Here is a 57212-nt window from a genome sequence, read left to right as displayed (position 1 = left end):
CATCCGATGGCCGCCGCCTTCAACACGATCGGCTACGACGCCCAGGTCGTCGGCAACCACGAGTACAACTACGGGCTCGACATGCTCAGCGCGTACGAGAACGACCTCGACGCCCCGCTCCTGGGCGCGAACGTCGTCGACGTCGCCACCGGCGATCCGTACCACGGCCGTTCACCGTGATCGAGCGCGAGATCGACGGCGAGACCGTGAAGGTCGGCGTCCTCGGCCTCGTCACCCCGGGCGTCCGCGTCTGGGACAAGCAGTACGTCGACGGCGTGCTCGAGTTCCGCGACATGGTCGAGACCGCGAAGGAGTGGGTCCCGAAGGTGCAGGCCGAGGCCGACGTGGTCGTCGTGCTCGCGCACACCGGTCAGGGCATCCGTCGCCGACGCCGACTACGACCCGGCCGACCTCAACGAGGACGTCGTGAACAACATCGCGACCCAGGTCCCCGGCATCGACGTGCTCGTCGCCGGGCACAGCCATCAGGACGTGCCGCAGACGCTCTTCACGAACGTCGCCGGCGAGCAGGTGCTCGTCACGCAGCCCTACTACTGGGCGCAGGGCCTGACCGAGGTCACGCTGAACCTGGTGCCCGACGCCGCCGGCGACCTGCAGGTCGACTGGTCGGAGGGCGAGGCGCCCGTCGCCGAAGCCGTCTACGCGCGCGACATCCCGGAGGAGTCGGCCGCCGTCCTCGACGCGGTCGCCGAGCAGCACGCGACGACCATCGACTACGTGAACACCCCCGTCGCGGAGTCGCTCGAGGAGCTCTCGGCCGAGACCTCGCGCTACGAGGACACCCCGATCATCGACTTCATCAACAACGTCCAGGCCGAGACCGTCGACACGGCGCTCGAGGGCACGGAGTGGGCGGACGTCCCGGTGATCTCGCAGGCCTCGCCGTTCTCGCGCACCGCGGTCTTCCCGAAGGGGCAGGTCACCATCCGCGACATCGCCGGTCTCTACATCTACGAGAACACCCTGCGCGGAGTCGAGATGACGGGTGCCGAGGTGCGCGAGTACCTCGAGTTCTCGGCCCGGTACTTCACCCAGGTCGCCCCCGGCGCCCGTTCGATCCGGCCACGCGGCACGAACGCGGTCACCGAGGACCGGCCCACGGGCATCCCGGACTACAACTACGACGCGCTCTCGGGCGTGGACTACGTGATCGACATCCCGCAGCCGGCCGGCTCGCGGATCCGCGACCTCGCGCACCCCGACGGCACCCCTGTGGCCGATGACGACGTCTTCGTGATGGCGGTCAACAATTACCGCCAGAGCGGTGGAGCGCCTACCCGGCCGTCGCCGCGGCTCCGCTGGTCTACGACGAGCGCCTCGAGATCCGTCAGCTGCTCACCGACTGGGCCACCGCGCGCGGAGTGATCGACCAGGCCGACTTCTTCGACGCGAACTGGTCGCTGACGTCGGTCGCGGCTCGGTCGTCCCCGCTCCGACCGAGCCGGGCACCCCGACGCCGACCGAGCAGCCGACCATCGCTCCGTCGCCGCAGCCCACCGCGACGGCGGTGCCGGTGACGGGAGGGGCCACAACGGCTCGCTCGCGAACACCGGTGCCGACGCGTCCGGGTTCCTCGGCGGAGCACTCGTGCTGCTGCTCTCGGGAGCGGCGCTGACGGTGCTGCGCCGTCGTCGCACCGCCTGGCAGCACCTCCGGCTCGCAGAATCGCGTCCGGCTCGCGGAATCGTCCTGGTTCCGCGAGCCGGACGTCGTTCCGCGAGCCGAAACCCGTGCACGAGCGAGCCGGCCGGGCTCCGCCTCGTGAGACACCGTCCGGCTCGGGCCGCCTCAGCGGCGGGCGACGATGCGCTCGGTGCCCGTCCATGTCGGCCGGGGGCCGTGACCGTCCCGCAGGACGGCGACGACGGCCGCGGCGACCGCCCAGACGATGACGGCGGCGACGACGATGAGGAAGACCATCTCGAACTCCTTGCTCTGCACCGGGCGTGCTCTGCGCCCTGCGACAACGGTCCGCCCGAGCCCACCCTCCGCGCATCGGGCGATCGCCCTATCCCCGTCCCGGCCCGGAACGGCGCGGATCCGCGCGACTGCTCCGCCGGTTCTGCCCGCGCAGGAGCGCGCCGATCCCCCTCCCGCCTCAGACCGGACGCGCCGAGCACCGCCCGGGATAGGGCGACCGCCCGATGCCCTCGGCACCGGTCCTGTAGGAGCGTCGTCCCCACGACGACGAGAGGACCGAGATGATGCTGAGCGAGTACTCCTTCCCCGCGCGCTGCTCGAGGAGCGCGAGCGCAGCCTCGAACGCGAGCTCGAGCACGAGCGGGTCCGCCGGGAGCGTCGTGAAGCACGTCCCGCACGGCCGCGACTCCGTGCGATCCTGCGCCGCGCGCTCGCGCACCGGGCCCATCACGCCGGCGCCTGAAGTGCCGCGCGCCGGGTTCCGGTCGAGGACCCGCGGGAAACCGACATCGCACGCCATCGGACCCCTCCGGTGTCGGCGTCCGCTGGCACCATGACTCCCATGCCCCTTCCCCCCTCTCCGTCCGTCCTCGTCGGACGGGACGACGACCTCGCCGCCCTCCGGCGCGCCTACGAGCGGATGCTCGTCGAGGGGGCGCGGACCGTGGTCGTCGGCGGCGAGGCCGGCATCGGCAAGAGCCGGCTCGTCGCGGAGTTCACCGAGCGGCTTCCGGCCGAGGCGCTCGTGCTGCGCGGCCAGTGCGTCGATCTCGACCGCGACGCCCTCCCCTACGCCCCGATCACCGCACCGCTGCGCGAGCTGGCGCGCGTGGTCGGCTCCGACGAGCTCGCGGCGATGGCCGGTCCGTCGGCCGAGGGGCTGCGCATCCTGCTCCCCGAGCTGCCCGCGAGCGGTGAACCGGCGGCGGCCGCTCCCCGGTGCTCGAGGCGGTCACGGTGGCGCTCGAGACCGCGTCGCGGCTGCGTCCGATCGTGCTGGTGGTCGAGGACCTGCACTGGGTCGACCCGGCCACGATCGGGGTCCTGCGCTTCCTGGTGCGCGTCGCGAGCGCCGGCCGGATCCTCGTGGTCCTCACGTTCCGGAGCGATCAGCTGCGCCGCGGCGATCCGATGCGCGCCTGGCTCCCCGAGCTCGAGCGGAGCGACCGGGTGCAGCGGCGCGAGCTGGCGCGGCTCGACCGGCGCGGCGTCGAGGCGATGGTCGCCTCCCTCCGCGGCACGGCCGTCGCTCCGCGCGATCTCGCCCTCGTGGTCGAGCGGACGGAGGGGGTGCCGTTCTTCGTCGAGGAGTTCGCCCGCGCCGAGGCGGCGAACGTGCCCGGGTGCTACCCCGAATCGCTCCGCGACGTCCTCCTCGCCCGGTACGACGGGCTCGGCGAGCCGACGCAGAGGATCCTGCGCACGCTCTCGGCAGGCGGCACGTGCGTCGAGCACGACCTGATCGCCGTGGTGGACGGCGACGCCGACGCCGTCGAGACGGCGGCGCGCGAGGCGATCGCGGGCGGCGTGCTCGTCGTCGACGGCAGCAGCTACAGCTTCCGGCACGCGCTCGTGCGCGACGCGATCCACGACGAGCTGCTGCCGGGCGAGCGCGTGCGGGCGCACACCTGCTACGCCGAGGCCCTCGAGAGCAGGGGGCCGGCCGCCGCCTCCGAGATCTCGTACCACTGGATGGCGGCGCACGACTCCGAGCGGGCCTTCGCCGCCTCGCTCGACGCCATGGCGCACGCGCGGGCCTCCTTCGCCCACGCGCTGGCCGCGCGGATGGGCGAGCGCGCGCTCGAGCTGTGGGAGCAGGTGCCAGCCGGGTCGCACGGGCGCGATCGAGCCGACCTCCTCGGCTCCACCGCCCACCACCTTCCGCGACGCGGGGCGAGAGCGAGCGCGCGGTCGCGCTGGTCGACGAGGCGCTCGCGATCCAGGGCCTGGAGCGCCCCGTGCCGGGCGACGCTCCTGCGCGACAAGGCGTCCTACCTCGCCAACCTCGGTCGGGTCGGCTCCGTCGCCCTGCTGCGCGAGGCGCTCGCCCTGCTCGAGGGCGGTGAGCCGAGCGTGCTGCGCGCGCGGATCCTGGGCGAGCTGGCCGCCCGGCTGATGCTCGAGGCCGATCTCGTCGAGGCGGTCTCGGTCGCCGATGCGGCGTCCGCCGAGGCCGAGCGCGGTCGGCTCGCAGGGGCGCAGGAGCGTCGCGGCGAACATCCGCGGCATGGCGCTCGTCGAGCTCGGCCGGACCGACGACGGGCTGGAGCAGCTCGAGCTGGCCGGCGCCCTCGCGGGCGAGGACGACTCCGCCCGCCTGCGGTACTGGCTCAACCTGTCGGACGCCCTCTCGCTCCTCGGGCGGTTCCGCGAGGCGATCGCCGCGGGTGAGCAGGGCGCCGAGCACGCCCGGCGGCACGGGGTCGCGCGCACCCTCGGCGCGATGCTGATGGCCAACACGGCCGATGCACTCGCCTCGACCGGCGAGTGGCGCCGCGCCGAGGAGCTGCTCGACCGCGCGCTCGAGCTGGACGCCCCGCTGGGCTTCGCGGCGCACCTCCAGCGCCGCAAGATCTGGATCGTGCTCTGGCGCGGTGATCCCGCGCGAGGCGGCGTCCCTGCTCGCCCGGTGGCGGCAGCAGCTCAGCCGTCAGCTGCGCACCGAGCGGCTCTCGCTCGTCGGTCTGGCCAAGGTCGCCCGGAGCGATCGCGCTCGAGAACGGCGACGTCGCGGCCGCGTGGGCCGAGGTCCGCGACGCCATCGGACCCGGCCACCGCCCTCCCCTCCGCCGACCTCTTCCTGCTCGTGGTGGTGGCGCGCATCATCGCCGCCGCCCGACGCGAGGAGCGTCGAGCTCCTCGGCGAGCGGGGCGAGCGGATGGAGGCGGAGGCGCGACTGCGCGAGATCCTCGCGACGGCCGCCCTCTGGCCGACGGGTGCCGCGCTGATCGCGGTGATCGAGGCAGAGCTGAGCGGCGCCTCGGAACCGGCGACGACCCCGCCGCCTGGGCGGCCGCCGCCGCGGCGAACGAGGCGGACACCGCGGAGGTGCACCTGCTCCCCTACTCGCGGCTCCGCCTCGCCGAGGCGCTGGCGGCCGCCGGTCGGCGCGAGGAGGCCGAGCGGGAGGCGCGCGAGGCCCGCGTCATCGCTGAGCGCGCCGGGCTCGGGCTCCTCGTCGACGGCCTCGACCGGTTCGAGCGGCGCCTCGGGCGCGGCGATCCCGTCGTGGGCGCCGGCGCCGCTCCGGGCGGCGCGGAGCCTCTGACCGACCGCGAGCGCCAGGTCCTCGCACTCGTGGCGCAGGGCCTGGGCAACCGCGCCATCGCCGAGGAGCTCTTCATCAGCGTGAAGACGGCGAGCGTGCACGTCTCGAACATCCTCCGCGAGCTCGCGCGGCGACGCGCACCGAGGCCGCGTACCTGGCGCGGTCGTCGGGCGGCTGAGCCCCGTCCGACTCCGCGAGGGAACCCCGACCCGTCGAGGGAGCCTCGAACAGCGGGTTCCGTCGACCGACCGGGGTTCCTCGGTGAGGGCGTCAGGGTCGATGCCGGCGGAACCGAAACGCCGAGTACGCGCCGGTCGACCAGAGCGCCCAGATCACCAGCAGCGGCTGGAAGAGGAGGCGGATCGCACGCGCAGCGTCCGTCTCGAGCCCGAAGGCCGGCGTCCGCGTGACGAGCTGCGAGACATTGCCCGGGAACACGGCGACGAAGAACGCGGCGACCACGACTCCGACGACCACCTGCCACCGGGCCAGCAGCACGAGCGCCGACCTCGAGCGCGATCTCGACCACTCCCGAGGCGACGACCACGAGATCCGGATCGAGCGGGAGCCACGGCGGCACCTGCGCCTGGAACGCCTGGCGCGCGAAGGTCAGGTGGCCCACCCCCGCGAAGACGAGCACGAGGCCCAGGAGGATCCGGGCGAACGTGCGCGGAACGGAGCGCCGCGCTCGGCGGGCGGGGGACGGCGAGTCGGGCATGCCCCAGTCTGCGCTCGGACGGCGATCTCCTCGGCGGGAGGACCGCCCGCCGGCTCGCCGCACTCGCCCCCGAGCAGTCGCGCGTCCCGCCGGACGCGCGTCCCGGCGCCGCCCCGTATCCTCTATACCGCCCCGTCCGCAGACCGTGAAACGAGACCCATGAGCACCCTGCCCCGCCTGATGGCCTTCGACCTCGACGACACCCTCGCCGCCTCGAAGTCCCCCGTCGACCCGGCGATGGCCGACCTCCTCGTCCGCCTGCTGAAGGCGACCGAGGTCTGCATCATCTCGGGCGGGCAGATCGGTCAGTTCCGGATGCAGGTGCTCGACCGCCTCCAGGGCGCCGACCCCGAGGCGCTCGCCAAGCTCCACCTCATGCCCACCTGCGGCACCCAGTACTACCGCTTCGAGAGCGGCGACTGGACGCAGATCTACGCCGAGAACCTCACCGAGGACGAGAAGTCCCGCGCCCTCGCGGCCGTGGAGGAGAAGGCGAAGGAGCTCGGCTACTGGGAGTCCGAGACCTGGGGCCCGATCCTCGAGGACCGCGAGTCGCAGATCACCTTCTCGGCCCTCGGTCAGGCGGCGCCCGTCCCCGTCAAGCAGGCCTGGGACCCGACCGGCGAGAAGAAGAACACCCTCCGCGAGGCCGTCCAGGCCGTGCTGCCGCGACCTCGAGGTCCGCTCCGGCGGCTCCACCTCGGTCGACATCACCCGCAAGGGCATCGACAAGTCCTACGGCATGAACAAGCTCACCGAGCTCACCGGCATCCCCCTCGACGACATGATCTTCGTCGGCGACCGCCTCGACCCCGACGGCAACGACTACCCGGTGAAGGCCATGGGCGTCGAGTGCTTCGCGGTCGAGGGCTGGCACGACACCGCCGCGTACCTGGAGTCGTACGGCATCTGACCCGCGGGATCCGAACCGCCCCGCGAGGCCCTCTGCTCGGCAGGGGCCTCGCGTCGTCCGGGCGCGCACCTCGGCGAGGGTGACGGATCCGTCCGGGCGAGCGCCTCGGCGGGGGTGACGCGAGGAGTCGACCGGCCTAGCATCGGAGGCAGCCACCGCGGACGCCCGCTGGACGTGCCTCCGCACCGCCCCGATCGAGGGAGAAGCGACATGAGCACCGACGAGATGATGAAGGCCATGCCGATGGCCGACGCCGCGACGATGGACACGACCGCGATGCAGGCCTGCATCGACGCGTGCTCCGCCTGTCTCCAGGGCCTGCACGATGTGCTCGGACGCCATGGCGTCGATGGACGGCATGGGCCGGTGCGCGTCGATGTGCGCCACCTGCGCCGACGTGTGCCTCGCGATGATGCGCATGATGATGCGCCCGAAGAGCATGGACGCCGCCGTGCTGCGCCCGATGCTCGAGGCGTGCCTCGCGATGTGCCGCGCGTGCGCCGCCGAGTGCTCCTCCCACGCCGAGATGAGCGAGACCTGCCGTCTCTGCGCGATGGCGTGCGAGGACTGCGCGTCGGCGTGCGAGGCGATGCTCGCGTCGATGCCGGCCTGAGCGTCAGCCGCGGGCGACGCTGATCTGCAGTGCGCCCGAGGGCCAGCACGCCGTAGCGCACGTGGAGCGACACCGGCGCGCCGACGGCGAGCGCCGCCTCCGCGTGGTGCCAGACGCGCTCGACGCCGCCCGACTCCCAGAGTTCGAGCGAGATCCAGCCGTCCCCGTCGACCGCGGTGACGAGCGCGTCGGCCCAGCCCCCGGAGTGGCGCGCGCCAGACGCAGCTTGCAGTGCGCCGAGCTCGTGGCCGGCCCGGTCGTGCACGCACATCGCCCCGCGCTCGCAGGCGGTCTCGACCGTCGACTGCAGGCGGGTGCGGGGTGGCATGGCGCGTCCTCTCGGGGGAGCGGGTGGGTGCCGGCCACGCCAGATCGCCGCGCGGCGACCCGCATCCGGCCGCGTCACACGGCGCAACAGCGCGTCAGACGTCCTCCGAGAGCGAGCCGCTCGCGGTGCCGTCGAGGGCGAGGCGGAGGCGGGGCTGCAGCTTCGCGACGATGATCGCGTGCGACTCCTGCACCAGCTCGGCGGCGAGCCCGGGATCGACCCGGTCGAGGTCGACCGTCACCCAGTGGGTCTTGTTGAGGTGGTACCCCGGACCGACGCCGTCGGCGCCCGCGACCAGGTGCACGACGTTCTCGGGCAGCGCCTTCACGCTGATGCAGGCGCGGCCCTGCAGCTCCGACTCGAGGGCGAAGACCTTGCCGCCGACCTTCCAGACGCGGGTGCCGGGCCCGAACGGGAACCCCGGCTCGGCGCCGGGGAGGTCGGAGAGGAGCTGCTCGAGCGCGTCGGGATCCACGGAGCAAGTGTGCCGCGAGACGGGGCGTCGACGCATCCGGAGGCGTCGTGGAGGCGGCCGGCTAGACTCGCCGGGTCGTCCGAGCAGCCAGTGGAGCGCCTCCGCTTTCGGTCGGCCGGAATCGGAAACCGACGCATGCCTGACTCCTCGGCGCCCTCCTCGTCCGCCGCTCCTCCGCGCCGCGGTCCTCGGCGCTCGGCCGTGCGGCGGGCCGCTACGCGCAGGCGTTCGCCCTCCCCGGATCGCTCGCCTTCTCCTCCTCGGGCTGGTTCGGCCGGTTCCCCAAGGGCAGCCTCGCGATCGGCGTGCTGGTCCTCGTCACCGATGTCTCGGGCGGCTACGCGCTCGGCGGCGCGGTGTCGGGCACGCTGACCCTCTCGCTCGCCGCCGCGGGCCCGGTCTGGTCGCGGGTGATGGACCGCTGGGCCAGCGCCGCGCGCTCGCCCTGTCGCTCCCGGTGCTGGTCGCCGCCTCGCTCGGATCTCGTCGCCGCCGTGCTGCTCGGGGCGCCGGTGTGGACCTGGTTCGCGCTCGCGGTGCTCGCCGGACTCGCCGTCATCGACATCGGCTCGGCCGTGCGCTCGCGCTGGAGTGCGGCCACCTCGGACCCCGGCCTCCGCCACACCGCCTACTCGGTGGAGTCGGTGGCGGACGAAGCGGCGTTCGTCGTCGCTCCGCCGATCGTCACCCTGCTGGCCTCGCTCGTGCACCCGGCGGCAGGGGTGCTGGTCGGCCTCGGGATCGGCGTGATCGGCAGCACGGCGCTCCTCGCGCAGGTGCGCACGCAGCCGCCGCTCGCCGCGCGCACGCCGGAGAGCAGGGCGGCCGCCGTGCGCCTCCCGCTCGCGCTGGTCGGCGTCACCGCGGTGTTCGCGACGATCGGAGGGGTGTTCGGCTCGTTCAACGTCGCCGCCATCGCGACGGCCGAGGCCGCGGGCGCCGACGCCGCGTCGGGCCTGCTGCTGTCGGTCTACAGCATCGGCAGCGTGCTGACCGGAGTCGTCGTGGGCGCCGCGCGGCTGCCCGGCGGCCCGCTCTCGCGCTTCGTCGTCGCGGGCGTCGTGTTCGGCCTCGTCGTGCCGGTCCTCGTCTTCTCGGGCTCTCTGCCCGTCCTCGTGGCACTCGCCTTCGGTCGCGGGCCTCGCGACGTCGCCGCTGCTCATCACCGGCTCCAGCCTGGTGGAGTCGATCTCACCCCGCGCCCGCCTCACCGAGGCCCTCGCCCTGGCCGCCCACCGGCCTCGCCATCGGAGTCACCGCCGGCTCCTCCCTGAGCGGCCTCGCCGTCGAGTCCCTGGGCCCCCAGCCCGGCTTCGCCGTGACCGCGGCCTCCGCCGCCCTCGGCGCCCTCCTGACCCTGGCCACGTCCGCGACCCTGCGCCGCCGCTGACACCGCCCTCCGGCGGACGCGGGTCTCGTACCGCCCCTGCGGGGCTACTCGACCAGCAAGGGACGGCACTATCCGAGAAGCGGCCCCTCGCTCGTGCCGCAGGCACGGCCCCTCGACCGGCTCGTGCCCAGGCACGGCACCTCGACCGGCTCGTGCCGCAGGCACGGCCCCCGTCCGCTCGTGCCGCAGGCACGGCGCCCCTCCTCTCCGGGAGGGGACTGATCGGGCGTCCGGTTGCGGTGATCGCAAGGCGGAGGAGGAAGTCGTAGCGGAGCTACGGCGCCCGACGACAACGCCGCGAGCACCGTGACCGGGCGCCGATCAGTCTGCGCCGAGGATGACTATGGAGGCGGTGGGGGGTAGCGCGTCCTCGTGGTACCGCTCGATCTCGGGGATCGCGGCGGGGTCGGCCTGCTGGAGGAACGTGGTGAGGCGGTCGACCTCTTCGGTCTCGCCGATCGATTCGGCGGCGCGGCGGAGGGCGTAGAGGGCGAGGAGGAGGCCGCGGTTGGGGCCGTGGCGCCAGGGGATGGGGCCTTGGCCGCGCCAGCCGGCGCCGCGGAGCAGGTCGAGGCCGCGGTGGTAGCCGACGCGCGCGTAGGCGTAGGAGGGAGGGCAGCGTCGATGCCCCACACACTGTCGGCGAGCAGCGCCCAGGCCAGCGGTGAGCGCGGGTGGGCCGCAGCGAGGGCGGCGAATTCGACGGCTCCCGGGGTCGCGTGCTTCGCGAGGGCCGCGGTGACCGCGGGGTCCTCGGGGAGGAGGGTCGGTTCGGGGCCCAGCAGGTTCTCGCCGTTCATGTGTCCAGGCTAACCCCGTCCCCTGCGGGGGCCGGGGATCGCCTCTCCTATCTTGCACAGCGTTGTGCAACTTCGTACGATGGACCGGTGACCACCAGCAGAGCTCCCCGGCGGGACGCGACCGACAACCGCGCCGCGATCCTCCTCGCGGCGAGGACCTCCTCCGCACCGACCCCGACGCCTCCCTCGAGGCGATCGCGGCCGAGGCCGGGGTGACCCGCCGCACCGTCTACGGCCACTTCTCGTCCCGGAGCAGCTGCTGACCACCGTGTTCCAGGAGGGAGCGGCGCGCATCGCCGCCGCCCTCTCCCCCGTGCGGCACGAGGATGCGGCCTGCGAGCTCGCCCTGATCGGCGCGCGGATGTGGCACGAGGTCGAGGCGATCCGCCTCCCCGCTCGCGCCGCGCTCCGCTCGCCCTACGCCGAGATCGTCGCCGGGACGCTGGAGCCCGTGCGGGCCCAGCTGCGGGCGACCGCCGCCCGCGGGATCTCCTCCGGCCGCTTCCGTCCGGACGTCGACCCCGGACGCCTGGCCCGCCTGATCGAGGACGCCGCCATCGCCGTGCTCGACGAGGCGGCCGACTCCGGTCTCGGCGAGGCGCAGGCCGAGCGCCTCGTCATGGTCGACGTGCTCGCCATCGCGGGCTTCGGCTGGGCCGACGCCGACGCCCTCGCGACCCGGGTCCTCGCCGAGGCCCGCGCGTGAGGATCGAGCTGCACGACGTCGCCAAGGACGGCGCGCCTCCCACCCGTCTCGCCTTCGTTCTCCGAGCGGATCCGCGACCCTCGCCCTCACCGAGACGGAACAGCGCCCCACGGTCCTCGGCCTGCTCGCGAGCGGCCGCATGCGCCCCGGCACCGGCCGGATCACCGTCGACGGCGCCGAGGACCCGAAGCGGATGCGCGCCGCCGTCGCGCTCGTCGACGCCCCCGCCGTCAGCGAGCCGGCCCCCGACGTCACGCTGGGCGGAGTCACCGCCGAGGAGCTCGTCTTCGCCGGCCGCCCCTCGCACCCCCGGGCCGTCGCCCGCGCCCTCGAGGGCCTGGGCGTCACCGCTCTGGCGCGTCGGCCGATGTCCGAGGTCCCCGCACTCGAGCGCGTCCGCGTGCTCGCCGAGCTGGCCCTGCTCCGCTCGGGGGTGCAGGCCCTCGTGATCGTGTCGCCCGACCGGCACGGCGGCGACCCGGCCGGCTGGTGGGCGCTCGCCAAGGAGCTCGCCGCCCGCGGCGTCGCCGTCCTCGTGATCGCCGGCACCGCCTCCGCGTCGGCGATCGCGGCGACGGATCTGCTGCGCACGCAGTTCGATCCGGTGCAGACGGCACCCGTCGCCCTCCGGACCCTCGAGGACGGCTTCGAGGAGGAGACGGTCGGCGCACTCGCCGCCGCCCTTCCGCACGCGTCCCAGGACGCCTTTCCGCTCCCACCCCACCGATCGACCCCACCGCGGCCGACCCCGAACCTCTCGACGGAACCCGCTCATGAGAATCCGCATCCCCCAGATGATCCAGGCGGAGCTACGCCGCCTCACCGCCACTCCGATGGCCCGCCTCGCGCTGATCGCACTGATGCTCGTGCCGATCCTCTACGGCGGCCTCTACCTCTGGGCCAACCAGGACCCGTACGCGAAGCTCACCGACGTCCCGGTGGCCCTGGTCGTCGACGACACCGGCACGACGGCCGACGACGGCACCGTCACGAACACGGGCGACGAGGTCGCCGACCAGCTCCTCGAGGACCACGCGCTCGACTGGCACCGCGTCTCGTCCGCCGACGCCGCAGCGGGTGCGGACGACGGGACGTACGACTTCAGCGTCACCCTCCCCGCCGACTTCTCCGCCGCGCTGGCCTCGGCGGGGAGCGATGCGCCGCACCGCGCGAGCGTCGTCCTCACCACGAACGACGCCACGAGCTACCTCGCGAGCACGATCGGCGAGCAGGCGGCGAAGACCCTGCGCGCCTCCATCGTCGAGAAGGTGGACGAGGAGGCGGCCGCGCAGTTCCTGGTCGGCCTCGCGACGATCCGCGGCGACCTCACCACCGCGGTCGACGGAGGCACGCAGCTCGTCGACGGCGCCACGACCCTCTCGAGCGGCGCCGCGTCCGCGCAGGCCGGTGCCGGAACCCTGGCCGACGGAGCCGCGCAGCTCGCCGACGGAGCGTCCTCGCTCGCCGACGGCACCGCCTCCCTCGCGGGCGGGGTGCAGCAGCTGGCCGACGGCGGCACCGCGCTCGACTCCGGGCTGCAGCAGCTCCGCACCGCGACCGCCGACCTGCCGGCGCAGACCGCGACCCTCGCCGACGGCGCGGCGCAGGTGGCCGCCGGCGACGCCGCCCTCGCGACGCAGGTCGACGCCGTCGGGGCCGCCTCCCAGCAGGTCGCCGACAGCGTCCCGGTGGTCCGCGGCGACATCGAGGCGAGCCTCCAGGAGTCGGGGGTCGACCCCGCCCGGACCGCCGAGATCCTCGCGCTGCTCGACCCACTGGGCGACGACGCCCTGGCCGCGAACGCGCAGGCGCAGGGCCAGGTCGCCCTGATCGACCGGCTCGCGGGAGGAGCGCAGCAGGTCGCCACCGGCGCGCAGGCGCTCGCCGACGCGACGCCGACCCTCACCGCCGGCATCTCGACCGCCGCCGACGGATCGTCGCAGCTGGCGAGCGGAGCGGCGACCGCCGCGACCGGAGCGCGGTCCGCGGCCGACGGCGCCGCGACCGTCCGCGACGGCGCCGGCTCCCTCCGCGACGGATCGGCGACGCTCCGCGACGGGCTGGGAGATCTCACCACCGGCCTCGACGACCTCACCACGGGTGCCGCGACGCTCCGCGACGGCCTCGGAGGACGGAGTCGTCGCGATCCCCGACCGCTCGGCCGAGCAGCAGGCGGCCCAGGCCTCGGCGATCGCCGATCCGGTCGAGGTCGACCGGAGCGAGGTCGCCTCGGCCGGGACCTACGGCGCCGGCCTCGCCCCGTTCTTCGCGAGCCTCGCCGGCTGGATCGGGATCTACGCGCTGTTCCTCATCGTGAAGCCGGTCTCGCGCCGCGCCATCACCGCCCTGCACTCGCCGATCCGGGTGACCCTCGCCGGCTGGCTGACCCCCGGACTGCTCGGGGTGGTCCAGATGGCCGGGCTGTTCGCGATCATCCTCACTGGCGCTGGGCTTCGACGTCGCGTCGCCGGTCGGCGTCTACGGCGTGATGGCGCTCGCCTCGCTCACGTTCGCCGCGATGATCCTCGCGCTCAACGTCTGGCTCGGCAGCGTGGGGCAGTTCCTCGGCCTCGTGCTGATGGTGGTGCAGCTCGTGACCGCGGGCGGCACCTTCCCCTGGCAGACGCTGCCCGCTCCGCTCGCCGCCCTGCACCACGTGCTGCCGATGGGCTTCGCGACGGACGCCGTCCGGCAGCTGATGTACGGCGGCGACGGCGCAGCGGCGCTGCGCGACTCCTCGTGCTGCTCTGCTGGCTCGCCGGTGGCCTCGCGCTCGCGATGATCGGAGTGGTCCGCATGACGCGGTTCCGCACCCTGCGCGACCTGCAGCCCTCGCTGATCGGCTGATGCGGGGCCTCCGCCCGCACCCTGCGGAGCGGAGGCCCCGCCGATAGCATCGGGGGATGGCGGCACATCGCGGCGAGGTCGAGGCCTGGCTCACGGACATGGACGGCGTGCTCGTGCACGAGAACAAGGCGCTCCCCGGCGCGCCCGAGCTGATCCAGGAGTGGACCGACGCGGGCGTCCCGTTCCTGGTGCTGACCAACAACTCGATCTTCACTCCGCGCGACCTGGCCGCGCGACTGCGCGCCTCGGGCCTGCACGTCCCGGAGGAGCGCATCTGGACGAGCGCGCTCGCCACCGCCGACTTCTGCGCCTCGCAGATGCCCGGCGGCAGCGCCTTCGTGATCGGCGAGGCCGGCATCACGACCGCGCTGCACGAGGCCGGCTTCATCATGACCGAGACCTCCCCCGACTACGTCGTCGTGGGCGAGACCCGCAACTACCTCCTTCGAGGCGATCACCAAGGCGATCCGGCTGATCATCGGCGGCGCCCGCTTCATCGTCACGAACCCGGACGCCACGGGTCCGAGCTCCGAGGGCGTCGCGCCCGCGACGGGGGCGATCGCCGCGCTGATCACGAAGGCGACCGGCAAGGACCCGTACGTGGTCGGCAAGCCGAACCCCATGATGTTCCGCTCGGCGATGAACAAGATCGGCGCGCACAGCGAGAACACCGGCATGATCGGCGACCGGATGGACACCGACATCGTCGCGGGCATCGAGGCCGGTCTGCACACGGTCCTCGTGATGACGGGCATCAGCGATGCGGCCGAGATCGAGCGCTACCCGTTCCGCCCCGATGAGGTGCTCAGCGGCGTCCACGAGCTGCTGTCGGGCGAGCCGCTCGGAGTCGGAGTTCCCGCCGGACGTCGTGGTCCGATCCGGGTCGCGCTCAGAACCGGTCGCGCTCAGAACCGGACGTGCTGCAGCGCGCCAGGCGTGCATCGCGACCGCGGCGGCCGCCGACGCGTTGATCGAGCGCGTCGAGCCGAACTGCGAGATCTCGAGCACGGCCTCGGAGGCGGCGAGCGCCTCCTCCGACAGCCCCGGTCCTCCTGCCCGAACAGCAGCACGCAGCGCTCGGGCAGGGCGAAGAGTCTCGATCGGCACGCACCCGGGCACGTTGTCGATCGCGATGATCGGCAGGCCCTCCTCGCGCGCCCAGTCGACGAGACCGGCGACCGCCTCGTGGTGCTGGACGTGCTGGTAGCGGTCGGTCACCATCGCGCCGCGCTTGTTCCACCGCCGTCTGCCCACGATGTGCACGCCCCGCGCGCCGAATGCGTTGGCGCTGCGCACGATCGAGCCGATGTTCATGTCGTGCTGCCAGTTCTCGACGGCGACGTGGAACGGATGGCGGGTGCGGTCGAGCTCGGCGACGATCGCCTCCATCCGCCAGTAGCGGAAGCGGTCGACGACGTTGCGGGAATCGCCCTTCTCGAGCAGCTCCGGGTCGAGGCGCTCGTCCTGCGGACGCTCGCCGATCCACGGCCCCACGCCGTTCGTCGTGGCCTCGACGGAGGCGGCCGGGCCGGCCTCGCGCGGCGTCTCGTTCTCGTCCACGATCGGCAACCCTACAAGCAGGACACGCTTCGGTGACGAGCGCGCGGGCGCCTTCCGCCACCTCGCCGCGCGGCTCGATACTGGCGCGGGGGCACGACGAGACGGCTCCCGCGAGGAGACCACGATGATCCGCTTCCACCCGGCCCTGCGCGCCACCGCCGTCGCCGGCGCCGTGCTCGCCGTCGCGGGCTGCACTCCGAGCGCACCCGAGCCCACCGCGTCGGGGACCGCACCCGCGCCGTCCACTCCCGCGACGACCCCGACGAGCAGTGCGACGAGCGCTCCCTCGAGCACTCCGACGGCGAGCGGTGCCGCTCCCACCGCTCCGCCGGCCCTGACCGACCTCGTGCTCGACGTCGACGGTCTGCACACCCCGACCCGGCGCGGGCTCGCTGATCCAGGGCGAGCCCGTGCCGGCCGATGCCGGAGGCACCGCCGTCGCGATCGTCGATCCGGACTTCTGCGAGCAGGTCTGGGCGGAGAACGGAGTCGAGCCGATCAGCTCCCCCGCTCGCTGGCTCGCGAACTACCCGCGCGATCCCGCGTCCGAGGCGCTCGGCGGCGCTCCGTTCTGGCCCCTCGTGGACGGGGAGTCCGGTCCCCTGCTCAGCCTGGTCATCGGCAGTCCGTCGATCACCACCGATGAGGGCGTCGGCATCGGCTCGCCCCGCTCCGCCGTCGAGGAGGCGTACGGCGGCACGGCGATCGAGACCCGCTCCGACTCGCCGGACTACGTGGACGCGTACACGCTCGTCGGCGATCGCTCGAGCGTGACCTTCGAGGTGCTGAAGTCGACCGATCTGGTCGTCTTCGCCCACGTGGACGCTCTGACCGAGGCCCCTCGTGCTCTACGCGAGCGACGGGGGCGGCCTACAGCTGCAGGCTCGTCTGAGCCTCAGCCGGCGAGGTGCCGGTGAGCGCGCCGATCAGCTCGCCGCCGCCCGCGCGGTCGACGAAGCAGAAGTAGCGCCGCTCGCCGGCGTCCCACTGCTCCTGGGTGACCGGGAAGGACGCCGAGACCTGGACGTCGCCGTACGCCTCGGCGCCGAGCACGTCGACGGCTCCGGTGGCCTGGCAGAGCGAGGCGACCGAGAGCGCGAGCGTCCCTGGCCGGGGAACGCCTCCTCGGTCAGCTGAGCGGTCGCGACCATCTCGCCGGTGTGCGCGGTGGCGCAGTCGACGACGGTGAACTCCTCGGCCCAGACGGAGTCGAAGGGCTGCAGGCACTCGCCGCCGAGCAGGTCGCTCCACGCGTAGGTGCCGGCGGGCAGCGGTCCGACGGTCGGCAGCTCGGCCGTGGGCTCCGCGGTCGGTGCGGCGCTCGCCTGCTCCGAGGGAGTCGTGGCGGCCGGGCGGGTGCCGAGGCATCGGAGTCGTTCCCCGCCGCGATCCGGTAGCCCACGACCGCGAGCGCGGCGAGCAGCACGACGACGCCGAGCGCGATCAGCCCGATCAGGAGTCGACGACGGCTCCTGGTGCGGTCGGGGAGGGCGCGGCGAGCGCGGTGATGCTGGGCGGCTCGGTGGCCGAGCCGACGGACGCGGCGCTGTCGGACCGAGGAGCCGTGGCGGCGGGCGGTGCCGTCCTCCCTCGCGGGGTCCGCGGGGTCTTCTCGCGAGGCGTCCTCGGGGTCTTCTCGCGAGGCGTGCGCGGCGTCTTCTCGCGCGGCTCCTTGGCGGGCCGGCTGCGAGGGAGTCCTCTCCCGCGCGGCGGGCGCGTTGACGTGAGCCGCGGCGGGCGTGGTGGAGAACGGCTTCCCGTCGTCCGCGGTCCCGGCGGTCGTGGGCGTCGGCGGGGCGTCCGGGTCGGAGGTCTCTCCGGCGTCCGCGCCGTCTCCGCTCGCCTCGGTGCCGGGCTCGGTGGGCTCGAGGTTCCAGGCGAAGGCGGTGCCGCGCCAGAGCTCCTCGTCGCCGCCGTCGTCGTCCGGGTCCTCCTGCGGAGCGACGACGTCCTCCCGCACCGGAGGCTCGTCCCACCCGCCGCGGGGGTCCGGCCAGTGGTAGACGGTGCCGCTCGGAGCGGTGTCGCGCTGCGACGGCGGTGTCGCGCCCTCGGGACGGTCGCCGCGCGGCTCGCGGTGCTCGGGCTCGACGCGGAGCGCGGGCGGCGCGGTCGGCAGATCGCGCGGCGGCTCGGCGACCGGCAGCACCGGACGGGAAGCGGGCGCGCTCCTCCGCCGGGTCGCGGCGGGCGGCGTCGAAGCGGGGCTGCGGGCGCTCGCGCTCGGGGGCCACGGGAGGGACGGGCGCGGGTGCCGGTGCGCTCTCCGGCTGCTGCGCCTGCTCGGGCTCCGGTGAGCGCTCGGGCTCAGGCGGGTGAGCGCTCAGGAGCGGGTGAGCGCTCAGGCTCGGGTGCGTGCTCGGGCTCCGATTCGTGCTCGAGGCTCGGCCTCGCGCTGGTGCTCCGGCTCGTCGCCGGCTTCCGGCTCAGGGCGGCTCTCGTGCTCGGGGGCCGGCGCAGGCTCGGGCGCGCTCAGCGACCCGACGGAGCTCGTCCGGCTCGGCCGCCTGCTCGGCCACGGGGTGGATCTCGGGGTCCTGCTCGGGCGCGGTCTCCGCACCTCCTCCGCGGGCTCGGGCTGCTGGGCCGACTGCAGCGGGGCGGTCGGCTCGAGGACGACCACGGGCTCCGGCGGAGCCGACGCCTCCGCCGCGGCGGGCGGCGGCACCTGCGCGGTCGTCTCCGCAGGGGGCTTCTCCGCGTCGTCCGCGGGCGAGGACTCGGCGCGCTCCGCGGGCTCGGCCGCGTCCTCGCGCTCCGCCGCGTCGGACTCCTCGGGGAGGGCCGCCTCGTCAGGCATCCCGGTCGGCTCGTCCTCGGAGTCCCGAGCCGGCGCGGGAGTCGTCCGGTCGACTCCGGAGCGGCCCTGCCGCGGCGCCTCGAAGATGCTCTTCAGACGCCCGCCGCTGAGCTGCTGCAGCAGCCACTCGCTGCCGCCGGCCTGTCGCTCCTGCTCCTCGGACGCTCCTCGCCCCGGAGTCGCCGCGGCGCGTGCGGTCCCCCTCGTCGACCATCAGCTCAGTCCGAGGTCGGCCAGCCCGATCGCCGCGAAGTACGGGTAGCCCGCGTCCTCGATGATCTCCCGGCGCACCGGTGGCGCGGTCCACGACGACCGCGACTCCGGCGATCTCGGCGCCGACCTTCAGCAGCGCCTCGATCGCCTTCAGCGAGGCCGCCGGTGGTGGAGGTGTCCTCGACGACCACCGCCGCTTGCCCTCGAGATCGGGCCCTCGACCTGACGGCCGCGTCCGTGGTCCTTCGGCTCCCTGCGCACGACGAACGCGTCGTAGGCGAGACTGCGGCGCGGCGCCTGCAGGATCGCCGAGGCGATGGGGTCGGCGCCCATCGTCAGTCCGCCGACGGCGTCGACGCGCTCGATCGGCGCGATGAGGTCGAGCATGACCCGCCCGATCAGGGAGCGACGCGGTGGTCGAGGCTGACGCGGCGCAGGTCGACGTAGTAGCTCGCCTTCTTGCCGCTCGTCAGGGTGAAGTCCCCGTGGAAGACGGCGTCGGAGCCGATGTACTCGATGAGCTGCTGGCGTGCGTCGTTCACAGGGCCACTCTACGGTGCGGTCTCGGCGCCTCCGGGCAGGCCCGCGGGCGAGATCGCAGCGGTCTGCTCCTCGCTCCCCTCCGCGGAACTGCGTCATGTAGAGCTCGTAGTAGGCGCCCCGACGGCGCAGCAGCTCGTCGTGCGCGCCCTGCTCGACGATGCGCCCCGCCTCCATCACGAGGATCGTGTCGGCGTCGCGGATCGTCGAGAGGCGGTGGGCGATGACGAAGGACGTGCGGTCGGTGCGCAGCGCGGCCATGGCGTGCTGCACCAGGAGCTCGGTCCGGGTGTCGACGGAGGACGTGGCCTCGTCGAGGATCAGCAGCGAGGGATTGGCGAGGAACGCGCGGGCGATCGTGATCAGCTGGCGCTCACCCGCCGACACGCTCCCTCCGTCGGCGTCGAGGACGGTGTCGTAGCCGTCGGGCAGCTGCTGCACGAAGCGGTCGACCATGGTGGCGCGCGCCGCGTCGGCGATCTCGTCGTCGGTCGCGTCGAGTCGGCCGTAGCGGATGTTCTCGCGGATGGTGCCCTGGAAGAGCCAGGCGTCCTGGAGCACCATGCCCACCCGCGAGCGGAGGTCGCCGCGGGCGAGGCGGGTGATGTCGACTCCGTCGAGCAGGATGCGGCCGCCGGTGAGCTCGTAGAAGCGCATCACGAGGTCACGAGGGTCGTCTTGCCCGCGCCGGTCGGGCCGACGATCGCGACGGTCTGGCCCGGCTGCGCCGAGAACGAGAGGCCCTCGATGAGCGGCTGCTCCGGGTCGTACGAGAACGAGACGTCCTGGAACTCGACGTGGCCGTCGGTCCGCTCGGGCAGCGAGTCGGTGATCGTCTCGGGGTCCTGCTCGTCGGCGTCGAGCAGCTCGAAGGTGCGCTCGGCCGAGGCGACGCCCGACTGCAGCATGTTGGCCATGCTCGCGAGCTGCGTGACGGGCTGGGTGAACTCGCGGGAGTACTGGATGAAGGCGGTGGCGTCTCCGAGGGTGAGCTGGCCCGAGGCCACGCGCAGCCCGCCGACGACGGCGATCAGGACGTAGGAGAGGTACGAGACGAAGGTCATCGCGGGCATGATCATGCCCGAGACGAACTGGGCGCCGAACGAGGCGCTGTAGAGGTCGTCGTTGCGACGGTCGAACTCCTCGAGCATCTCGCGGTCGCGACCGAAGGCGCGCACGATCTCGAGGCCCGAGAACGACTCCTCGATGTGGCCGTTCAGCGCGCCGGTGTTCTTCCACTGGGCGGCGAACAGCTTCTGCGAGCGGGCGCCGATGACCCCGGCGATGATGCCCGACAGCGGCAGCGAGATCAGCGCGATCAGCGCGAGCTGCCACGAGACGATGAACATCATCGCGGCGATGCCGATGATCGTCAGCACCGACTGGACGAGCTGCGAGAACGCCTGCTGCAGGGCGGTCTGGATGTTGTCGACGTCGTTCGTGACGCGCGACATCACGTCGCCGCGCTGCCGGGTGTCGAAGTAGCGCAGCGGCAGGCGGTTGAGGCTTGGCCTCGATGTCCTGGCGCAGGCCGTAGACGACGCGCATCACGAGCCCGTTGAGGAGGAAGCCCTGCGCCCACATGAGGACGGAGGCGACCACGTACATCAGCAGCACGATGATGATGAGCCGGCCGAGCACGACGAAGTCGATGCCCTGCCCGGGCACGATGTCGGTCTTGGAGAGCATGTCGGCGAAGGTGCCGTTGCCCGAGGCCCGCTGCTGCTCGATGATCTGCTCGAGCGGCACTCCTGCGGGCAGCTGCGAGCCGATCACGCCGTTGAAGATCGTGTCCATCGCCTGGCCGAGGATCTTCGGCGCGATGACGGTGAGGACGACCGACGCCGAGACCAGGGCGACGACCACGATCATCCGGGCCTTCTCTGGGCCGAGGAGGCTGAACAGCCGCTTGGCCGAGGGCCAGAAGTGCTGGGCCTTGCGGGCGGGCGGGCCGTCGCCGAACATGCCGCCGTCGGCCTCGCCGGGCTCGAACTCGGGGGCGAGCGACTCCGGCTCGGTCGGCTGCTCCTGCGCGGTGTCGCGGACGCGTGCCATCTCAGGCCACCCCTTCGGTGCTCAGCTGCGATTCGACGATCTCGCGGTAGGTCGCGTTCGTCTCGAGGAGGTCGTCGTGGGTGCCCCTGCCGACGACGCGGCCGGCGTCGAGGACCACGATCTGGTCGGCGTGGCGGATGGTGGAGACGCGCTGGGCGACGATGATCACCGTCGCGTCGGTGGTCGCCGCCGCGAGCGACTCGCGCAGCCTCGCGTCGGTCGCCACATCGAGCGCCGAGAAGGAGTCGTCGAAGAGGTAGACGCGGGGACGGGCCACGAGCGCCCGCGCGATGCGCAGGCGCTGGCGCTGGCCGCCGGACACGTTCGTGCCGCCCTGCGACACCGGCTCGTCGAGCCCGTGCTCCTTGCCGCGGACGAAGTCCTCGCCCTGGGCGATGCGCAGCGCCTCCCACAGCTCGGCGTCGGTGGCGTCGGGGCGGCCGAAGCGGAGGTTCGAGGCGATCGTGCCCGAGAAGAGGTAGGGGCGCTGCGGGACGAGGCCGATGACCTCGGCGAGCTGGGCGCGGTCGAGCGACGAGACGGGCACGCTGTCGATCGTCACCGACCCCTCCTGCGGGTCGAACAGGCGGGGCACGAGACCGAGCAGCGTCGTCTTGCCGGCGCCGGTGGAGCCGACGATCGCGGTCGTGCGGCCGGGCTCGGCGACGAGGTCGACTCCCGAGAGCACGGGGCGCTCGGCGCCGGGGTAGCCGAAGACGACGTCGCGGAACTCGACGCGGCCGAGGGTCGGCGTGACCGCTCCCCCCTCGGGGTTCGTGAGGCTCGTGCGGGTGCCGAGCACCTCGTCGATGCGCTCGGCGCAGACGACGGCCCTCGGGATCATCATCACCATGAAGACGCCCATCATCACCGCGGTGAGGATCTGGAGCAGGTACTGGAGGAACGCCGTCAGCAGGCCGATCCTGCACCGGCATCACGTCCACGCGCTGCCCGCCGAACCAGAGGACGGCGGCCGTGGCGAGGTGCAGGATCATCATGATCGCCGGGAACATCAGCACGAAGATGTTGCCGACCTTGATCGACACCTCGGTGATCGCGGCGTTCGCGCGGCGGTAGCGCTCGGACTCGAAGGGCTCGCGCACGAAGGCTCGGACCACGCGGATGCCCGTGATCTGCTCGCGCAGCACGCCGTTGATGCCGTCGATGCGGTCCTGCATGAGGCGGAACAGCGGCAGCAGGAGGAAGACCGAGCACGCCGACCACGACGAACAGCACCGGCACCGAGACCCAGACCAGCCACGAGAGGCCCACGTCCTCGCGGAGGGCGAAGACGATGCCTCCGATGCACATGATCGGCGTCGACACCATGAAGTTGAGGGTCATCAGGACCAGCATCTGGACCTGCTGCACGTCGTTCGTGCCGCGGGTGATGAGGGTGGCGGTGCCGAAGCGGCCGACCTCGAGCCCGCTCAGCGAGTCGACGCGGCGGTAGACGTCGCGGCGCAGGTCGCGGCCGACGGCCATGGCGGTGCGGGCGCCGAAGTACACGCCCCCGATCGCGGTGACGACCTGCACGAGGCAGACGACGAGCATGGTCATGCCCGTGGCCCAGATGAAGTCGGTGTCGCCGGTGCCGATGCCCTGGTCGATGATCTCGGCGTTGAGGCTCGGCAGGTAGAGCGCCGCGAGGGTCGAGATCAGCTGCAGCACCACGACCGCGACGATCCACCGGGAGTAGGGCTTCGCGTAGGACGACGCGAGTCGGAGCAGGATCACGGGGTTCCTCGAGACGGCTGGAGCGGGCGGGAGCGGGGACGGCCACGGGAACGGCTCGGGCGGATCGACGGCGGATCCGCCGGAACGGCCGCCTGGTCGGAGTCGGGCGGGGAGGCGGGCCGCGGGCGGCGGCGCGGGGACGACGCGGGGCGCCGATCGGGACGGCGCAAGACAACCATCGACCACCGACACCGGTTCCGCAATCCGCCGGACGGATGACCGGAGCGCGGGGGACGGCCGCCGTCCGCACCGTGCTGTCGGCGGCGGCTCCTACACTTCGAGGATGCGCATCGCCACGTGGAACGTGAACTCCATCCGGGCCGCACGGGCCGCGTCGTCGACTGGCTGGTCCGCGAGGACGTCGACGTCCTCGCCATGCAGGAGCTCAAGTGCAAGCCCGAGCAGTTCCCGCACGAGGCCTTCGCCGAGGCGGGGTACCGCGTCGAGATGGCGGGGATCAGCCAGTGGAACGGCGTCGGCATCGCCTCGCGCCTGCCGATGGAGGACGTGCGGATCGGCTTCCCCGGCATGCCCGGCTTCGCCAAGGCCCCCGCCGAGGACGGCACCCTCCCCTCGAGGCGCGGGCGATCGGCGCGACCGTCGACGGCGTGCGCGTCTGGAGCCTCTACGTGCCCAACGGCCGCGCGGTCGGCGACCCGCACTACTTCTACAAGCTCGAGTGGTTCGCCGCGCTCGAGGCGAGCACCCGCGAGTGGCTCGCCGCCGAAGCCGACCTGCCGCTGGCGCTGATGGGCGACTGGAACGTCGCTCCGCTCGACAGCGACGTCGGCGACCCGACGCTGGGCCCCGGATCCGCACGTCTCGCCGCCGGAGCGCGAGGCCTTCGCCGCCTTCAAGGCCGCCGGGCTGCACGACGTCGTGCGCCCGCTCGTCCCCGAGGGCTACACCTACTGGGACTACAAGCAGCTGCGCTTCCCGCGCAACGAGGGGCTCCGGATCGACTTCGTGCTCGGCTCGCACGCGTTCGGCGAGCTCGTCACGGGCGCCTCGATCCACCGCGACGAGCGCAAGGGCGACGCCCTGAGCGATCACGTCCCCGTGGTGGTCGACCTCGATCTCGAGACGACCCTCGACGACGACCGCCCGATGATCTTCTGACCGTGGCCTCCTCGAAGAAGAAGCGGGCGCGCGCGGCCGCGAGCGGCTCGTCCTCCGCCCGTCCGACCGCATCCCGGACACCGGCCGCGCGGCCGGCACCGCGCCCGGGTCCGGCCGGTCGCGCGCACGACGAGCTGCGGACGGACGCCTACCGCACCGTCCGGGAGGTGGTCGCGGCCGGGCGGCCGCTGCGCCGCCGCTGGGACCTCGTGCTCTCGATCCTCGGCTGCCTCGCGCTGGGCCTGGTGGCGATCGTCCTCGGCTACCTCGCCGCCGTGCTCGTCGGTGTTCCCCGCGCAGTGCGAGGGGCAGAACATCGCGTGCGACTACGACCGCATCGACTGGGGCGTCTCGCTCGCCCTCCTCGGTCCGCCGATCCTGACGCTGATCGCCGTGGCCGTGACGGTCGTGCGCTACCTCGCTCGGACGCCGGGCCTGGTGGGTCCCGCTCGTCGGCCTCGCCCTGTGCTTCGGCGCGGCGCTGCTCGCCTCGTGGCTGGTCACCAGCTCGATCCGGGATCGGCGCTGGTCTGACGCGAGGGCTGCCTCCGCGCCGGGATGCGGGGCGGTAGCGGGTCTGGAGACGCCCCTGCGGGGCTGCTCGACCAGCAGGCTGACCGTCCGGCCGCAGAGGGCGCGACCGGTCAGCCGACGCAGCTCGGGTCGTCCTGGAGCGTGACCTCGGTCGAGTTGATCATCGGGGTGACGCGGACGGCCTGCTCGCCGTACTCGCCCGCCTGGGCCGCCGTGAAGGTGACCGTGGCGGTGTCGGACTCGCCGGGCGAGAGCTGCACCGCGATCTTCGAGACCGGTCGCCCAGAGGTCGTCCGTCGTCTGCACGACGGTGCCGAGCCCGGAGGCCCAGGTCGCGCCGGTCACGCTCGTGCCGGGAGGGCCGTAGACGTAGACGTTGGTCACGAAGTCGCCGAGCGGGAACCTGTTGCCGCCGTTCGCCGCGACGTAGGGCGGCAGGGTGCGCGCGCCACCTTCTCGGTGATCGTGTTGGTCAGCGTGACCTGCGTGGTGAAGGTCGCTCCGAGGCGGCGCAGCGGTTCGCGCTCGCCTGCGTCACCGCCGTGTCGAGGTAGTAGTCCATCTTCGAGCCGATCGACGCGTCCTGGAAGAAGACGCCGGTGGTGGTCGTGTCGGTGTTCGCGGTGGGCAGGATGCCCGCGATGGGCGTCGGAGCGAGGAGGGCCTGCTCGTCGGGGTCGGTGCTGTACGCGAGGATGCGGCTCTCGCCGACCGCCTTGACGATCGCCGGCAGCATGCGCGTCGGCTCCATCTCGCCGCCGAGGATCTTCCCGAGGATCGTGGCGCTCGCCTCCGAGAAGAACTCGTCGGTCTGCTCGCCGACCGTCTCGGCCGGGTGGCGGAAGTAGATCTTGTTCAGGAGCGTCGAGACGGTGTTCTCGCTCGTCAGCTCCGTGCCGTCGGTGAGCACCACCGGGCCGGTCGAGTCGAGCAGGTACGAGAGCGCGACCGGGTCGATCGCCAGCACTCCGTCGATCTTCTGGTCGAGGAACTTCTGGGCCCAGAACTGCGTCGCGATGGACGACGCGGTCGGGAAGTCGGGCCGGCTCGTCGACACGTTGAAGGTCGTGGCGAGGTTGCCGCCGAAGGTGTCGAGCGCGCTCTGATCGACGTCCACCGACTCCAGCCCGCGGAAGTCCTGGCTGGACTGCTGCTCCGTGATCGAGATCGCTCCGCCGTCGGCCTGCAGCAGCATGACCGAGGAGGCGCCGCCTCCGAGAGCCTGCGCCTCGGCGAGGTTCTGGAACATGACGAGGTAGTTGCGGGGCCCGTTCGCCCCGAGCGCGTCGGGCAGGATCGCCGTGATCGGCTGCACCTGGTCCATCGCCTTCGTGGCGGTCTCGAGCTGCGGAGCGAAGGCGTCGAGGGCCGAGGCGACCTGCGGCGCGAGGGCGCCGCGGTCGATCGCCTCGACGCGCGCCTGCGACTCGTCGACGACCTGCTTCGCGACGTCGATCTTGGCCGACAGGTCGGTGATCGCGGCGATGTCGACACGGCCGTCGACCGGCTTCAGCACGTCGAGCGAGGTGCCCGAGAGCGGAGTGACGATCTTGCCCGACACGTCGTCGGCGATCTCGGTCGCGGCGCGGACTGCGGAGAGGTTGGGCCCGAGGATCGGCACGATCTCCATCACGCGCCACACGCCGTCGTCGGTCTCGTCGCGCGCCTCGCCGGTGAGGGTCGCGATCTGACCCGCCGTCGCCTCGGCTCCCGCGGTGTCGAATCCGGTGAGCTGGTCGGCGACCTGCGAGACGAGCGGGATGGCGGAGGTGAGCTTGGCGCGGACCGTCATCGCCTTGTCGTACGTCTGGACGGCCAGGAGCACCGCGACGATCGCGCCGATCACGAGGACCAGCAGGATGCTCAGCGTGATCCAGAGGCCGCGGCGACGGCGGCGGGGCTGTCCGGAGGCGCGGCGAGAGGATCGTCGTGGTGCTCATTCGAGAGAGCCTAGGCGACGGCCACCGCGACGGGTCGGGCTGGGCGCGTTCGCGTCAACCCAGGAGGAGGGACACGGCGATGAGCACGGGAACGGCCGCGACAGTGCTCACCAGGGCCGTGTCCCGCGCCACGGCGACTCCGCGGTCGTAGCGCGTCGCGAAGTTGAAGATGTTCTGCGCGGTGGGGAGCGCGGCGGTCACGGTGACCGCGAAGAGGTGCTCGGCGTCGAGCTGGAAGACGAAGCGCCCCAGACTCCACGCCACCGCCGGCATCACGAGCGACTTCAGCGTCGACGCGACGACGACCTCGATCCGCGCGGGACCCGCCTCCAGCGGCCGCTGCCCGCGCAGCGACATGCCGAAGGCCATGAGGACCAGCGGGATCGACGCGTTGCCGATGATCGAGAACGGCTCGAGCACGGGGGCCGGCACATCGACCCCCGTGACGGCGACGAGCAGGCCGAGCCCGGACGCGATGATCATGGGGTTCCGCAGCGGCTGGGTCAGGATCGCGCCGACCGAGGTGCGCCCGCTCGTCGAGATGTCGAGCACGGTGAGGATCGTCGGCGCGAGCAGGAGCAGCTGCAGCAACAGGGTCGGAGCCACCCACTGCGGGTCGCCCAGGACGTAGATGGCCACGGGCAGCCCGATGTTGTTGGCGTTGACGTAGGAGGAGGACGCCGTGCCGATCACGGTCTCGGGCAGCGGCCGGCGGAAGAAGAGGCGCGAAGCGAGCACGTAGACCGCCGCCACGAGCAGCACCGTGCAGAGCGACACCAGGAGGAAGGAGGAGAAGAGCACCGTGACGTCGGCCCTCGAGAGCACCGTGAACAGCAGAGCGGGGGTCGTCACGAAGAAGGCGATGCGGGAGAGGACCAGGCGGCCCTCGGGAGGCACCAGGCCGAAGCGGGCGATCAGGTAGCCGACGGCGATGATCACGCCGATGATCGCGAATCCGGTGAGCACTCCCTCCACGGCGTCCTCCGTCCCTCGGGCGAGCGGGCGGCTCGCAGGCGTCCCTCCGGCCTAGGGTCGGGTGCCGTTGCACCCCGACGGGGCCGGGCCTACGGTGGCCGCATGCCGCATCTCGACGTCCCCGGCGCGAGCCTCCACTGGGAGGCGGACGGCCACGCCTCCTCCCCGCGCTTGCTGCTGGTGCACGCCGGCATCGCCGATCTGAGGATGTGGGACCCGATCGTCCCGGCCCTGGCCGAGGACCATCTCGTCGTGCGCCTGGACTCCCGCGGCTTCGGCGGCACACGACGGACGACGTCGACTTCGACGAGCGGGCCGACCTCCTCGCGGTGCTCGAGCACCTGGGCGTGGAGCGCGCCGCCGTCATCGGCTGCTCGCGGGGCGGATCCGCAGCGCTCGACCTCGCGATCGCCCATCCCGACCGGGTGAGTGCGCTCCGTCGCGATCTGCCCGGGTGTCGGCGGCTTCCCGTATCCGGAGCTGACCGCGCGGGAGGACGCCCTCTTCGACGAGATCGACGCCCTGCTGACGCGCGGCGACCACGAGCTGGTCGCCCGGCGGGAAGCGGAGCTGTGGGCCTTCGGGCCGGAGCGCTCCGCGGACTCGCTCGATGCGTCCTTCGTCGAGGCCGTGCAGGAGCTCGCGCGCGGCCGCGCGGGCCACGAGCACGAGAAGCCCCGGCCGATCCCGCTCGAGCCGCCCGCCTACGACCGGGTGGTCGATCTGGCGCTGCCGGCGCTGATCGTGGTGGGCGCGCACGACCTCTCGGAGTCGTTCCCCGTGCACGAGTACCTCGCCGAGACGATCCCCGGCGCCGACTCCTGCGTCTTCGACGAGGCGGCACCTGCCCAGCGTCGAGCGGCCGGAGGAGTTCCTCGCGGTCCTGCGGCCGTGGCTCGCCGCTCACGGGGTGTGAGCGCCGCGCGACGCCGGCGGGTCGGGCGGCGCTCGCCCTCGGGGCCCGGTGAACACGATCCCGCGTGCTCAGCTCGGCTCGACCGCACGATCGGGCCGAGCTCGAGCGCTCATCCGCCCTAGGCGACCGCCGCCAGATCGAACGCCCAGTCGGCCCAGAGGCTCGGCGGATCGCCCTTCTCGACGATGTCGACGCGGTCGAAGCCGACCTCGACGCAGATCGCGCCGTCCTCCGCGTCGTCCGTGCGCACGAACGCGTGCACGAAGCGGGGCAGCGGGAACGCCGCGGCCTCGTCGAGCAGCAGGCGCACAGAGCGCGCGGCCACGCCGCGTCCCCTCGCCTCGGGAGCGAGGCTCCAGGCCGTCTCGTACGCGACGATGCCGCGAGTGGCCGTACCAATAGCCGATGGAGCCGACGCGGTCGCCGTCGAGCTCGATCGCGTAGAAGAAGGCGGTGCCCTCGGCCCAGCCGCGCAGGTAGCGGTCGTGCAGGGTTCCGTCCTCGTCGTGCCCACGACCCGTGTCGGACTCCGCGCGGGTGACGCGGGTGCGGCGGTGCCCGCCTGCGGCCAGGGCAGCAGGCGGAGGGTCGAGGAGTGCTGATCGATGCTGACTGTGCTGTGGTCGCTTCCGGGTTCGGGTCCCGTCACGCGCTCCGATCCTCTCTCTCAGGATGGCTCGTCGGCCGTGCTCCTCCGCCAGGTGTTCGGAGTGGCCGGTCGATCCGATGGGCCGCACTCGGGATGCGGCCGCGATGTCCGCACCATCCTGACCCCCTGACCGGGGCCACGGTGGGTCGTGGAGGAATCTAGCCCCGGACGGGGGGTCCAACCTGCGAGAGCCCTGGTGGAGTGCTGATCGGACACGTGGAGAAGTCCCCGGGATCCTGCGCCGACGACGTCCGGAACCGCTCCTGAGCGCCGTTGCCGCCCCGCGGCGCAGACGTGCGCGGCGAGCGCCGACGTCGCCGCTCCGCTCCGCTCCACGCAAGAAAGCGCGCGCACGCGGCCCTACGCTCGGGTCGGGTCGCATCCGACCCGTTCCACCGAGGATTCGAAGCGTGAGGAGGATCACCATGTCGCAGTTCGTGCAGAGCACAGTCGTCGCGAGAGCCGGAGGTCCTCGAGGACCGCGTCGAGTCCTCCTCCGCCTGGCTCGACCTCAAGGCCGCGGTCGGCGACCTGCAGCCTCTGCAGACGTCCGACGGCTCCCTCGCCGACCCGGCGATGCTGCTCGAGGCGCGCACCGCGCTCGAGCGGATCGTCGCCGCCGTCCGCGCCCTGGCCCCGCGCTTCCCGCACGACGCCGCGTACCTCGACGCGCTCGTCGTCGACCTGGAGCGGTGGAGCGCCGACGGGCTCGGCGTCCCCGACTTCCTCGACTCGCTGCAGGCCTTCCAGCCGCAGCTCGACCGGATCGACGGGCTGCGCCACGCCGTCGTCTTCCCGATGCTCACCCAGAACGGCAGCCGCGACCGGCACGTCGAGGCCGTGCTGGTCGAGGTGGTCTGGCCGCGCTTCGTCGCCGAGCTCGAGGCGGGCGAGTACTCGAACGCGCTCTTCGTGCCGGTCCGCTTCGTCGACTTCACCGCCGGCTACGACACCGACAGCGCGGTGCTCTTCCCCGAGACCGTGGCGATGCGCGCGATCCCGACCTTCACCTGGGGAGCGATCTTCGCCGACCGCGAGGCCGCCCGCTTCCGCCGCGTCGTGAGCAGCGCCGCCGAGGTCACGCGCCTCGACCTGCCCGAGGACGCACGCCGCCTGATCGCCCATCAGCACCTCGCGGAGGAGGCCTTCGTGATGTGGGACCTCATCCACGACCGCACGCACATGCGCGGCGACCTGCCCTTCGACCCCTTCATGATCAAGCAGCGCATGCCCTTCTTCCTCTACTCGCTCGAGGAGCTGCGCTGCGATCTGACGGCGTTCCGCGAATCGGTCGCGATCGAGCGCCGTCTCGCCGCGGCCGAGCACCGCGACGAGGACGAGGAGCGCCTGTCCGGGCGAGCGCGCTCGGTGCAGTACGCGATCCTGTTCGACCGCCTCTTCCGCTTCCCGCTCACCGGCTCGCGCGTGCGCAACTACGACGGTCTGGGCGGCCAGCTGCTGTTCGCCTGGCTGCACCGGCACGGGGTGCTGCACTGGACGGACACGCGCCTCGCCTTCGAGTGGGACGGCGTCGCCGACGTGGTCGTCGCCCTGTCGGACGCGATCGACGACCTGTACTGGCGCTCGATCGACCGCCCGAAGACCGCGCACTGGCTGGCCGCGCACGCCCTGATCGCGTCGGTGCTCACTCCGCATCCCGCGTCGGCCTGGGCCCGCGGACTGCCTGACGAGGTGCTGCTCGGGCCGCCCCGCGGCCTCACCGACGCGGTGCTGGACGACGAGTTCCCGCTGTCGATGTTCTACGAGGCCCTCGAAGAAGAAGATGCGCGACGTGATCGCGTCGACGAAGGGGATCACGGGGCGCGACTGAGCCGGCGGCGGGGGCGGGCGACTGCGGATCCGCCTCCGCCGCGGCCCGGTCGCGTACCGTGGACGTCATGTCCCGGGTGCCGACGCCGCCGCCGCCGCCGATCCCTTCGACGCCGGCTGGACGAGGGCGACCCCCACGCGGCCGCAGTACATCCGCGACGCCGTCGCCGCCGGGATCCTCCCTGCTCGCGACCGTGATCTCGGTGCTGCTGTACACCTCGGCCGGGTTCCCGCCGCGGCGCACCCCGTCGTGAGCGCCCACTGGGCCGTCGCGCTGACCCTGCCGCTGGCGCTGCGGCGGATGTACCCGGCCACCGTCGCGATCGTCCTCGCGGTGGTCTACACGCTCGGTCTCGTGCTCCAGGTGCCGGAGTCGCTCTTCAACCAGATCTGCCTGTTCCTCGCGATCTACACGGTCGGCGCGTGGAGCCGCGACCGCCCGTACCGCCCTCGCAGTGCGCCTGGTGATCGCGATCGCCATGCTCGGATGGCTGGTGACCTCCCTGATCACGGGCGAGTGGCTCGACCGGGCGCTGCCCGCCACCGAGTCCGTCGGACCGCTCTCGCCCTACGTCGCCGAATCGGCGCTGGTCCTGCTGGTCAACCTGCTCTACTTCGGCAGCGCCTTCGTCTTCGGTGAGGCGTCGTGGCAGTCGGCGCGCCGGCTCGAGGCGCTCGAGGCGCGCACAGCCGAGCTGGACGACGAGCGCGAGCGCTCCTCGCGCCAGGCGGTCACCTCGGAGCGCCTGCGCATCGCCCGCGAGCTGCACGACGTCGTGGCGCACCACGTCAGCGTCATGGGGGTGCAGGCGGGAGCAGCGCGCCGCGTCCTCGCCCGCGACCCCGAGAAGGCCGCGCGCTCGCTCAGCGCGATCGAGAGCGACGCCCGCTCGGCGATCGACGAGCTGCACCGGATCCTCGTCGCACTCCGCGCCGAGGAGTCGCCGCGGCCGAGCCCCTCGACACCGTCCCGACCGACTCCGCCTCCACCCGCGGCGTCGCGCAGCTCGAGGAGCTCGTCGGCGCCTCCGCCGGCTCGGGGCTCCCGACGGCGTTCCGCACGATCGGCTTCCCGCGCGAGATCCCCGCGACGGTGGGCCTCAGCCTCTACCGCATCGCGCAGGAGTCGCTCACGAACGTCCGCAAGCACGCGGGCCCCGGCGCACGGGCCGAGCTGCGCCTGCGCTACCTGCCCGACGCGGTCGAGCTCGAGGTCGCCGACGACGGCGGGACGGGTCCGCACCCGACCGCACCCGCCTCCTGCGGCCTGGGGCAGACCGGCATGCGCGAGCGCGCCGCGGCCGTGGGCGGGCGGATCGAGATGGGCCGGCGCGGAGAGGGCTACCTCGTGCACGTGCACGTCCCGCTGGCGCCGGTGGTCGGCCCGCAGCCGCTCCCGGACCCGGTAGCGTCGACCGGGGCGTCGCGGGGGCGCCTCGACGCAGCGAGCGGGGGCCGCGCATGACCGACGACATCCGCGTCCTCCTGGTGGACGACCAGGAGCTGGTGCGCGCGGGGTTCCGCATCATCCTGGAGTCCGAGCCGGGCATCGTCATCGTGGGCGAGGCCCGGACCGGCTCCGAGGCGATCGCGCGGGCGACCGAACTGTGCCCCGACGTGATCTGCATGGACGTGCAGATGCCGGGCATGGACGGGCTCGCCGCGACCCGCGAGATCGTGAAGGACCCGCGGCTGTGCTCGAGCGTCCTGATCCTGGCGACCTTCGACCGCGACGACTACCTCTTCGACGCGCTGTCGGCCGGAGCGAGCGGCTTCCTGCTCAAGAACGCCTCGCCCGAGGACCTGGTCGACGCCGTGCAGGTCGTGGCCCGCGGCGACGCGATGCTCGCCCCGGACGTCACCCGCCGTGTGATCGAGCGCTTCGCCGCGGACCCCGCCCGGAGCCCCCGGGAGCACCCGGGCGTCGCCGAGCTCACCGATCGCGAGCGCGAGGTGCTGGTGTACCTCGCGCGGGGCTGGTCGAACGCCGAGATCGCCGCCCAGCTGTTCGTGGGCGAGGCCACGGTGAAGACCCACGTGTCGAAGATCCTGATGAAGCTGCGGGTGCGGGACCGGATCCAGGCGGTCGTGTTCGCCTACGAGCACGGGATCGCGGTGCCCGAGGCGGTCCTGACCTCGTCGGCGCCCGGCGGGGGATCGCGGAGAGCGCGTCAGCGGCGGGCGATCGGAGCCGAACCGCGCGGAGGCGTGCGGCGCACGAACTCCATGCGGATGTCCGGGACGATCTTCCGGTCGAGCACCACGGTCATGTAGCGGCCGTCCACGCGGGCGCCGATGGCGACCACGTCGGGATCGGTGTCGACGCGGTAGCCGCGCAGGGCCTCTCCGTCGACCACGACCGGCACGCCTCGCACGACGTCCTCGTCGCGCAGCGCCGCGGCGACCACGGGCATGCCGCCCCGACGGCTGCGGACGCGGCCGGGGAACGTGTTGCGGAGCACATCGCCCATGTGGGCGGCGAGGCGCGACTCCAGCGGCCTGCTGCGCTCGGCGGGGATCGGCACCGAGGTGCGCACGGCCTCCCACAGAACGGGGTACCGCATCCGCGTGACCTGGTCGACCATCCACGGCGGCAGGTGGTCGTTCTCGGCCCGGTCGATCGCCCGCTTCTGCTCCGGAGTGAGCGGGACGTGGTTCACAGGATCGGCGCGATTGCGCGGATTCTTGAAGAACGAGTACGACAGGGAGATCTCGACGAACCGCCCGAGCGCCATGGTCTGAGCCGCCGCGAACTCCTCGAGTCGGGGCTGCGGGGCGAACGCGAGGACCGGGTCGCCGAAGCGCGCCGCGATCTCGTCCACCCGGGAGGGGCCGGCATATCGCGGACCGCCCCCGATGTGTCCATGCGCATAGGACAAGAGTGGCCGTTCGCTCAGCCGATACCAACTTCTTGACGGAGATCGGCTCGTCGCTCCCGGGCTGTTCCACATGCCGGAAACATGAGCACTCGCTGAACGCGCACCCGGAGGGACCCTCCGGCGACGGGCTGCGAGGATGAAGCCATGAGCTCTCTGCACGATCCGACGGTCCGCGGCTTCGCCTCCGACAACTACTCCGGGGTCCACGAGGAGGTGCTCGCCGCGATCGCCGCGGCCAACGGCGCGCACCAGGTCGCGTACGGCGAGGACGTCTACACCGAGCGCCTGCAGCACGCGTTCCGGCGCGAGTTCGGCGAGCAGGCGCAGGCGTTCCCGGTCTTCAACGGCACCGGCGCGAACGTCACCGGACTGCAGTCGATGCCGCGCGCGCTGGGGCGCCGTGATCTCGGCGGGCACCGCGCACATCAACTCCGACGAGGGCGGAGCGCCCGAGAAGGTCGCCGGGATCAAGATCCTCACGGTGACCTCCCCCGACGGCAAGCTCACTCCGGCGCTGGTGGACGAGCAGGCCTGGGGCTACGGCGACGAGCACCGCTCGCAGCCGCTGGTCGTCTCGATCACCCAGTCCACCGAGCTCGGCACGGTCTACACGCCCGAGGAGGTGCGCGCGCTCGCCGACCACGCTCACGCGCACGGCATGCGGCTGCACCTCGACGGCGCCCGGATCGCGAACGCGGCGGCGGCGCTCGAGAGTGCCGCTGCGCTCCTTCACGACCGATGCCGGCGTCGACGTGCTCTCGTTCGGCGGCACGAAGAACGGCATGCTGCTGGGCGAGGCGATCGTGGTGCTCGATCCCGAGGCGTCGAGCGGACTGCACTATCTGCGCAAGACCAACATGCAGCTGTCGTCGAAGATGCGCTTCCTCTCGGCGCAGCTGCTCGCGGATGCTCGGCGAGGACGGCGAGACGGAGCCGCTGTGGCTGCGCTCGGCGCGGAGCGCGAACGCCATGGCCGCGCGGCTGCGCTCCCGGCTCGAGGAGGCGGTGGCGGCGGGTCGCATCGAGGGCCTGGCCTTCACGCAGCCGACGCAGGCGAACGCGGTCTTCGCGACACTGCCGGCCGGAGTGGCCGACCGCCTGCGCGAGGTGTCGCGCTTCTACGACTGGAACCCGGCGACGGGCGAGGTGCGCTGGGTCTGCTCGTTCGACACCACCGAGGACGACATCGACGTGTTCACGGCGGCGATCGAGCGCGAGCTCTCCGGCGTGAGGGCGCGGCTCGTCGCGCTCGGGCTGATCGCGGGGCTCGCGCTCGCGGGATGCTCGGGGGCGCCGGCTCCGGAGGAGCGCTTCCGTCTGCGGCGTCCGCTTCCGCTTCGGCGTCGGCTTCGGCCTCCGCTTCCGCGGCGCCCGCCTCCGAGCTCGACTGCGACTCCCTGCTGCCGGTCTCGAGGGCGTCGGAGGCGCTGAGGCTCCCCGCGGATCGGCTCGAGGGCAGCCGGGACGGCGCGGTGCAGAGCTCCGCCGAGCTGATCCGCGCGGCCGCCGAGGAGAACGGCGGGCTGCTGACCTGCTCCTGGTTCGAGACGGACGGGCCCGCGTCGGTCGTCGCCTCGGCGGCCGAGGACGCGGCCGACGCGTTCGCCGCCCTCCCCGCCGGTCCCGCGCTGGCCGCGGGCGACTCCGCCTCCGGATCGTGCACCGACGGGAGCTGCACCGCCCAGGTGCTCGTCGGCTCGACCTGGGTCTCGCTCGCGCTGACCGGCGCACCGACGGCACTGGATCTCGCCGCGCTCGCCTCCGCGACGGCCGACTCCGCCTCCGGTCGGCTCGACGAGGTCGTCGCGGGCTCCGAGGCCGGTCTGCGCCGACCTGCTGACGACCGAGCAGCTGACGTCGCTCGCGGGACTCGCGCAGCCGACTCCGGGAGCCGGCACCGAGGGGGCGCCGATCACGACCGCCGGAGCCGCCGCCGCGGCCCGCGCGGGCTACACCTCGTGCACCTGGACGGATGCGGCCGACGCCGCCTACTCCGGGATCAGCGTCGACGCCCTCCCCTCGGGCGAGGAGGGCTGGCGCACTCTCCGCTCACCACGGGGCTGGCGATCCCGCTCTCGCCCGTGGACGGCCTCGGCGAGCGCGCGATCTCGGGCTGCTCGGCCGGCACCTGCGAGGTCGACGTGCTCGCGGACGACGTGTGGTGGCGGGTGCTCGTGACCGGGGACTCGGCGCGCGCGGACTCCGTGGCCCGGGCGGTCCTGGACTGACGTCCTCGCGAGATGCCACTCCGCTACGCCCCGGCCGGGGTGTCGCGTACCGGAGTGGCGTCTCGTGGCGGGGATCAGCCGGGGCCGGGCGAGCGGGTCAGGGGCGGCGCCAGTACTCGTACCAGGAGGACTGCTCGCAGCCCAGTGCCGCGTAGAGGCGACGGGCGCCGGAGTTGGACTCGAGGACCTGGATCCAGAGGCGCTCGATCCCGCGGTCCCGCGCCTGCCCGAGCAGGGAGCGGAGAACCGAGGAGGCGTGCCCCCGGCGGCGCGCATCGGGACGCGTGGCGACTCCGAACAGGCCGCACCACGCCTCGCCGTCGAGCGCGGTCGCGAAGGCGAGCCTGCCGCGCGGCGAGGCCCTCCTCATCGCGGAGGAGGGCGTAGGAGGAGTCGCAGCCCGCGAGGATCCGCCGCGCGACGTCGAGCTCGGCGTCGCCTCCCCGGCCGTCGACCGACCACCAGAGCCGCATCCACTCGTCGGACGGGTGCGCCTCGATCTCGGCGGGGCAGCAGCTCAGCGCGGCGAGCGCCTCCCGACGGTGCCCGTGAGGACGAGCGTGCGATCGTGCGGGGAGTAGCCGCGGGCGCTCAGGCGGTCGGCGAGGTCGGCGGGGAGGGTCGCGGGGCCGAGCTGCAGGAGCGGAGGGATGCCGTGCTCGCGGGCGAACGCCTCGGCGGCGTCGATCGCGCGCTCGGGGTCGGCGACGGGTCCGGAGGTGAGGACCGAGTTCGCGCGCTTCGTGACTCCCGAGGCGGCGCGCAGACGCCAGCCGTCGAGCGCGCGGCTCTCGAGCGGCGGCCAGGCGTCGGCGGCGAGGTGGTCGAGGAGGCGCGGGGTCCATGCGGTCGACGGTAGCGGGAGGGGCGGGAACGCCTCCTGCACGCGAACGCCTCCGGCACGGGGGACTGCTTCCGGCGCGTGGAAACACCTCCGGCCCGCGGGAACCGGTGATCCGGACGAGCCGGACCGGTTCCTGCGAGCCGGAGGTGCGGTGCAGGTGCGGGCACCTACATGTTGATCATGTGCCCCTTGAGGCCGTGGAAGCCCTCCTGCAGCGTCCTCCGACAGCGTCAGGTGGGTGTGCACGTTGCGCGCGAGCTCGGTCGCGGTGAGGTCCCACTTCTGCGCGAGCGTGAGCTCGGGGAGCAGCTCGGACACGTCCGGGCCGATCATGTGCGCGCCGAGGAGCTCGCCGTACTGCTTGCTCGCGATGAGCTTCACGAAGCCGGTCGGCTCGCCGAGGCCGTGCGCCTTGCCGTTCGCCATGAACGGGAAGGTCCGAAGACGGTGATCTCGTGGCCCTCGTCGGTCGCCTGCTTCTCGGTGAGGCCGAAGGAGGCGATCTGCGGCTGGCAGAACGTCGCGCGCGGCATCATGCGGTAGTCGCCCAGGGTCTGGGTCTCGGCGCCGGCCAGGGTCTCGGCGGCGACGACGCTGCGCCTCGGCCACGTGCGCGAGCTGCAGCTTCGCGGTCACGTCGCCGATGGCGTAGATGTTCGGGACGTTGGTGCGCATGTGGTCGTCGATCGCGATCGCTCCGCGCTCGGTCAGCTCGACGCCCGTGTTCTCCGGGCCGAAGCCCTCGACCCGGGGGACCCAGCCGATCGACATCATGACCTTGTCGACCTCGAGGGTCGACTGGGTGCCGTCCTTCGCGGTGTAGGTCACGGTGACGTAGCCGTCCTTGTCGACGACCGACTCGACCTTGGTCGAGGTCAGGATCTCGACGCCGAGCTTCTTGTACTGCTTCTGGATCTCCTTGGAGACGTCCGGGTCCTCGTTGGGGAGGGCACGGTCCATGAACTCGATGATCGTGACGTCGACGCCGTAGTTCTTCAGGACGTACGCGAACTCCATGCCGATCGCGCCGGCGCCCGCGATGGCCATCGTGTCGGGCAGGTCGCGCGCGTCATGATCTGGGTCTCGTAGGTGACGACGTTCTCCGAGAGCTCGACGCCGGGCAGGAGGCGGACGTACGCGCCGGTCGCGATGATCGCGTCGTCGAAGGTCAGCGACTCCGAGCCGCCCTTGGTGAGCTGCACGTCGAGGCCCTTCGGGCCGGTGAAGGCGCCGGTGCCGTCGAACTCGGTGATCTTGTTCTTCTTCATCAGGAAGTGGACGCCCTTGGTGCGGTCCGTCCGCGACCGTGCGGCTGCGGTCGAACGCCGCGCCGAAGTCGAAGGAGACGTCGCCCGAGATGCCGAACTGCTTGGCCTGCGAGTGGAAGATGTGGGCGAGCTCCGCGTTGCGCAGGAGCGCCTTGGACGGGATGCAGCCCACGTTGAGGCGGACGCCGCCCCAGTACTGCTTCTCGACGATCGCGACCGACTTGCCGAGCTGCGCCGCTCGGATCGCAGCCACGTACCCGCCGGGACCCGCCCCCAGGACGACGACGTCGAAGTGCTGGGCCATGGATGATCCTCCATCAGAGTCGTGAACGTTGCGCGCGGGGAACCACGCCGTCTCCGAGCGTACCGTTCCGAGCGCGCCCGACCCGGGGTCCTCCGAGGGCGAACGGTCCTGGTATGCCTTGCCCGGACCCCGTCGGCGGGAATGCGTGCTCGCCGTGCGGCGTTGTACCGCGCGGGCGATGGAGCCCCGGTCGAATCCGCCCCTCCCGGAAAGAAGCTCCCCGATGCCCCTCGCCACCGCGTCCGCACCGCCACCACCAGCGCGCCGATCCTCGACGTCCTCGCCGAGCGCTGGAGCCCGCGCTCGTTCGACACGACGGCCGCGATCTCAGGACGAGACCCTCGCCTCGCTGCTCGAGGCCGCACGCTGGTCCCCCTCCGCCAGCAACTCCCAGCCCTGGCGCTTCATCGTGGCCCGCCGCGGCACGCCGGAGTTCGACCGCGTGGCGAAGAACCTCGTCGGCTTCAACGCCGCCTGGGCCGGCTCGGCCGCGGCGCTCGTCGTCGCCCTCGCCGAGACCGTGGACACCGACGGGAAGCCGCGCCCCTGGGCCGTCTACGACCTCGGCCAGGCCGTCGCGCACCTGAGCATCCAGGCCCACCACGACGGGCTGCACGTGCACCAGATGGCCGGCTTCGAGAAGGACGGGCTCCGCGAAGTTCGCGATCGACGAGCGCTTCGACCCCGTGACCGTCGCCGCGATCGGCGTCGTCGGCGACCCGGAGTCGCTCGAGAACGACGTGCTGCGCGAGCGCGAGGTCGCCCCGCGCACCCGCCTCCCCCTCGAGGAGCTCGTGCTCGTCAGCGCGTAGTCGCCGCACTGCTCGGCCCGGTCCGCGGTTCTCCGCGGGCCGGGCACGTTCGTCCGGGGCGACGTCCGGGGCTGCGGCGAGGCGCTGGGGGCCGCTCTGCGGGCGCGGGAGGAGGAGCGGGCGGCGGGCGCTGCGGACGCGGGGCGTCACTCCGCTCGATCGCTCTGTTACTCCGCGTGTCATCGCGGAATCGGAGGGATGAGCCGCCGTCCGTACGATCGGGACGGTCCGCCCGCCCGCCCCGCCGCCCCGGAGCCCCATGTCCGACACGCCCTCCCGCACGAGCCTGGCCTTCGACGCCGATCTCGGTCAGTCGGCGTTCCCGGTGCGCTTCGACGGGGTCGGCCGCACGTTCTCGCCCGGAGCACCGGTGCTCGAGGGGGTCGACCTCGAGGTCGCGGCCGGAGAGGTCATCGCGATCCTCGGACCCAGCGGATGCGGCAAGTCGACGCTTCTGCGCATCGCGGCGGGCCTGGACACGGCATCGGCGGGCTCGGTGCTGATCGACGAGGCGCGGTGTCGGGCATCGACACCCGCTGCGCCGTCGCCTTCCAGGAGCCGCGACTGCTGCCGTGGCGCACGATCGCCGCCAGCGTGGCGCTCGGACTGCCCCGCGGCACCGCGCGCGCCGCGGCCCGGCGCCGTCGACGAACTGCTCTCGCTCGTCGGGCTGACGGCGCACGCCTCCTCGCGACCCCGCGAGGTGTCCGGGAGGATGGCGCAGCGCGCCTCGCTCGCCCGCGCGCTGGCGCGGAATCCCGGTGTGCTGCTGCTCGACGAGCCGTTCGGCGCACTGGACGCCCTCACCCGCATCCGGATGCAGGACCTCCTCCTGGACGTGCACGCCGCAGCACCCGCGACGATCCTGCTGGTCACCCACGACGTCGACGAGGCGCTGCAGCTGGCCGACCGCATCGTGCTGCTCGGCCGCGACGAGCCGGGAGAGCGTCTCGCGCATCCAGCAGGTCGTGACGGTCCCCGGCGCACGCCCGCGGGACCGCGGGTCGGCCGAGTTGGCGGAGCGCCGTGCCGAGCTGCTCGCCGGTCTCGGCATCGACCGGCGCTGAGCCCTCCCCGGGCTCGGATCCGCCCGGTCCTCCCCGTTCCTCCGTTCCCCTCCCCTCCCCGTCTCCCCCGCCCCACACTCGTTCCACCCCGGAACCGCACCGAAGCAGAGGCCACCATGTCGTTCACCACCACCGCGCTCACGCGCCGCACCGCCCTCGCCGGCCTGCTCACCGCCGCCGCCGTTCCCCTGCTCGCGGGCTGCGTGCAGGGCGAGAGCTCCGGCGGCGCCGCGGCCGCCACCGCCGATGCGGCCGAGGGCGCCGTCGCAGGGCGGCACGCTGACGCTCGACTTCGCCGCCTACAACCCGCTGAGCCTGGTGATCAAGGAGAAGGGCTGGCTCGAGACCCGCTCTCGCCGAGCAGCAGGTCGCGGTCGCCTGGGTGCGGTCGGCCGGGTCCAACAAGGCCAACGAGGCGCTGCGCGCCGGAGCGATCGACGTCGGCTCGACCGCCGGCTCCGCGGCCTGCTCGCCCGCTCCGGCGGCTCGACGCGATCAAGACGATCGACATCTTCTCGCAGCCGGAGTGGTCCGCGCTCGTCGTCCCCGCAGGCTCGGGAATCGCGAGCGTCGAGCAGCTCGCGGAGCAAGCAGATCGCCGCGACCAAGGGCACCGACCCCTACTTCTTCCTCGTGCAGGCGCTCGAGGAGGCCGGTCTCGGCATCGACGACGTCACCGTGCAGAACCTGCAGCACGCCGACGGCTGGGCCGCGCTGCAGAACGGCTCGGTGGACGCGTGGGCCGGGCTCGACCCGATCATGGCGGGCGCCGAGGCGGCCGGAGCGACCCTGCTCTACCGCAACGTCGACTTCAGCTCCTACGGCCTGCTCAACGCCACCGAGAGGCTTCCTCGCCGAGAAGCCGGACCTCGCGCAGACCGTCGTGAACGCCTACGAGCACGCCCGGGCCTGGGCGCTCGAAGAGCCAGGGAGGAGACCGCGAGGCATCCTCGCCTCCGTCGCCGGTCTCGACGTCGCGGTCGCCACCACGGTCGTCACCGAGCGCAGCAACCTCGACGTCGACAACGTGCCCGGCTCCGCGCAGACGGACGTGCTCGCGGTGATCGGCCCGATCTTCGTCGCGAACGGCGACGTCGCCTCGCAGGACCAGGTCGACGAGGCGCTCGACACGCTGCTCGACGACACCTACGCGAAGGCCGCCGACCCCGACGCGATCGGCTGAGCCGCTCCGTCCCCGATCCACCGCTCACGAGGAGACGACCATGGCGATCCGTGACGACCGGACGACCGACGTCGAGACGACCGACGCCGACCTGATCGGGCGCAGCACCGGGACGGTGCAGGCGCCGGGTGCGGTCGGCACCGCGGTCGTGGGGCCCGGCGTGGGGGCGTCGCAGAAGCGGCTCCGTGACGACTCCGCCGCGCACGCCCGTCCGCTGACGTCGAAGCGCTGGTTCGTCGTGGTCGGCGGGGCGGTCCTGCCGATCGTGCTGCTGCTCGCCTGGCAGATCGCGACCACCACGGGCCTCGTGTCGCTGTCGGTGTTCCCCTCGCCGGCGATGGTGTGGGCGGCGGGGCTGGATCTCGCCCAGCGCGGCGACCTCGGCCAGGACGTCGCGATCTCGACGCAGCGCGTGCTGATCGGCTTCGCGATCGGCTCGGCCCTCGGCCTCGTGATCGGGGCGCTCTTCGGGCTCTCGCGGGTCTGGGAGGTCGTGCTCGGCCCGACCCTCGGCGCGATCCGGGCGGTGCCCTGCGCTCGCGTGGGTGCCCCTGCTGCTGCTCTGGCTCGGCATCGGCGAGGAGTCGAAGATCACGCTGATCACGATCGGTGCGTTCTTCCCCGTGTTCACCACCGTCGCCACGGCTCTGGGCCACGTCGACCGCCACCTGGTCGAGGCGGGGCGCGCCTTCGGGCTGTCCGGCGTCCGGCTCTTCACCACCGTGCAGCTGCCGGCCGTCGTGCCCGCGGTCATCGCAGGGCTCCGGCTCGCCCTCGCCCGGTCGTGGCTGTTCCTCGTCGCGTCCGAGCTGATCGCCTCGTCGATGGGTCTGGGCTTCCGGCTCATCGACAGCCAGAACAACGGGCGGATCGACCGCGTGTTCCTCGCGATCATCCTGCTCGCGGTGCTCGGCAAGCTCACCGACGCCGTGGTGGGCGTGTTCCAGCGCTACGCCGTGGCGAAGTGGGCGTGAGCACCGTGCCCTCCCCCTCCGAAAGGACGACGTCATGACCGACACGATCGCGAACCTCCTCGAGGAGACCGCCGCTTCCCCGCCCGAGTCGTTCGCCGCGCAGGCGGGCGTGGGCGCGGACGAGTCGCGCGAGGCGGCCGCCGATCCGGTCGCGTTCTGGGAGGAGGCCGCCCGGCGCCTCGACTGGGCCGAGCCGTGGACGACCGCGCACGCCTGGGAGCCCGCGCTGCCACGGGCCGACGGCACCCTCTCGGTGCCCCGCGCGACCTGGTTCGAGGGCGGTCGCCTGAACGTCGCGGTGAACTGCGTCGACCGCCACGTCGACGCCGGGCGCGGCGACAAGGCGGCCCTGCACTTCGAGGGTGAGCGCGGCGACCGCCGCACCTGACCTGCTCCGACCTGCAGCGCGAGGTCTCGAAGGCCGCGAACGCCCTGACGGCGCTGGGCGTCGGGAAGGGCGACCGCGTCGTCGTGTACCTCCCGGTGATCCCCGAGACCGTCGTGATCACCCTCGCGATCGCCCGCATCGGGCGATCCGCTCCCTCGTCTTCGGCGGCTTCTCGGCCGAGGCGGTCCGGTTCCGCGTGGAGGACACCCGGGCGAAGCTGCTCGTCACGACCGACGGCCAGTTCCGCCGCGGGGCGGCCGTTCCGGTCAAGGCGAACGCCGACCACGCCGTCGCGGGCGTCGAGTCGATCGAGCACGTGCTGGTCGTCCGACGCACCGGCGACGAGACGCCCGACCTGCCCTGGACTCCCGGCCGCGACGTCTGGTGGCACGACGTCGTGACACCGCGAGCGAGGTCCACGAGGCCGAGGCCTTCGACTCCGAGACGCCGCTGTTCATCATCTATACCTCGGGCACGACCAGGAAGCCCAAGGGCCTCGTGCACACCAGCGGCGGCTACCTCACGCAGAGCGTCGTGGACGCACTGGGCCCTCTTCGACGCGAAGCCCGACGACGTGCACTGGTGCACGGCCGACCTCGCCTGGGTGACCGCGCACCTACGAGATCTACGGTCCGCTCTCGAACGGACCGACGCAGGTGATCTACGAGGCACGCCGAACACCCCGCACACGGCGCGGCACTTCGAGATCATCGAGCGCTACGGAGTGACCGTCTACTACGGCTCCACCCTCATCCGCACGCTGATGACCTGGTTCCCCGAGGGGGTGCCCGCGCAGTACGACCTGTCGAGCCTGCGACTGCTCGGCGCGGTCGGCGAGTCGATCAGCCCCGAGGCGTGGGTGTGGTTCCACGAGCGGATCGGCGGCGGACGCTGCCCGATCGTCGACACGTGGTGGCAGTCCGAGACCGGGGCGGCCGTGATGTGCCCGCTGCCGGGCGTCTCGACGCTCAAGCCCGGATCCTCGCTCGGTGCGCTGCCGGGGCTCCGCGACGCTCGTCGTCGACGACGCGGGGCAGCGGGTGCCGAACGGGTCGGGCGGCTACCTCGTCGTCGACCGCACCGGGCCGGCGCTCGCGCGCACCGTCTGGGGAACCCGGAGCGGTACCGCGACTCTACTGGGCGCGCTTCGCCGAGCAGGGCTACTTCTTCTCGGGCGACGGCGCGAAGTACGACGCCGACGGCGACATCTGGGTGCTGGGGCGCGTGGACGACGTGATCAACGTGTCCGGCCACCGGCTGTCGGCGATCGAGATCGAATCGGCGCTCGTCGCGCACCCGGCCGTCGGAGAAGCGGGGGTCGTCGCGGGTCGAGGACGCCACGACCGGTCAGGCGATCGCGGCCTTCGTGATCCCCTCCGACGAGGCGGTCGATCGGGCGCAGGACGACCCCGCCTACTGGAACGGGCTCGCCTCGGACCTCTCGAACGTGCTGCGCGAGCGCGTCGCGACGGCGATCGGGCCGATCGCGAAGCCGCGCGACGTGGTGATCGTGCCGGACCTGCCGAAGACCCGCTCGGGCAAGATCATGCGGCGCCTGCTCGGCGACATCCGCGACGGACGGGCCCTGGGCGATGTGACGAGCCTGCAGGACGACACGGTGCCCGAGCGGATCGCGCGGATCGTCGCGGCGCGCGGCTGAGGGGGACGCGGGGCGTCGCGCACAGGGAGCGCGTCCGCGAGTGGTCGCGGAACGCGGTCCGCGGTACTGCGGAGCCCGACTCGCGGCGACTCGAGGACGCGCGCCGCGCCGAGTCGATACGCCCCCTGCGGCGGCTACTCGACCAGCAGAGGCGGGTCGAACACTCCGGGTCGGCTCGGAACTCCGGACGGGCGGCGGCATCGGGAGTAGCGTGAAGCCGTGCGTGACCTCCAGCAGCAGATCATCTCCGAGCTCCACGTCTCCCCCACCGTCGATCCGGCCGTCGAGGTCGAACGGCGCGTCGACTTCCTCGCCGACTACCTCCGCCACACCGGCGCCAAGGGCCTCGTGCTCGGCATCAGCGGCGGGCAGGACTCGGGCCTGGCCGGCCGGCTCTGCCAGCTCGCCGTCGAGCAGGTGCGCGCGGGCGGAGGCGACGCCTCCTTCATCGCGGTGCGCCTGCCCTACCGGGTCCAGGCCGACGAGGAGGACGCGCAGCTCGCGCTGTCCTTCATCCGTCCGGACCGGCAGGTGACCTTCGACATCCACCAGGGCGTCGACGGCATCGCCGCGGCCTTCGGCGACGCGGTCGGCGAGCCGATCTCGGACTTCGTGAAGGGCAACGTCAAGGCCCGCGCGCGCATGATCGCGCAGTACGCGATCGCCGGGCAGGCGGGCATGCTCGTCGTCGGCACTGACCACGCGGCCGAGGCCGTGACCGGCTTCTTCACGAAGTTCGGCGACGGCGGAGCCGACGTCCTCCCGCTGACGGGCCTCACCAAGCGCCAGGGCCGCTCCCTCCTCGAGCACCTCGACGCCCCCGCGCGCCTGTACGAGAAGGCGCCGACGGCCGACCTCCTCGATGAGAACCCCGGGCAGACCGACGAGTCGAACCTGGGACTCGTCTACGCCGATCTCGACGAGGTACCTCGAAGGCGGAGACGTCGATCCCGCCGTCGCCGAGGCGATCGAGGCGCGCTACGCCGCCACCGAGCACAAGCGGCGGGTGCCGCTCTCGATGTTCGACGACTGGTGGCGCGCCTCCGAGACGTACACGCCCGGCAGCGGCTGACTCCCGAGACGCCCCCGACCGATCGGGGGCGGCTCGCCCGTTCAGGCCATCGCGACCCGGTCGAGCCAGGCCCCGCTGACCTTCGCGCTCTCGGCCGGGGGCATGCTCGCCCGGTCGACCTCGACGATGATCCAGCCGCCGAAGTCCTCGGGCAGCGCCGCGAGCCACGCCGTCGAGGTCGATGCCGCCGAGCCCGGGCTCGAGGAAGATCCCGGCGTCGGTCGCGCGGTCGTAGGCCGTGGGCACGGCCCGGCTCGACTTCCGCGATGCCCAGGTGCAGGTCCTTCACGTGCAGATCGACGAGGCGATCGGAGTGGCGCTCGAGGATCGCGATCGGGTCGATGCCCGCCCAGACGAGGTGGCCGATGTCGAACGAGGCGCCCAGCAGGTCGGCGTCGATCGCGCCGAGGACGCGGTCGATCTCGTACTCGGTCTCGACCCACGTGCCCACGTGGTTGTGCAGGCCGCGTGCACCCCTCCGCACGCAGCACCTCCGCCGCCTCGCCCAGGATCTCGATGACGCGGTCCAGCCGGCCCTCGTCGAAGACGGCTCCGACCGCCACCGCCTCGCGAGTGCGCACGACGCCCGGCTCGAAGCTCACCTCGGGGGCGAGGAAGACCGTGTCGAGGCCGACGTAGTTCGACTCCTCGGCCTTGCGCCGCACTCCGTCGAACCAGTGGATCCACTCCGCCGAGCCGCGGGCGAACTTCCGGCCGGAGTCCTCCGGCAGCGCGACGGAGGCGTAGCCGGGGGCGAGCGCGAGCCCCGACTCCTCGATCATGCGGGCGTAGTCCTGCAGCGTCTGCGTCGAGAGCACCTCGAGCATGGTCGCCCCGAAGCCCGCCTCGCGGATCTCGCGGAGCACGTCCGGGTACTCGGCACGGAAGTGCGGATCGGCGAACCGCCAGAGCGACTCGCTCGACGGGTCGGTCGGATCAGCCGACGTTGATCCACTGGATGGCGTTGAGCGCGAACTGGGAGCGGCGGAGCACGGCGGTCCTCTTTCCTGAAGCGGTGGTGCGGTCGGTCAGTCGGCGGCGCGGGCGTTGTAGACGAGGACGGAGCCCTCGTCGACGTGGGCGCGGTAGGCGTGGAAGACGGCGAGCGCCTCGTCGCGGAGCACGCCGTCGACGACCTCGATGCCGCGCCTCGAAGGCGGCGGCCCAGTCCTCGCGCATGGGGCCCTCGTCGAACGTCGTGATCTCCTCGAGCTCGGGGCCCGACCCCGCGACGACGAGACGGCGCACGCCCGACCACAGCGTGGCTCCGTAGCACTGCACGCACTGGGCGCCAGTTGACGACGAGCTCGTGCGCGGGCTGCCCCTCGCCGCCGAGGTCCCAGGCGCCGATCGCGGTCTGGGCGAGGCCGAGGGCGGTGACCTCCGCGTGCCCGGAGGAGACTCCCGCTCGCGAGGACGACGCGATTCACTCCGACCGAGACGAGGCGGCCGGATCGTCGCTCGACGACGATCGCGGCGAACGGGCCGCCGTTGCCCTCGCGGAAGTTGCGGTCGGCGAGCGCGTGCACCAGGGCCATGCGGTCCTCGCGCTCGGGCAGGACCTCGGGGACGTCGCGGAGGGCGTCCTCGATCCACGCCGGGCAGGGCGATCTCGTAGCGGGTGGCGAGCTGGTCCGATCTTCACGGGTCCTCCCACAGGAGGACAGGTTCGGGTGGAGTAGAGGGGTCAGACGCGGGCGGCGGCGAGCTCGGCGAGCACGGCCCGCGTCGCGCGGACGGCGGTGACCGTCCCCGTCAGCGTGGCATTGCAGACGACCGGGGTCGGGATCACTCCGTTGCCAGCGACGCAGAGGCCGTCGACGCCCCAGACGCGGCCGGACGGGTCGCAGACGCTCGTCCCGTCGTCCACGGCTTGCTCCCGAGCGGACGGTGCCGGTGAGGTGCGGCGAGGAGCCGGGAGCGAGCACCGCGCTCTCGGTCAGCGGGTCGAAGAACCCGAAGCGCTCGGCGATGTCGCGGATCCGCTCCTGCGCCGCCGCGATCCGGCTCGCGGTCGCGGTCGCTGTACTCGAACTCGACGCGGAGCCGGGGCAGACCGGTCACGTCGGTCTCCTCCTCCGAGAACACGAGCCGGTTCTCGGAGCGCGATTCGACCGGCGTGTAGAACGAGCAGCCCGACCGAGTAGGCGAACTGGGGGGGGGGGGGGGGGGGGGGGGGGGGGGGGTGCTCCTCGTCGATGAAGACGGTGTTCATGATCTGCCCCGTGGAACGGCTGGTCCTCGCCGTTCTGCGGCAGCCGAGAGCGAGATCGACGGCGAACTCGCCCTCGCGCAGGCGCGGGAGCGACTCCGGGGTCAGACCGAAGCGCTCGAGGTCCATCACGACCCGGCCGGTGACGAAGGCGTGCTCGTTGAGGTGCCGGCCGAGCGCCGCCGGCCGGATGCCCGACGCGAACAGCAGCTGGGGAGTGCGCACCACGTCGGCGCAGACGATCACCGGTGCGCGCCTCGATGTCGTACTCGCGGCCCGTGGCCGTCTCGCGCACGCGGACTCCGACGGCGCGATCGCCGTCGCGGAGGATCGCGATCGCCAGGGTGCCGGGACGCAGCTCGAACGCCTCGTCGCCGCCGTGCGCGATCGGCGGGAAGATCCGGCTGGGGCCGGTGCGCAGCAGGGGGCCGGAGGGGTTGCCGGCGACGTGGCCATCGGCATCGGCCGGGGGTGGCGCCCGTCGGCGCTGATCGCGCCGAACGCCGTCCTCCGAGCACGTCCAGCACGATGCGTCCCGGAGCGGTCCGGACCCAGCGGGGAGTCGTGCACGTCGAGCAGCTCGCGCGCCCGGGCGAGGTCCTCCTCACTGCACCGGGTCGCCGCCGTCGAAGACCTCGTCACCGGCCGGCTGCAGAGGTCCGCCGCCGTCCAGTTGCACGCCCATGCCGCCGACGTTCCACGACACCGCGGTCGCGGGCATCGCGGCTGCGTCCTCGCCCATCGCCGAGAGGTTGTACATGCCGGGCGCGACCGAGCGGAAGCTCGTCGGTGATGTCCGGAGTGACGTCGGCGCCGGTGTACATGCCCTGCACCCCGGTCGCCACGCTGTCCCTGGTTGTAGCGGCTCCAGATCTCGGGCTCCTCGCTGTCGTGCAGGTGCAGTCCGGGGACGGAGCCGACGGCCAGGCCGCCGTCGATCATCAGGAGGCGGACGGCGGGGTCCCGGCGTCGCGCAGCCCCCGGGCGATCGCGGCCCCCATGATGCCGCTGCCGACGAGCAGGACGTCGACGGGGGTGGTGGTCTCGGGCATGGTGCTCCTGTCGTGCCGCGCGGCGGCGGCGCGGGTGAGGGGAAGAAGAGGGGTCAGTCGGCCGTGGCGGCCAGGGCCGGACCGAAGAACTCGGCGTCCATGCAGGTCCAGCACGGACTTGACGGCGCCGATCAGCGGCGCGTCGGCCCCGAGCCCGTCGAGCGGACGGACACGTCGAGGGTGCGCAGCCGGCGCATCGCCTCGGCCACGCTGCCCGGAGCAGCAGGTCGTCCGCATCCTCCAGCCCGCCGCCGAGGACGAACAGATCGGGCGACACCGTCCAGGCCCAGGGTCGAGAGCAGTTCGGCGAGGTGCGCGGCGAAGGCGTCCGAGCTCCCGCAACGCGACCGAGGTCGCCGGCGCGCGCCGCCTCCACGGCCCGCGAGAGCCGCCTCCCGGTCGCTGCGCCGAGGCGAGGTCAGACGGCCGAGGCGGAGTGTCCTCCATCCGGCTCGCCCCCATCGCGCCGGCCTCGACCACCTCGCCCGCCGCTCCGCCGAAGCCGCGGTGCACGGAGCCGCCGATTGACCAGGCCGATGCCGGTGCGGTTGCCGAGAAGATGCACCAGGCCGACGTGGGGGCGTCGGACGACACCCCTCGCCAGCGCTCGGCGAGCGCCGCGAGGTTGGCGTCGTTGTCGGCGAAGACCGGCACGCCCAGCCGCGCCGACACGGCGTCGGCCAGGGCGAACCCGTTCCACCGCTCGGAGTTGACGAGTCGGCTGACGACGCCGTCCTCGTCGATCGCGCCACCCGCGGCGATCGCACCCGCGCGGATCCGCTCGCGCCGGACGCCCGACTCGGCGACCGCGGCCTCGACCGCGAGGACGGCGTCCTCGACGGCGGCCTCGGGCCGAGTGGTAGTCGCGCAGGGCCCGCATCGACCGGCCGAGGATCCGGCCGCGGATGTCGCAGACGACCGCGGTGGCGAAGATCCCGTGTCGATGCGGACCGCTGCGACGAGCGCGCGGTCGGCGCGGAAGCGGAGAAGGTGCGCGGCGGGCGGCCGACGTCCGATCGCGCCGGGTCGGGCGCCGTCTCGTCCACCCAGCCCGCGGCGGACAGGCCCGCGAGGATCAGCTCGACCGTGCGGCGCGACAGGGCGACTTCGCGCACCAGGACCGCCGTGGTCACCGGCGCGTCGTGCTCGGCGAGCGCGCGCAGCACGACTCCGGAGTTGAGGCGGCGGAGGGTGCTCGGGTCGACTCCGGCCCTCATGCGCGGACATCCGCGAGGAGGGGAAGCACGTCGTCGAAGCGCCCGGGCACGACAGAAGGGGGCGATGTCGTAGACGCGGACCGCGTCTCCCGCGACTCCGCTCGCCGACGGCCAGTGCGGATCCTCGCCGCGGACGAAGGCGACGAGCTCGGCGTGCATCACGTCGGCGAGCGCCTGCGGAGGAACCGCTCCCAGCACGCGCTCGGCGCCCTCGGCGTCGAGGTGGTCGAAGAGGAACGGCAGATCGAGGCGGTGCGCGGCGCCGCCGACCGCCGGCGAGACCCAGTCGAAGGAGTACGGCCAGGTGGGCGCAGGAGCCGCGGTTGCGCGCGGCCTGCAGGACCGCCCGGCGGAACAGCAGGTCGGTGGCGCGCGAGGGGTGCGCCCCTCCGCGCGCTCGATGCGCGGGCTGTCCAGCTCGTCGGCGGTCGCCCCGATCCGGGAGCGGCGTGTCGCGGCCGGCGTGCGCGGTCGCCTCCGCCACCGGGAGCGGGAGCAGCGCGTCGCCCCAGACGGGCGCGAGCACGATCGAGTGCGCGGACCCGGGCATCATCGTCAGCGCGACCGTCTCGGACAGGCCGTCGCGGTCGAGCGAGGCGAGCCCCACGGCGGTCGGCGGGACGCCGAGGAGTGGGCGAACGCCGCGAGCTGCTCCTCCGCCTCCGCGAGCGGCACGCTGCGGTCGGTCGGCGAGATCGCGACGGCGCGGGCGAACAGGGGCTGCGCCTCCGCGCAGCCGAGGAGGGTCAGGACCGCGCCGCCCCCGGCGGACTGCCCGGCGATCGTCACCCGATCGGGGTCACCGCCGAAGGACGCGATGTTCACCCGGACCCAGCGCAGCGCCTGCAGCCAGTCGCGGACACCGCGGTTGGCGTCGCCGTCGACCACGCCGAAGCCGTCGACGCCGAGCCGGTAGGACGCGGTCACGACGATCACGCCGTCCCGCGCGAAGGCCGAACCCTCGTGCCAGTCGCGGAGGCGGCTCCGGTCACGTATCCGCCGCCGTGCAGGTAGACCAGCACGGGGAGGGCGTCGGCGCCGAGCGGGGCGAACACGTTGACGCTCAGCGAGTCCTCGCCGGGGATCGAGTGCTCGGGGATCGTCCTGAACTCGAACGGCCGGCCCCGCTGCGGGGTCGCTCCGTAGCTCGAGGCGTCGAACGGCGCCGTGAAGGCGGCTCAGGGCTCGGGCGGGGTGAAGCGGCGCGCACCCGTCGGCGCCTCGGCGAACGGCACCCCGAGGAACCGGGCGACGCCCCCCGCCGCCCGTCCGACGACGGCTCCGCAAGCGGCCTCGACCACGATCTCCACGCCCGACGCTCCGCTCACTTCATCCCCGTCGCGACGATACCCTGCACGAAGTAACGCTGCAGGAGCAGGAAGAGCACCAGAACCGGCAGCATCACGACGACCGCGCCGGCCAGCACGAGCCCGTAGTCGGTCACGTTCTGGGCCGCCTGCCGCGTCGCCGCGAGCCCGACGGGGAGCGTGTAGGTCGAGGCGTCCTGCGCGACCAGGAGCGGCCAGATGAAGTTGTTCCACGCGGCGAGGAACGACATGATCGTCACCGTCGCGAGAGCAGGTCGGCCAGCAGCAGGAACACCTGCGCGAAGATCCGCAGCTCGCTCGCCCCGTCGATCCGCGCGGCCTCGAGCAGCTCCTCCGGGATGCTCTCGGCGAACTGGCGGACGATGAAGATCGAGATCGGCAGCACGAGCGAGGGCAGCGCGATGCCGGCCAGGGTGTTCACGAGCCCCGGGCGCACCGTGACGACGAACTGCGGCACGAAGACCGCCGAGAACGGCATCATCAGCGAGATCAGCACCGCGGCCATCGCGAACCGCTTCCCGGCGAAGTCGAGCTTCGCGAGGGCGTAGCCGGCGGCGGCCGCGGCCACGACGTTACCCGCCACCACGACGCCGGCGACGACGAGGCTGTTGGCGAGGTAGCCGCTGAAGCCCGCCTGCGAGAACAGGCGCGCGAAGTTGTCGAGCGTCACCGCCGACGGGAGCCAAGCGCCGGGGTCCGCGCTGATGTCGGCCGTGGTGCGGAGCGACCCGGAGATCACCCAGACGAAGGAGCAGGGTGATCGCCGCGAGAACGGCGAGCACCGGATAGAGCACGAGGTGCCGTCGGCGCTCGGCGATCGCGCGCGTGGTGGTCTCGCGGGCCGGCGGACGCGGTGCGGCGGGCGGCGGGGCGACGGGCGGACGAGCGGCGGTGGTGGTCAGCGAGCGGGACCTCAGCAGACGGAACTGCAGCGCGCTGACGAGCGCGACGATGAGCAGGAGCAGGAAGGACGCCGCCGACGAGACACCGATGTTGCCGAAGCCGAACTGGCGGTAGGTGTACAGCGCCATCGACTCCGTGGAGCCGACCGGACCGCCGCCCGTGAGCAGGTACGGCTCGTCGAACACCTGGAGGAAGAAGACCGAGAGCAGCACCGAGATGAGCAGGGTCGTGGGCATCAGCAGCGGCACGGTGATCGAGACCAGGCGGCGCCAGGGGGTCGCGCCGTCGAGCGAGGCGGCCTCGTGGACGATCCTCGGGGACCGACTGGAGCCCCGCGAGGAACAGGAGCATCGCGGTGCCGAAGTTGCGCCAGACGCCCAGCAGGATCACGACGGGCATGGCGAGCTGCTCGTCGCCGAGCCAGTTGGGCCCCGCGAAGCCGATCGCTCCGAGCACCTCGTTGACGGTGCCGTTCTGGTTGAACGCGTACTGCCAGATCAGCGCCACCGAGACGATGTTGGTGACGACCGGAGCGTAGAAGAGCGCCCGGAACACACCGCGCAGCCGCCGGATGCCCGAGTTCAGCGCCAGGGCCAGCACGAAGCCCACCATCATCGTCAGCGGCACCCCGATCACGACGAAGTAGAGGGTGTTGAGCACCGAGCGGAGGAACGCGCCGTCGCCGAGGAGGACCGCGTAGTTCTCGGGCCCGTGAAGTCGACTCCGAACGGCTGCTGCAGATCGGTGCCGCGGATGTCGGTGAGGCTCATGCCGACGGAGGCGAGCACCAGGACCGCCGTGAACACCGCGAAGATCACGGCGAACGGCGCGAGGAAGAGCCAGGCGATGCCGGAGTGGCGTCCGTGGCGGGAGCGGCGCTCGCGCAGCGCCTCGCCGTGGACCGGCCGGCGAGGGCGGTCAGAGCCACGGATCACTCCGTGCCGATCGAGTCGGCCTGGCGCTGGACGGCCTTCAGAGCGTCGGCGGCCGATTCGTTGCCGCGGGCGACCTTCTCCATCTCCTGGCCGAGCAGTGTCGAGACCTGCGTCCACGTGGAGACGGCGGGCAGCGGCTCGACGTTCTGCAGCTGCTCGAAGAACGCGTCGAGCAGGGGCTGGTCGGCGATCGCCGGGTCCTGCCAGGCGTCGACCACGGCGGGCATGCTGCCGGCGGCCTCGTACTGCGCGATCTGGGTGTCCTGCTCGGCGGTGGCCCGCACGACCTTCCAGGCCGAGGCGGCGTTGTCGGAGGAGGCGGTCACGCCCCAGCTGCCGCCCGCGAGCTGACCGGACGCGTTGTCGGGGCCGGCGGGGAGCACGGCGGTGCCGATGTGCTCCTCGGTCCAGCCCTCCTGCTCGGCGGTGGTGTCGAGCGTCGCGACGACCCACGGGCCGCTGATCATCGATCCCGTCTTCCCCGACACCAGGTAGGGCTGCGCGTCGAGGAACTGCGGGGTGTCGGGCGAGGAGATGCCGTCGGCGAAGACGGAGGCGTTGTACTCGGCGGCCGCGAGCATCTCGGGGGTGTCGATCGTCCACTCCGAGCCGTCCTCGCTCAGGAGGTCGGCGCCGGCCTGGTGCGCGAAGGTCGCGAGGGTCTGGCCGTTGTAGGTGTCCCAGCCGACGTCGGCGCCGAATCCGCTCTCGGCGCCGCCTGCCCTGGAGGCCCTCGAAGAACGGGATCGCCTCGTCCCACGTCGACGGCACGCTCACTCCGCCGGCCTCCGCGAGATCGGAGCGGTAGATGAGGACGCGCGTGTAGGCGTACCAGGGCACCGAGTAGGTCGTGCCGTCGTGCTCGCCCGCCTCCCACGAGCCCTCGAAGAAGCTGTCGGAGTCGACGAGGCCGTCGGGCACCGGCGCGAAGGCGTCGGACGCGAGGAACTGCGTCTGCGCCTCCGTGTAGAACGCGATGTCAGGGGCGGTGCCGGCGGCGACCGCCGTCTGCAGCTTGGTGTTGTACTCGTCGGAGGGGACCAGCGTGATCTCGAGGTCGAGGTCCGGATTCTCGGCCGTGTAGTCGGCGAGCACCGCGTCGAGCTGGGTGGCGTCGCCGTCGGGGGCCCAGAGGGTGACGGTGCCGGTGGCGGCGGAGTCGTCGACGGTGGTGTCGGCGGCGGCTCGGTGTCGGCCGAGCGGCCGCATCCGGTGAGGGCGAGTGCCGCGACGACGGTGCCGGCGAGGGCGAGGCGGGAGGTGCGGGGCGGTGCGGGCGGTGCGCTTCATGGAGGCTCCTGGAGTCCGGGCGCTTTTCGCTACTTTGTAGCGGAAGTGGGCGCAGGGCGAGGTGGTGCGGAGGAGGTGCGGGGGTCGCTCGCTCCGGTTCGGTCCGGATTGTGCCGACGTTGTAGCAGAAGTGCGTCGGGCGAGACCCGGTCGGTGCAGGGTCGAGAACGAACCTAGGCCCCGGCTGCTTTCGAGCGGATTACCTTCGCGGCACGCTCTCGTTGCAGGGTGAGCGCCACCTCGAGCGCGGCGGCCTGTGCGGCCCAGAAGCGCTTCGCCACTCCGGTGCGGCGGAACAGGGCGTCGAAGCCGTGGAACGCACCCTGCGCGATCTCGAGCTCGCAGGGCACCCCGGCCGCGCGGAGGCGCTCGGCGTAGCGGACGTCCTCGTTGTGGAAGAGGTCGAGGAGCCGACGCCGATCCAGGCGGGCGGGAGGCCGGCGAGGTCGTCGCGTCGGGCGGGGGCGGCGTAGGGCGAGACGTGCGCGCCGCCGGGCTCGGTGCCGAGGTAGGAGGTCCAGCCGAAGCGGTTGCTGCCGGGGGTCCAGACGCGCACGCCCCGGGAAGTCGGGCCGGGACGGGTCACCGTGCGGTCGTCGAGCATCGGGTAGACGAGGAGCTGGAAGGCGGGCTGCGCTCCTCCGCGGTCGTGGGCGAGCAGGGTCGCGCCGGCGGCGAGGCCTCCACCGGCGCGCTGGCCCCGCCGATCGCGATGCGGGCCGGATCGACACCGCGCTCGTCCGCGTGCTCCACGAGCCAGCGGAACGCGGCGACGACATCCTCGAGCGCGGCCGGGGCGGGGTGGGCCGGCGAGAGTCGGTAGTCGATGGAGAGGACGCTGATGCCCAGGGTGCGGGCGAACGCGATGTTCGAGGACTCGTCCTGGAGGTGGCTGCCCAGGACCATGCCGCCGCCGTGGACCCAGACGAGGGCGGGGAGCGGCGCCGCGCAGGATGCGGGGGCGGTAGCTGCGCGCGCGGATCGAAGGCGCGCCGTCAGCACCTGGGATCCCGAGGTCCTCGACGAGGAGGTCGGCCGGCGCCTCCCGCCCGCCGCCTCGCGCCGAGTGTGGCGAGGCGGAGCAGGCGCGGGCCGAGCGAGACGGGCGGGATCCAGCGGCCGAGTGCGAGATCCGGGTGGAAGGGGGACGCCGTCGCGGCGGCGCGGGCTGACGCGGTCATGCGCGGGGAGGCTACTCCCTCCGTCGGCGCGGACGCCCCTCTCCCCCACTACGGGCGGACCAGCGTCTTGATCGCGCGGCGCTCGTCCATCGCGGCGTACGCCTCCGCGATCTCCTCGAGCGGGAGCTCGAGGTCGAAGACCAGGCCGGGCTCGATCGCACCGCTGAGGACGTCCGGGAGCAGCTCCTCCATGTAGCCGCGGACAGGGGCGACTCCGCCGTTCACGCCCACGTTCGAGCCGAACATCTGGCGGACGGGCAGCTCCGGGCCGCCGTTCGGGACACCGACGTACCCGACCATGCCGCCGGGGCGGGCCGGGTCGAGCGCCTGCTGCATCGACTCCTTGGTGCCGACGCACTCGAGCACGCAGTCGGCGCCGATGCCGCCGGTGAGCTCCTTCACGCGAGCCACTCCCTCGTCTCCGCGCGTCTCGACGATGTGGGTGGCTCCGAAGCGGGTGGCGAGATTCTGCCGGGACTCGTGGCGCGACATCGCGATGATCGTGGTGGCGCCGAGCCGCTTGGCGGCGAGCACGGCGCAGAGGCCGACCGCTCCGTCGCCCACGACCGCGACGGTCGAGCCCTCGGTCACGCCGGCCGAGACTGCCGCGTGGTGGCCGGTGCCCATGACGTCGGCCAGGGTCAGCAGGCTCGGGATGAGCGCCGGGTCGGGGTCGGTGCCGACCTTGAAGAGCGTGCCGTCGGCCAGCGGGACGCGGACCTTCTCGCCCTGCGCGCCGTCGGCGAAGCCCTCGTCGCCGACCTCGGAGCCCCACCAGCCGCCGGTGAGGCACGAGGTCGAGACGCCGTTGGCGCAGTTGGCGCAGGTGCCGTCGCAGACGTAGAACGGAGCGATCACGAAGTCACCGACGGAGATGTCGCGCACGTCGTCGCCGACCGACTCGACGACGCCGACGAACTCGTGGCCGATGCGGTGCGCCTCCTTCGTGGGAGTGACACCGCGGTAGGGCCAGAGGTCGGAGCCGCACACGCAGGCCGCGGTCACGCGGACGATCGCGTCACGGCCGGTCGAGAGGGTCGGCTCGGGCACGTCCTCGACTCGGACGTCGCGCTCGCCGTGGATGAGTGTTGCTCGCATGAGGGATCTCCTGCTCGAGAAGTGGGGTGGGGTCGTCTCCACGCTACGCCCGGGTGCGCGCGCGGGAGGCGGCGCGGGGCGGGGGCTTGCACGGGCGTGCGGAACGGGGCACGGAGGAGACGGGGCATGGAGGAGAGGCGCCGAGGCGCAGCCGCCCCGCTCGTCAGGGCGGCCGTCAGGGCGGCGCCTCCGCCCAGCCGTCGCGCCCGACGATCACGTGCGCCAGGAACCCGAGGCCGCACGCTCGGGCTCCCTCGGCGAGCACGCGGGTGGCTGCGCGGTCGGAGGGGAGCACGGTCGCGTCGCCGGAGTGGCTGTGCGCGAGTGCGACGCCGGCGGCTCCGCGGGAGAGGACCTCGGCCAGGACCGCGGGCACGGGGAGATCGGCGTGGGAGGCGCCTCCGTCGGCCAGGGCGAGGACGTCGCGCACCGCCCCGGAGGCGTCGAGC

44 protein-coding genes and 26 pseudogenes (2 of these 70 only partly in view) are annotated in these 57212 nt (G+C 73.0%); 33 read left to right on the top strand and 37 right to left on the bottom strand.

Annotation, left to right across the window (positions count from 1 at the left end; translation table 11 throughout):
* Both AC0CII_RS16810 and AC0CII_RS16805 read left to right on the top strand, forming a co-directional pair.
* A protein-coding gene (locus AC0CII_RS16810) for a metallophosphoesterase family protein (RefSeq protein WP_465230096.1) crosses the window boundary here: on the top strand, nt 1-180 show its end. Its footprint begins 426 nt before the window's first position; 180 of the gene's 606 nt are visible here — the last part of the coding sequence; its start codon lies beyond the left edge, outside the window; it ends in the stop codon at nt 178-180.
* Nucleotides 181-426: 246 nt separating this feature from the next.
* Nucleotides 427-1386, top strand: a complete 960-nt coding sequence (locus AC0CII_RS16805; protein WP_465230095.1) for a bifunctional metallophosphatase/5'-nucleotidase — start codon at nt 427-429, stop codon at nt 1384-1386.
* 423 nt (nt 1387-1809) lie between these two features.
* On the opposite strand, the gene AC0CII_RS16800 is transcribed toward AC0CII_RS16805, so the two are convergent.
* Both AC0CII_RS16800 and AC0CII_RS16795 read right to left on the bottom strand, forming a co-directional pair.
* Entirely contained in the window at nt 1810-1941 is a 132-nt protein-coding gene (locus tag AC0CII_RS16800) for a hypothetical protein (RefSeq protein ID WP_278250022.1), read from the bottom strand.
* Between the two features lie 178 nt (nt 1942-2119).
* Nucleotides 2120-2299, bottom strand: a complete 180-nt coding sequence (locus AC0CII_RS16795) for a hypothetical protein (protein ID WP_465230094.1) — start codon at nt 2297-2299, stop codon at nt 2120-2122.
* Nucleotides 2300-2494: 195 nt separating this feature from the next.
* Here AC0CII_RS16795 and AC0CII_RS16790 point away from each other — a divergent pair.
* The 3 genes and pseudogenes from AC0CII_RS16790 to AC0CII_RS16780 form a co-directional block, all read left to right on the top strand.
* A pseudogene (locus tag AC0CII_RS16790) lies at nt 2495-2839 on the top strand (AAA family ATPase); the annotation flags it as partial.
* A 59-nt stretch (nt 2840-2898) separates the two neighbouring features.
* On the top strand, nt 2899-4332 hold the full coding sequence (locus AC0CII_RS16785) for an ATP-binding protein (protein ID WP_465231121.1): 1434 nt from the start codon (nt 2899-2901) through the stop codon (nt 4330-4332).
* 52 nt (nt 4333-4384) lie between these two features.
* Nucleotides 4385-5323 (top strand): annotated as a pseudogene (locus AC0CII_RS16780) (helix-turn-helix transcriptional regulator); the annotation flags it as partial.
* A 157-nt stretch (nt 5324-5480) separates the two neighbouring features.
* On the opposite strand, the pseudogene AC0CII_RS16775 reads toward AC0CII_RS16780, so the two are convergent.
* Nucleotides 5481-5928, bottom strand: a pseudogene (locus AC0CII_RS16775) (DoxX family protein).
* Between the two features lie 159 nt (nt 5929-6087).
* Between AC0CII_RS16775 and AC0CII_RS16770 the strand changes: the two are divergent.
* Nucleotides 6088-6841 (top strand): annotated as a pseudogene (locus tag AC0CII_RS16770) (HAD-IIB family hydrolase).
* Nucleotides 6842-7181: 340 nt separating this feature from the next.
* Complete coding sequence (locus AC0CII_RS16765; protein WP_465230093.1) at nt 7182-7454, top strand: four-helix bundle copper-binding protein; 273 nt, start codon at nt 7182-7184, stop codon at nt 7452-7454.
* 422 nt (nt 7455-7876) lie between these two features.
* Here the strand turns inward: AC0CII_RS16765 and AC0CII_RS16760 are convergent, their stop codons facing one another.
* Nucleotides 7877-8257, bottom strand: coding sequence for an MmcQ/YjbR family DNA-binding protein (locus tag AC0CII_RS16760; RefSeq protein ID WP_465227037.1), 381 nt, complete (start codon nt 8255-8257; stop codon nt 7877-7879).
* A 305-nt stretch (nt 8258-8562) separates the two neighbouring features.
* Here AC0CII_RS16760 and AC0CII_RS16755 point away from each other — a divergent pair, with 305 nt between their 5' ends.
* Nucleotides 8563-9531 carry a hypothetical protein gene (locus AC0CII_RS16755; RefSeq protein WP_465230092.1) on the top strand — a complete coding sequence of 323 codons (969 nt, stop codon included), beginning with the start codon at nt 8563-8565 and terminating at the stop codon, nt 9529-9531.
* A gap of 437 nt (nt 9532-9968) precedes the next feature.
* Here AC0CII_RS16755 and AC0CII_RS16750 read toward each other — a convergent pair whose 3' ends face one another.
* The gene (locus tag AC0CII_RS16750) at nt 9969-10280 is read right to left on the bottom strand and encodes a DUF3151 family protein (RefSeq protein WP_465230091.1); all 312 of its coding nucleotides are present in this window, start codon (nt 10278-10280) and stop codon (nt 9969-9971) included.
* Nucleotides 10281-10509: 229 nt separating this feature from the next.
* Between AC0CII_RS16750 and AC0CII_RS16745 the strand changes: the two genes are divergently transcribed.
* The 4 genes and pseudogenes from AC0CII_RS16745 to AC0CII_RS16730 form a co-directional block, all read left to right on the top strand.
* Nucleotides 10510-10710 carry a helix-turn-helix domain-containing protein gene (locus AC0CII_RS16745; protein WP_465230090.1) on the top strand — a complete coding sequence of 67 codons (201 nt, stop codon included), beginning with the start codon at nt 10510-10512 and terminating at the stop codon, nt 10708-10710.
* A 5-nt stretch (nt 10711-10715) separates the two neighbouring features.
* Nucleotides 10716-11153 carry a hypothetical protein gene (locus tag AC0CII_RS16740; RefSeq protein ID WP_465230089.1) on the top strand — a complete coding sequence of 146 codons (438 nt, stop codon included), beginning with the start codon at nt 10716-10718 and terminating at the stop codon, nt 11151-11153.
* Between the two features lie 779 nt (nt 11154-11932).
* Nucleotides 11933-14000, top strand: a pseudogene (locus AC0CII_RS16735) (YhgE/Pip family protein).
* 56 nt (nt 14001-14056) lie between these two features.
* Nucleotides 14057-14843 (top strand): annotated as a pseudogene (locus tag AC0CII_RS16730) (HAD-IIA family hydrolase); the annotation flags it as partial.
* A gap of 153 nt (nt 14844-14996) precedes the next feature.
* Here the strand turns inward: AC0CII_RS16730 and AC0CII_RS16725 are convergent.
* Nucleotides 14997-15314 (bottom strand): annotated as a pseudogene (locus AC0CII_RS16725) (TrmH family RNA methyltransferase); the annotation flags it as partial.
* Between the two features lie 656 nt (nt 15315-15970).
* Here AC0CII_RS16725 and AC0CII_RS16720 point away from each other — a divergent pair.
* Entirely contained in the window at nt 15971-16477 is a 507-nt protein-coding gene (locus AC0CII_RS16720; protein ID WP_465230088.1) for a hypothetical protein, read from the top strand.
* Here AC0CII_RS16720 and AC0CII_RS16715 read toward each other — a convergent pair.
* The 6 genes and pseudogenes from AC0CII_RS16715 to AC0CII_RS16690 form a co-directional block, all read right to left on the bottom strand.
* Complete coding sequence (locus AC0CII_RS16715; RefSeq protein WP_465230087.1) at nt 16431-16613, bottom strand: hypothetical protein; 183 nt, start codon at nt 16611-16613, stop codon at nt 16431-16433. The two genes, AC0CII_RS16720 and AC0CII_RS16715, sit on opposite strands and share 47 nt — an antisense overlap.
* A gap of 76 nt (nt 16614-16689) precedes the next feature.
* Nucleotides 16690-17709, bottom strand: coding sequence for a hypothetical protein (locus tag AC0CII_RS16710; RefSeq protein WP_465230086.1), 1020 nt, complete (start codon nt 17707-17709; stop codon nt 16690-16692).
* A 192-nt stretch (nt 17710-17901) separates the two neighbouring features.
* Entirely contained in the window at nt 17902-18360 is a 459-nt protein-coding gene (locus AC0CII_RS16705; protein ID WP_465230085.1) for a hypothetical protein, read from the bottom strand.
* Nucleotides 18361-18573: 213 nt separating this feature from the next.
* Nucleotides 18574-19115, bottom strand: a pseudogene (gene pyrE, locus AC0CII_RS16700) (orotate phosphoribosyltransferase).
* A gap of 64 nt (nt 19116-19179) precedes the next feature.
* Nucleotides 19180-21168, bottom strand: a pseudogene (locus AC0CII_RS16695) (ABC transporter ATP-binding protein); the annotation flags it as partial.
* A 1-nt stretch (nt 21169) separates the two neighbouring features.
* A pseudogene (locus AC0CII_RS16690) lies at nt 21170-22902 on the bottom strand (ABC transporter ATP-binding protein).
* 286 nt (nt 22903-23188) lie between these two features.
* Between AC0CII_RS16690 and AC0CII_RS16685 the strand changes: the two are divergent.
* A pseudogene (locus tag AC0CII_RS16685) lies at nt 23189-24024 on the top strand (exodeoxyribonuclease III).
* Nucleotides 24025-24309: 285 nt separating this feature from the next.
* Nucleotides 24310-24558 (top strand): hypothetical protein, encoded by a 249-nt coding sequence (locus AC0CII_RS16680; protein ID WP_465230084.1) that lies wholly within the window; start codon nt 24310-24312, stop codon nt 24556-24558.
* Nucleotides 24559-24668: 110 nt separating this feature from the next.
* Here the strand turns inward: AC0CII_RS16680 and AC0CII_RS16675 are convergent, their stop codons facing one another.
* From AC0CII_RS16675 to AC0CII_RS16665, 3 genes are all read right to left on the bottom strand, one after another.
* Nucleotides 24669-24818, bottom strand: coding sequence for a hypothetical protein (locus AC0CII_RS16675; protein WP_465230083.1), 150 nt, complete (start codon nt 24816-24818; stop codon nt 24669-24671).
* A 212-nt stretch (nt 24819-25030) separates the two neighbouring features.
* Nucleotides 25031-26404, bottom strand: a complete 1374-nt coding sequence (locus AC0CII_RS16670) for a DUF4012 domain-containing protein (RefSeq protein WP_465230082.1) — start codon at nt 26402-26404, stop codon at nt 25031-25033.
* A gap of 148 nt (nt 26405-26552) precedes the next feature.
* Entirely contained in the window at nt 26553-27473 is a 921-nt protein-coding gene (locus tag AC0CII_RS16665; RefSeq protein WP_465227046.1) for an AEC family transporter, read from the bottom strand.
* 209 nt (nt 27474-27682) lie between these two features.
* Here AC0CII_RS16665 and AC0CII_RS16660 point away from each other — a divergent pair.
* Both AC0CII_RS16660 and AC0CII_RS16655 read left to right on the top strand, forming a co-directional pair.
* Nucleotides 27683-27850 (top strand): annotated as a pseudogene (locus AC0CII_RS16660) (hypothetical protein); the annotation flags it as partial.
* A gap of 52 nt (nt 27851-27902) precedes the next feature.
* Nucleotides 27903-28511: a hypothetical protein gene (locus tag AC0CII_RS16655; RefSeq protein WP_465231120.1), complete on the top strand. Its 609-nt coding sequence runs from the start codon at nt 27903-27905 to the stop codon at nt 28509-28511.
* Here AC0CII_RS16655 and AC0CII_RS16650 read toward each other — a convergent pair.
* A complete protein-coding gene (locus AC0CII_RS16650) occupies nt 28508-29038 on the bottom strand; it encodes a hypothetical protein (protein ID WP_465230081.1) in 531 nt (176 codons plus the stop codon). The genes AC0CII_RS16655 and AC0CII_RS16650 overlap by 4 nt on opposite strands.
* A 459-nt stretch (nt 29039-29497) precedes the next feature.
* Between AC0CII_RS16650 and AC0CII_RS16645 the strand changes: the two are divergent.
* The 5 genes and pseudogenes from AC0CII_RS16645 to AC0CII_RS16625 all read left to right on the top strand — a co-directional run.
* Nucleotides 29498-30869 (top strand): annotated as a pseudogene (locus AC0CII_RS16645) (DUF6421 family protein); the annotation flags it as partial.
* A gap of 21 nt (nt 30870-30890) precedes the next feature.
* Complete coding sequence (locus AC0CII_RS16640) at nt 30891-31508, top strand: DUF7134 domain-containing protein (RefSeq protein ID WP_465230967.1); 618 nt, start codon at nt 30891-30893, stop codon at nt 31506-31508.
* 157 nt (nt 31509-31665) lie between these two features.
* A pseudogene (locus tag AC0CII_RS16635) lies at nt 31666-31746 on the top strand (hypothetical protein); the annotation flags it as partial.
* Nucleotides 31747-31961: 215 nt separating this feature from the next.
* Complete coding sequence (locus AC0CII_RS16630) at nt 31962-32333, top strand: sensor histidine kinase (RefSeq protein ID WP_465230966.1); 372 nt, start codon at nt 31962-31964, stop codon at nt 32331-32333.
* A pseudogene (locus AC0CII_RS16625) lies at nt 32330-32983 on the top strand (response regulator); the annotation flags it as partial. The gene AC0CII_RS16630 and the pseudogene AC0CII_RS16625, both read left to right, overlap by 4 nt.
* A gap of 56 nt (nt 32984-33039) precedes the next feature.
* On the opposite strand, the gene AC0CII_RS16620 reads toward AC0CII_RS16625, so the two are convergent.
* A complete protein-coding gene (locus AC0CII_RS16620; RefSeq protein WP_207403358.1) occupies nt 33040-33690 on the bottom strand; it encodes a hypothetical protein in 651 nt (216 codons plus the stop codon).
* A 201-nt stretch (nt 33691-33891) separates the two neighbouring features.
* Here AC0CII_RS16620 and AC0CII_RS16615 point away from each other — a divergent pair.
* A pseudogene (locus AC0CII_RS16615) lies at nt 33892-34968 on the top strand (threonine aldolase family protein); the annotation flags it as partial.
* 251 nt (nt 34969-35219) lie between these two features.
* A complete protein-coding gene (locus tag AC0CII_RS16610; RefSeq protein ID WP_465230080.1) occupies nt 35220-35975 on the top strand; it encodes a hypothetical protein in 756 nt (251 codons plus the stop codon).
* A gap of 97 nt (nt 35976-36072) precedes the next feature.
* Here the strand turns inward: AC0CII_RS16610 and AC0CII_RS16605 are convergent, their stop codons facing one another.
* From AC0CII_RS16605 to lpdA, 3 genes and pseudogenes are all read right to left on the bottom strand, one after another.
* Nucleotides 36073-36345 carry a GNAT family N-acetyltransferase gene (locus AC0CII_RS16605; protein WP_465230079.1) on the bottom strand — a complete coding sequence of 91 codons (273 nt, stop codon included), beginning with the start codon at nt 36343-36345 and terminating at the stop codon, nt 36073-36075.
* A 147-nt stretch (nt 36346-36492) separates the two neighbouring features.
* Nucleotides 36493-36798, bottom strand: a pseudogene (locus AC0CII_RS16600) (GNAT family N-acetyltransferase, cg3035/Rv0428c family); the annotation flags it as partial.
* Nucleotides 36799-36986: 188 nt separating this feature from the next.
* Nucleotides 36987-38391: pseudogene (gene lpdA, locus AC0CII_RS16595) on the bottom strand (dihydrolipoyl dehydrogenase).
* Between the two features lie 267 nt (nt 38392-38658).
* On the opposite strand from lpdA, the pseudogene AC0CII_RS16590 reads away from it, so the two are divergent.
* The 3 pseudogenes from AC0CII_RS16590 (at nt 38659) to AC0CII_RS16580 (ending at nt 41453) form a co-directional block, all read left to right on the top strand.
* A pseudogene (locus AC0CII_RS16590) lies at nt 38659-39203 on the top strand (nitroreductase family protein).
* Nucleotides 39204-39462: 259 nt separating this feature from the next.
* Nucleotides 39463-39930 (top strand): annotated as a pseudogene (locus tag AC0CII_RS16585) (ATP-binding cassette domain-containing protein); the annotation flags it as partial.
* Nucleotides 39931-40386: 456 nt separating this feature from the next.
* A pseudogene (locus AC0CII_RS16580) lies at nt 40387-41453 on the top strand (aliphatic sulfonate ABC transporter substrate-binding protein).
* A gap of 24 nt (nt 41454-41477) precedes the next feature.
* Here the strand turns inward: AC0CII_RS16580 and AC0CII_RS16575 are convergent.
* Nucleotides 41478-41753 (bottom strand): hypothetical protein, encoded by a 276-nt coding sequence (locus AC0CII_RS16575; RefSeq protein ID WP_465231119.1) that lies wholly within the window; start codon nt 41751-41753, stop codon nt 41478-41480.
* On the opposite strand from AC0CII_RS16575, the pseudogene AC0CII_RS16570 reads away from it, so the two are divergent.
* The 6 genes and pseudogenes from AC0CII_RS16570 to nadE all read left to right on the top strand — a co-directional run bounded on the left by AC0CII_RS16570 (nt 41668) and on the right by nadE (nt 45547).
* Nucleotides 41668-42427: pseudogene (locus AC0CII_RS16570) on the top strand (ABC transporter permease). The gene AC0CII_RS16575 and the pseudogene AC0CII_RS16570 overlap by 86 nt on opposite strands.
* Before the next feature lie 34 nt (nt 42428-42461).
* Nucleotides 42462-42815, top strand: coding sequence for an acetyl-coenzyme A synthetase N-terminal domain-containing protein (locus tag AC0CII_RS16565; protein WP_465230078.1), 354 nt, complete (start codon nt 42462-42464; stop codon nt 42813-42815).
* On the top strand, nt 42812-43216 hold the full coding sequence (locus AC0CII_RS16560; protein ID WP_465230965.1) for an AMP-binding protein: 405 nt from the start codon (nt 42812-42814) through the stop codon (nt 43214-43216). The genes AC0CII_RS16565 and AC0CII_RS16560 overlap by 4 nt, the downstream gene beginning before the upstream one ends.
* A pseudogene (locus tag AC0CII_RS16555) lies at nt 43200-44052 on the top strand (AMP-binding protein). Before AC0CII_RS16560 ends, AC0CII_RS16555 begins: the two are co-directional and overlap by 17 nt.
* A 129-nt stretch (nt 44053-44181) precedes the next feature.
* The gene (locus AC0CII_RS16550) at nt 44182-44475 is read left to right on the top strand and encodes an AMP-binding enzyme (RefSeq protein WP_465230077.1); all 294 of its coding nucleotides are present in this window, start codon (nt 44182-44184) and stop codon (nt 44473-44475) included.
* Nucleotides 44476-44694: 219 nt separating this feature from the next.
* Nucleotides 44695-45547: pseudogene (nadE, locus tag AC0CII_RS16545) on the top strand (ammonia-dependent NAD(+) synthetase).
* A 41-nt stretch (nt 45548-45588) separates the two neighbouring features.
* Here the strand turns inward: nadE and AC0CII_RS16540 are convergent.
* From AC0CII_RS16540 to AC0CII_RS16465, 16 genes and pseudogenes are all read right to left on the bottom strand, one after another.
* Nucleotides 45589-46413 (bottom strand): hypothetical protein, encoded by an 825-nt coding sequence (locus AC0CII_RS16540; RefSeq protein WP_465230076.1) that lies wholly within the window; start codon nt 46411-46413, stop codon nt 45589-45591.
* A 162-nt stretch (nt 46414-46575) separates the two neighbouring features.
* Nucleotides 46576-47085 (bottom strand): hypothetical protein, encoded by a 510-nt coding sequence (locus AC0CII_RS16535; RefSeq protein WP_465230075.1) that lies wholly within the window; start codon nt 47083-47085, stop codon nt 46576-46578.
* A 149-nt stretch (nt 47086-47234) separates the two neighbouring features.
* Nucleotides 47235-47417 (bottom strand): GMC oxidoreductase, encoded by a 183-nt coding sequence (locus tag AC0CII_RS16530; protein WP_465230074.1) that lies wholly within the window; start codon nt 47415-47417, stop codon nt 47235-47237.
* A 69-nt stretch (nt 47418-47486) separates the two neighbouring features.
* Nucleotides 47487-48701, bottom strand: a complete 1215-nt coding sequence (locus AC0CII_RS16525; protein ID WP_465230073.1) for a hypothetical protein — start codon at nt 48699-48701, stop codon at nt 47487-47489.
* A complete protein-coding gene (locus tag AC0CII_RS16520) occupies nt 48701-50635 on the bottom strand; it encodes an ROK family protein (protein WP_465230072.1) in 1935 nt (644 codons plus the stop codon). The genes AC0CII_RS16525 and AC0CII_RS16520 overlap by 1 nt, the downstream gene beginning before the upstream one ends.
* Nucleotides 50584-50964 (bottom strand): carboxylesterase family protein, encoded by a 381-nt coding sequence (locus AC0CII_RS16515; RefSeq protein WP_465230071.1) that lies wholly within the window; start codon nt 50962-50964, stop codon nt 50584-50586. Before AC0CII_RS16515 ends, AC0CII_RS16520 begins: the two co-directional genes overlap by 52 nt.
* Nucleotides 50961-51329, bottom strand: a pseudogene (locus AC0CII_RS16510) (carboxylesterase family protein). Before AC0CII_RS16510 ends, AC0CII_RS16515 begins: the two are co-directional and overlap by 4 nt.
* Nucleotides 51330-51352: 23 nt before the next feature.
* Nucleotides 51353-51586: a hypothetical protein gene (locus AC0CII_RS16505; protein ID WP_465230070.1), complete on the bottom strand. Its 234-nt coding sequence runs from the start codon at nt 51584-51586 to the stop codon at nt 51353-51355.
* A gap of 5 nt (nt 51587-51591) precedes the next feature.
* On the bottom strand, nt 51592-52095 hold the full coding sequence (locus tag AC0CII_RS16500) for a carbohydrate ABC transporter permease (protein ID WP_465230069.1): 504 nt from the start codon (nt 52093-52095) through the stop codon (nt 51592-51594).
* Nucleotides 52096-52333: 238 nt separating this feature from the next.
* Nucleotides 52334-52522 (bottom strand): annotated as a pseudogene (locus tag AC0CII_RS16495) (sugar ABC transporter permease); the annotation flags it as partial.
* A gap of 369 nt (nt 52523-52891) precedes the next feature.
* Complete coding sequence (locus AC0CII_RS16490) at nt 52892-54484, bottom strand: ABC transporter substrate-binding protein (RefSeq protein WP_465230068.1); 1593 nt, start codon at nt 54482-54484, stop codon at nt 52892-52894.
* 199 nt (nt 54485-54683) lie between these two features.
* Nucleotides 54684-55145, bottom strand: coding sequence for an alpha/beta hydrolase fold domain-containing protein (locus AC0CII_RS16485; RefSeq protein ID WP_465230964.1), 462 nt, complete (start codon nt 55143-55145; stop codon nt 54684-54686).
* Nucleotides 55067-55486 (bottom strand): alpha/beta hydrolase, encoded by a 420-nt coding sequence (locus AC0CII_RS16480; protein ID WP_465230067.1) that lies wholly within the window; start codon nt 55484-55486, stop codon nt 55067-55069. The genes AC0CII_RS16485 and AC0CII_RS16480 overlap by 79 nt, the downstream gene beginning before the upstream one ends.
* Nucleotides 55480-55665 (bottom strand): hypothetical protein, encoded by a 186-nt coding sequence (locus AC0CII_RS16475; RefSeq protein WP_465230066.1) that lies wholly within the window; start codon nt 55663-55665, stop codon nt 55480-55482. Before AC0CII_RS16475 ends, AC0CII_RS16480 begins: the two co-directional genes overlap by 7 nt.
* Before the next feature lie 48 nt (nt 55666-55713).
* Nucleotides 55714-56763, bottom strand: coding sequence for a zinc-dependent alcohol dehydrogenase family protein (locus AC0CII_RS16470; RefSeq protein ID WP_465230065.1), 1050 nt, complete (start codon nt 56761-56763; stop codon nt 55714-55716).
* A 175-nt stretch (nt 56764-56938) separates the two neighbouring features.
* Nucleotides 56939-57212, bottom strand: the end of a protein-coding gene (locus AC0CII_RS16465; RefSeq protein WP_465230064.1) for a JAB domain-containing protein. It continues 401 nt past the right edge of the window; 274 of the gene's 675 nt are visible here — the last part of the coding sequence; its start codon lies off the right edge, out of view; it ends in the stop codon at nt 56939-56941.

The organism is Rathayibacter sp. AC182 (genome assembly GCF_979253875.1).
Note: the sequence above shows the minus strand (reverse complement) of the source record. Positions and strands in the feature narration are given on the sequence as shown.

Coding starts and splice junctions, on each gene's coding strand:
- AC0CII_RS16800 (WP_278250022.1), bottom strand. CDS start 1,941: ATGGTCTTCCTCATCGTCGTCGCCGCCGTCATCGTCTGGGCGGTCGCC.
- AC0CII_RS16765 (WP_465230093.1), top strand. CDS start 7,182: ATGGCGTCGATGGACGGCATGGGCCGGTGCGCGTCGATGTGCGCCACC.
- AC0CII_RS16705 (WP_465230085.1), bottom strand. CDS start 18,360: ATGCCTGACGAGGCGGCCCTCCCCGAGGAGTCCGACGCGGCGGAGCGC.
- AC0CII_RS16605 (WP_465230079.1), bottom strand. CDS start 36,345: ATGAGGAGGGCCTCGCCGCGCGGCAGGCTCGCCTTCGCGACCGCGCTC.
- AC0CII_RS16565 (WP_465230078.1), top strand. CDS start 42,462: ATGACCGACACGATCGCGAACCTCCTCGAGGAGACCGCCGCTTCCCCG.
- AC0CII_RS16535 (WP_465230075.1), bottom strand. CDS start 47,085: ATGGCCCTGGTGCACGCGCTCGCCGACCGCAACTTCCGCGAGGGCAAC.
- AC0CII_RS16525 (WP_465230073.1), bottom strand. CDS start 48,701: ATGATCGACGGCGGCCTGGCCGTCGGCTCCGTCCCCGGACTGCACCTG.
- AC0CII_RS16505 (WP_465230070.1), bottom strand. CDS start 51,586: ATGTCGTTCCTCGCCGCGTGGAACAACTTCATCTGGCCGCTCCTGGTC.
- AC0CII_RS16490 (WP_465230068.1), bottom strand. CDS start 54,484: ATGAAGCGCACCGCCCGCACCGCCCCGCACCTCCCGCCTCGCCCTCGC.
- AC0CII_RS16475 (WP_465230066.1), bottom strand. CDS start 55,665: ATGACCGCGTCAGCCCGCGCCGCCGCGACGGCGTCCCCCTTCCACCCG.
- AC0CII_RS16470 (WP_465230065.1), bottom strand. CDS start 56,763: ATGCGAGCAACACTCATCCACGGCGAGCGCGACGTCCGAGTCGAGGAC.